The sequence below is a fragment of the Pseudobdellovibrionaceae bacterium genome (assembly GCA_019637875.1).
In the GTDB taxonomy this organism is placed as follows: domain Bacteria; phylum Bdellovibrionota; class Bdellovibrionia; order Bdellovibrionales; family Bdellovibrionaceae; genus JAHBUW01.
The window spans coordinates 1-54,531 of the sequence record JAHBUW010000006.1 but is presented as its reverse complement, the minus strand read 5'-3'; the positions used below and the strand labels follow the sequence as shown (position 1 = coordinate 54,531).

General features: G+C 56.1%; 69 protein-coding genes and 1 tRNA gene (1 of these 70 only partly in view). 33 read left to right on the top strand and 37 right to left on the bottom strand.

Features of this window, described 5'->3' with window-relative positions; translation table 11 throughout:
* Both KF767_09075 and KF767_09070 read right to left on the bottom strand, forming a co-directional pair.
* Positions 1 to 396, bottom strand: the 5' end (the start) of a protein-coding gene (locus KF767_09075; protein ID MBX3018029.1) for a hypothetical protein. Its footprint begins 753 nt before the window's first position; only the first 396 of its 1,149 coding nucleotides appear in the window; its start codon is at positions 394 to 396; its stop codon lies off the left edge, out of view.
* The gene (locus tag KF767_09070) at positions 375 to 998 is read right to left on the bottom strand and encodes a cob(I)yrinic acid a,c-diamide adenosyltransferase (GenBank protein MBX3018028.1); all 624 of its coding nucleotides are present in this window, start codon (positions 996 to 998) and stop codon (positions 375 to 377) included. Before KF767_09070 ends, KF767_09075 begins: the two co-directional genes overlap by 22 nt.
* Positions 999 to 1,097: 99 nt before the next feature.
* Here KF767_09070 and KF767_09065 point away from each other — a divergent pair, with 99 nt between their 5' ends.
* A complete protein-coding gene (locus KF767_09065) occupies positions 1,098 to 1,904 on the top strand; it encodes an N-formylglutamate amidohydrolase (protein MBX3018027.1) in 807 nt (268 codons plus the stop codon).
* Between the two features lie 297 nt (positions 1,905 to 2,201).
* On the opposite strand, the gene KF767_09060 is transcribed toward KF767_09065, so the two are convergent.
* Complete coding sequence (locus KF767_09060; protein ID MBX3018026.1) at positions 2,202 to 3,113, bottom strand: trypsin-like serine protease; 912 nt, start codon at positions 3,111 to 3,113, stop codon at positions 2,202 to 2,204.
* 191 nt (positions 3,114 to 3,304) lie between these two features.
* Between KF767_09060 and KF767_09055 the strand changes: the two genes are divergently transcribed.
* Positions 3,305 to 4,552, top strand: coding sequence for a hypothetical protein (locus tag KF767_09055; GenBank protein MBX3018025.1), 1,248 nt, complete (start codon positions 3,305 to 3,307; stop codon positions 4,550 to 4,552).
* A gap of 25 nt (positions 4,553 to 4,577) precedes the next feature.
* Here the strand turns inward: KF767_09055 and KF767_09050 are convergent, their stop codons facing one another.
* The 11 genes from KF767_09050 to KF767_09000 form a co-directional block, all read right to left on the bottom strand.
* A complete protein-coding gene (locus KF767_09050; protein MBX3018024.1) occupies positions 4,578 to 5,042 on the bottom strand; it encodes a hypothetical protein in 465 nt (154 codons plus the stop codon).
* Positions 5,039 to 5,629 carry a cytochrome c gene (locus KF767_09045; GenBank protein ID MBX3018023.1) on the bottom strand — a complete coding sequence of 197 codons (591 nt, stop codon included), beginning with the start codon at positions 5,627 to 5,629 and terminating at the stop codon, positions 5,039 to 5,041. Before KF767_09045 ends, KF767_09050 begins: the two co-directional genes overlap by 4 nt.
* A complete protein-coding gene (locus KF767_09040) occupies positions 5,629 to 6,336 on the bottom strand; it encodes a hypothetical protein (GenBank protein MBX3018022.1) in 708 nt (235 codons plus the stop codon). Before KF767_09040 ends, KF767_09045 begins: the two co-directional genes overlap by 1 nt.
* On the bottom strand, positions 6,329 to 7,957 hold the full coding sequence (locus KF767_09035; GenBank protein MBX3018021.1) for a DUF1501 domain-containing protein: 1,629 nt from the start codon (positions 7,955 to 7,957) through the stop codon (positions 6,329 to 6,331). Before KF767_09035 ends, KF767_09040 begins: the two co-directional genes overlap by 8 nt.
* A complete protein-coding gene (locus KF767_09030) occupies positions 7,954 to 9,633 on the bottom strand; it encodes a hypothetical protein (GenBank protein MBX3018020.1) in 1,680 nt (559 codons plus the stop codon). The genes KF767_09035 and KF767_09030 overlap by 4 nt, the downstream gene beginning before the upstream one ends.
* A gap of 72 nt (positions 9,634 to 9,705) precedes the next feature.
* On the bottom strand, positions 9,706 to 10,482 hold the full coding sequence (locus KF767_09025) for an alpha/beta hydrolase (protein MBX3018019.1): 777 nt from the start codon (positions 10,480 to 10,482) through the stop codon (positions 9,706 to 9,708).
* Positions 10,479 to 11,483, bottom strand: a complete 1,005-nt coding sequence (locus tag KF767_09020) for a DUF2817 domain-containing protein (protein MBX3018018.1) — start codon at positions 11,481 to 11,483, stop codon at positions 10,479 to 10,481. The genes KF767_09025 and KF767_09020 overlap by 4 nt, the downstream gene beginning before the upstream one ends.
* 294 nt (positions 11,484 to 11,777) lie before the next feature.
* Positions 11,778 to 12,803, bottom strand: coding sequence for a tyrosine-type recombinase/integrase (locus tag KF767_09015; protein MBX3018017.1), 1,026 nt, complete (start codon positions 12,801 to 12,803; stop codon positions 11,778 to 11,780).
* A gap of 276 nt (positions 12,804 to 13,079) precedes the next feature.
* Entirely contained in the window at positions 13,080 to 13,988 is a 909-nt protein-coding gene (locus KF767_09010) for a YqaJ viral recombinase family protein (GenBank protein ID MBX3018016.1), read from the bottom strand.
* Between the two features lie 12 nt (positions 13,989 to 14,000).
* Positions 14,001 to 14,444 carry a hypothetical protein gene (locus tag KF767_09005; protein ID MBX3018015.1) on the bottom strand — a complete coding sequence of 148 codons (444 nt, stop codon included), beginning with the start codon at positions 14,442 to 14,444 and terminating at the stop codon, positions 14,001 to 14,003.
* 12 nt (positions 14,445 to 14,456) lie between these two features.
* Positions 14,457 to 15,374 (bottom strand): ATP-binding protein, encoded by a 918-nt coding sequence (locus KF767_09000; GenBank protein MBX3018014.1) that lies wholly within the window; start codon positions 15,372 to 15,374, stop codon positions 14,457 to 14,459.
* A gap of 203 nt (positions 15,375 to 15,577) precedes the next feature.
* On the opposite strand from KF767_09000, the gene KF767_08995 reads away from it, so the two are divergent.
* Entirely contained in the window at positions 15,578 to 16,210 is a 633-nt protein-coding gene (locus KF767_08995; GenBank protein ID MBX3018013.1) for a helix-turn-helix transcriptional regulator, read from the top strand.
* On the opposite strand, the gene KF767_08990 is transcribed toward KF767_08995, so the two are convergent.
* The 3 genes from KF767_08990 to KF767_08980 all read right to left on the bottom strand — a co-directional run bounded on the left by KF767_08990 (position 16,207) and on the right by KF767_08980 (position 18,402).
* Positions 16,207 to 16,824 carry a DUF559 domain-containing protein gene (locus KF767_08990; protein ID MBX3018012.1) on the bottom strand — a complete coding sequence of 206 codons (618 nt, stop codon included), beginning with the start codon at positions 16,822 to 16,824 and terminating at the stop codon, positions 16,207 to 16,209. The two genes, KF767_08995 and KF767_08990, sit on opposite strands and share 4 nt — an antisense overlap.
* 538 nt (positions 16,825 to 17,362) lie before the next feature.
* Complete coding sequence (locus KF767_08985; protein ID MBX3018011.1) at positions 17,363 to 17,647, bottom strand: hypothetical protein; 285 nt, start codon at positions 17,645 to 17,647, stop codon at positions 17,363 to 17,365.
* Positions 17,644 to 18,402, bottom strand: coding sequence for a hypothetical protein (locus tag KF767_08980; GenBank protein MBX3018010.1), 759 nt, complete (start codon positions 18,400 to 18,402; stop codon positions 17,644 to 17,646). Before KF767_08980 ends, KF767_08985 begins: the two co-directional genes overlap by 4 nt.
* Positions 18,403 to 18,494: 92 nt before the next feature.
* Between KF767_08980 and KF767_08975 the strand changes: the two genes are divergently transcribed.
* Together KF767_08975 and KF767_08970 are read left to right on the top strand one after the other, a co-directional pair.
* Entirely contained in the window at positions 18,495 to 18,839 is a 345-nt protein-coding gene (locus KF767_08975) for an HNH endonuclease (GenBank protein MBX3018009.1), read from the top strand.
* A gap of 47 nt (positions 18,840 to 18,886) precedes the next feature.
* Positions 18,887 to 19,204: a hypothetical protein gene (locus KF767_08970; protein ID MBX3018008.1), complete on the top strand. Its 318-nt coding sequence runs from the start codon at positions 18,887 to 18,889 to the stop codon at positions 19,202 to 19,204.
* On the opposite strand, the gene KF767_08965 is transcribed toward KF767_08970, so the two are convergent.
* From KF767_08965 to KF767_08935, 7 genes are all read right to left on the bottom strand, one after another.
* Complete coding sequence (locus KF767_08965) at positions 19,201 to 19,407, bottom strand: hypothetical protein (GenBank protein MBX3018007.1); 207 nt, start codon at positions 19,405 to 19,407, stop codon at positions 19,201 to 19,203. The genes KF767_08970 and KF767_08965 overlap by 4 nt on opposite strands.
* A gap of 222 nt (positions 19,408 to 19,629) precedes the next feature.
* Complete coding sequence (locus tag KF767_08960) at positions 19,630 to 20,235, bottom strand: hypothetical protein (GenBank protein MBX3018006.1); 606 nt, start codon at positions 20,233 to 20,235, stop codon at positions 19,630 to 19,632.
* The gene (locus tag KF767_08955) at positions 20,232 to 20,822 is read right to left on the bottom strand and encodes a tyrosine-type recombinase/integrase (GenBank protein ID MBX3018005.1); all 591 of its coding nucleotides are present in this window, start codon (positions 20,820 to 20,822) and stop codon (positions 20,232 to 20,234) included. Before KF767_08955 ends, KF767_08960 begins: the two co-directional genes overlap by 4 nt.
* Positions 20,823 to 21,148: 326 nt before the next feature.
* Entirely contained in the window at positions 21,149 to 21,421 is a 273-nt protein-coding gene (locus tag KF767_08950; GenBank protein ID MBX3018004.1) for a hypothetical protein, read from the bottom strand.
* Between the two features lie 4 nt (positions 21,422 to 21,425).
* Positions 21,426 to 21,881, bottom strand: coding sequence for a hypothetical protein (locus tag KF767_08945; GenBank protein MBX3018003.1), 456 nt, complete (start codon positions 21,879 to 21,881; stop codon positions 21,426 to 21,428).
* On the bottom strand, positions 21,878 to 22,147 hold the full coding sequence (locus tag KF767_08940; protein ID MBX3018002.1) for a hypothetical protein: 270 nt from the start codon (positions 22,145 to 22,147) through the stop codon (positions 21,878 to 21,880). The genes KF767_08945 and KF767_08940 overlap by 4 nt, the downstream gene beginning before the upstream one ends.
* Positions 22,148 to 22,214: 67 nt before the next feature.
* Positions 22,215 to 22,856, bottom strand: a complete 642-nt coding sequence (locus tag KF767_08935) for a hypothetical protein (protein ID MBX3018001.1) — start codon at positions 22,854 to 22,856, stop codon at positions 22,215 to 22,217.
* Positions 22,857 to 23,479: 623 nt separating this feature from the next.
* On the opposite strand from KF767_08935, the gene KF767_08930 reads away from it, so the two are divergent.
* The 28 genes from KF767_08930 (at position 23,480) to KF767_08795 (ending at position 48,128) form a co-directional block, all read left to right on the top strand.
* Positions 23,480 to 24,010, top strand: coding sequence for a hypothetical protein (locus KF767_08930; protein MBX3018000.1), 531 nt, complete (start codon positions 23,480 to 23,482; stop codon positions 24,008 to 24,010).
* Complete coding sequence (locus KF767_08925) at positions 24,007 to 24,180, top strand: hypothetical protein (GenBank protein ID MBX3017999.1); 174 nt, start codon at positions 24,007 to 24,009, stop codon at positions 24,178 to 24,180. The genes KF767_08930 and KF767_08925 overlap by 4 nt, the downstream gene beginning before the upstream one ends.
* 62 nt (positions 24,181 to 24,242) lie before the next feature.
* Entirely contained in the window at positions 24,243 to 25,094 is an 852-nt protein-coding gene (locus KF767_08920) for a site-specific DNA-methyltransferase (protein MBX3017998.1), read from the top strand.
* Positions 25,091 to 25,315, top strand: coding sequence for a hypothetical protein (locus KF767_08915; GenBank protein ID MBX3017997.1), 225 nt, complete (start codon positions 25,091 to 25,093; stop codon positions 25,313 to 25,315). Before KF767_08920 ends, KF767_08915 begins: the two co-directional genes overlap by 4 nt.
* A gap of 38 nt (positions 25,316 to 25,353) precedes the next feature.
* Positions 25,354 to 25,641 carry a hypothetical protein gene (locus KF767_08910; protein MBX3017996.1) on the top strand — a complete coding sequence of 96 codons (288 nt, stop codon included), beginning with the start codon at positions 25,354 to 25,356 and terminating at the stop codon, positions 25,639 to 25,641.
* The gene (locus KF767_08905) at positions 25,619 to 25,897 is read left to right on the top strand and encodes a hypothetical protein (GenBank protein ID MBX3017995.1); all 279 of its coding nucleotides are present in this window, start codon (positions 25,619 to 25,621) and stop codon (positions 25,895 to 25,897) included. The genes KF767_08910 and KF767_08905 overlap by 23 nt, the downstream gene beginning before the upstream one ends.
* Positions 25,898 to 25,899: 2 nt before the next feature.
* Positions 25,900 to 26,832: a peptidoglycan-binding protein gene (locus KF767_08900; protein ID MBX3017994.1), complete on the top strand. Its 933-nt coding sequence runs from the start codon at positions 25,900 to 25,902 to the stop codon at positions 26,830 to 26,832.
* Positions 26,829 to 27,512: a hypothetical protein gene (locus KF767_08895; protein ID MBX3017993.1), complete on the top strand. Its 684-nt coding sequence runs from the start codon at positions 26,829 to 26,831 to the stop codon at positions 27,510 to 27,512. Before KF767_08900 ends, KF767_08895 begins: the two co-directional genes overlap by 4 nt.
* Positions 27,512 to 28,231 carry a hypothetical protein gene (locus KF767_08890; protein ID MBX3017992.1) on the top strand — a complete coding sequence of 240 codons (720 nt, stop codon included), beginning with the start codon at positions 27,512 to 27,514 and terminating at the stop codon, positions 28,229 to 28,231. Before KF767_08895 ends, KF767_08890 begins: the two co-directional genes overlap by 1 nt.
* A 125-nt stretch (positions 28,232 to 28,356) precedes the next feature.
* On the top strand, positions 28,357 to 30,900 hold the full coding sequence (locus KF767_08885; GenBank protein MBX3017991.1) for a hypothetical protein: 2,544 nt from the start codon (positions 28,357 to 28,359) through the stop codon (positions 30,898 to 30,900).
* A complete protein-coding gene (locus KF767_08880) occupies positions 30,884 to 31,189 on the top strand; it encodes a hypothetical protein (protein ID MBX3017990.1) in 306 nt (101 codons plus the stop codon). The genes KF767_08885 and KF767_08880 overlap by 17 nt, the downstream gene beginning before the upstream one ends.
* The gene (locus KF767_08875; protein ID MBX3017989.1) at positions 31,173 to 33,338 is read left to right on the top strand and encodes a hypothetical protein; all 2,166 of its coding nucleotides are present in this window, start codon (positions 31,173 to 31,175) and stop codon (positions 33,336 to 33,338) included. The genes KF767_08880 and KF767_08875 overlap by 17 nt, the downstream gene beginning before the upstream one ends.
* Positions 33,304 to 34,251, top strand: coding sequence for a hypothetical protein (locus tag KF767_08870; protein ID MBX3017988.1), 948 nt, complete (start codon positions 33,304 to 33,306; stop codon positions 34,249 to 34,251). Before KF767_08875 ends, KF767_08870 begins: the two co-directional genes overlap by 35 nt.
* Before the next feature lie 50 nt (positions 34,252 to 34,301).
* Positions 34,302 to 35,540, top strand: coding sequence for a hypothetical protein (locus KF767_08865; protein MBX3017987.1), 1,239 nt, complete (start codon positions 34,302 to 34,304; stop codon positions 35,538 to 35,540).
* Between the two features lie 89 nt (positions 35,541 to 35,629).
* A complete protein-coding gene (locus tag KF767_08860; protein MBX3017986.1) occupies positions 35,630 to 38,308 on the top strand; it encodes a hypothetical protein in 2,679 nt (892 codons plus the stop codon).
* A gap of 89 nt (positions 38,309 to 38,397) precedes the next feature.
* Positions 38,398 to 38,661 (top strand): hypothetical protein, encoded by a 264-nt coding sequence (locus KF767_08855; GenBank protein ID MBX3017985.1) that lies wholly within the window; start codon positions 38,398 to 38,400, stop codon positions 38,659 to 38,661.
* Positions 38,662 to 38,671: 10 nt separating this feature from the next.
* Positions 38,672 to 38,944 carry a hypothetical protein gene (locus KF767_08850; GenBank protein ID MBX3017984.1) on the top strand — a complete coding sequence of 91 codons (273 nt, stop codon included), beginning with the start codon at positions 38,672 to 38,674 and terminating at the stop codon, positions 38,942 to 38,944.
* Positions 38,945 to 38,972: 28 nt separating this feature from the next.
* Entirely contained in the window at positions 38,973 to 39,176 is a 204-nt protein-coding gene (locus KF767_08845) for a hypothetical protein (protein MBX3017983.1), read from the top strand.
* Entirely contained in the window at positions 39,133 to 39,417 is a 285-nt protein-coding gene (locus tag KF767_08840; GenBank protein ID MBX3017982.1) for a hypothetical protein, read from the top strand. The genes KF767_08845 and KF767_08840 overlap by 44 nt, the downstream gene beginning before the upstream one ends.
* A complete protein-coding gene (locus KF767_08835; protein MBX3017981.1) occupies positions 39,414 to 39,803 on the top strand; it encodes a hypothetical protein in 390 nt (129 codons plus the stop codon). The genes KF767_08840 and KF767_08835 overlap by 4 nt, the downstream gene beginning before the upstream one ends.
* Positions 39,796 to 42,030, top strand: coding sequence for a hypothetical protein (locus KF767_08830; GenBank protein MBX3017980.1), 2,235 nt, complete (start codon positions 39,796 to 39,798; stop codon positions 42,028 to 42,030). The genes KF767_08835 and KF767_08830 overlap by 8 nt, the downstream gene beginning before the upstream one ends.
* Positions 42,027 to 42,335 (top strand): hypothetical protein, encoded by a 309-nt coding sequence (locus KF767_08825; protein MBX3017979.1) that lies wholly within the window; start codon positions 42,027 to 42,029, stop codon positions 42,333 to 42,335. The genes KF767_08830 and KF767_08825 overlap by 4 nt, the downstream gene beginning before the upstream one ends.
* Positions 42,335 to 43,006 carry a hypothetical protein gene (locus KF767_08820; protein ID MBX3017978.1) on the top strand — a complete coding sequence of 224 codons (672 nt, stop codon included), beginning with the start codon at positions 42,335 to 42,337 and terminating at the stop codon, positions 43,004 to 43,006. Before KF767_08825 ends, KF767_08820 begins: the two co-directional genes overlap by 1 nt.
* The gene (locus KF767_08815; GenBank protein ID MBX3017977.1) at positions 43,006 to 43,893 is read left to right on the top strand and encodes a hypothetical protein; all 888 of its coding nucleotides are present in this window, start codon (positions 43,006 to 43,008) and stop codon (positions 43,891 to 43,893) included. The genes KF767_08820 and KF767_08815 overlap by 1 nt, the downstream gene beginning before the upstream one ends.
* On the top strand, positions 43,893 to 44,303 hold the full coding sequence (locus tag KF767_08810; GenBank protein ID MBX3017976.1) for a hypothetical protein: 411 nt from the start codon (positions 43,893 to 43,895) through the stop codon (positions 44,301 to 44,303). Before KF767_08815 ends, KF767_08810 begins: the two co-directional genes overlap by 1 nt.
* Before the next feature lie 10 nt (positions 44,304 to 44,313).
* Positions 44,314 to 44,649, top strand: coding sequence for a hypothetical protein (locus tag KF767_08805; protein MBX3017975.1), 336 nt, complete (start codon positions 44,314 to 44,316; stop codon positions 44,647 to 44,649).
* A gap of 9 nt (positions 44,650 to 44,658) precedes the next feature.
* Positions 44,659 to 45,774: a hypothetical protein gene (locus KF767_08800; GenBank protein ID MBX3017974.1), complete on the top strand. Its 1,116-nt coding sequence runs from the start codon at positions 44,659 to 44,661 to the stop codon at positions 45,772 to 45,774.
* On the top strand, positions 45,774 to 48,128 hold the full coding sequence (locus tag KF767_08795) for a hypothetical protein (protein MBX3017973.1): 2,355 nt from the start codon (positions 45,774 to 45,776) through the stop codon (positions 48,126 to 48,128). Before KF767_08800 ends, KF767_08795 begins: the two co-directional genes overlap by 1 nt.
* A gap of 324 nt (positions 48,129 to 48,452) precedes the next feature.
* Here KF767_08795 and KF767_08790 read toward each other — a convergent pair whose 3' ends face one another.
* The 13 genes from KF767_08790 to KF767_08730 all read right to left on the bottom strand — a co-directional run bounded on the left by KF767_08790 (position 48,453) and on the right by KF767_08730 (position 54,501).
* Positions 48,453 to 48,692, bottom strand: coding sequence for a hypothetical protein (locus tag KF767_08790; GenBank protein ID MBX3017972.1), 240 nt, complete (start codon positions 48,690 to 48,692; stop codon positions 48,453 to 48,455).
* Positions 48,689 to 48,925 carry a hypothetical protein gene (locus KF767_08785; protein MBX3017971.1) on the bottom strand — a complete coding sequence of 79 codons (237 nt, stop codon included), beginning with the start codon at positions 48,923 to 48,925 and terminating at the stop codon, positions 48,689 to 48,691. The genes KF767_08790 and KF767_08785 overlap by 4 nt, the downstream gene beginning before the upstream one ends.
* The gene (locus KF767_08780) at positions 48,922 to 49,137 is read right to left on the bottom strand and encodes a hypothetical protein (protein MBX3017970.1); all 216 of its coding nucleotides are present in this window, start codon (positions 49,135 to 49,137) and stop codon (positions 48,922 to 48,924) included. The genes KF767_08785 and KF767_08780 overlap by 4 nt, the downstream gene beginning before the upstream one ends.
* Positions 49,134 to 49,430, bottom strand: a complete 297-nt coding sequence (locus KF767_08775; GenBank protein MBX3017969.1) for a hypothetical protein — start codon at positions 49,428 to 49,430, stop codon at positions 49,134 to 49,136. The genes KF767_08780 and KF767_08775 overlap by 4 nt, the downstream gene beginning before the upstream one ends.
* On the bottom strand, positions 49,427 to 50,470 hold the full coding sequence (locus tag KF767_08770; protein MBX3017968.1) for an HNH endonuclease: 1,044 nt from the start codon (positions 50,468 to 50,470) through the stop codon (positions 49,427 to 49,429). The genes KF767_08775 and KF767_08770 overlap by 4 nt, the downstream gene beginning before the upstream one ends.
* Positions 50,454 to 50,711, bottom strand: coding sequence for a hypothetical protein (locus KF767_08765; GenBank protein MBX3017967.1), 258 nt, complete (start codon positions 50,709 to 50,711; stop codon positions 50,454 to 50,456). Before KF767_08765 ends, KF767_08770 begins: the two co-directional genes overlap by 17 nt.
* Before the next feature lie 80 nt (positions 50,712 to 50,791).
* Positions 50,792 to 51,121 (bottom strand): hypothetical protein, encoded by a 330-nt coding sequence (locus KF767_08760; GenBank protein ID MBX3017966.1) that lies wholly within the window; start codon positions 51,119 to 51,121, stop codon positions 50,792 to 50,794.
* 291 nt (positions 51,122 to 51,412) lie between these two features.
* Positions 51,413 to 51,763: a hypothetical protein gene (locus KF767_08755; GenBank protein MBX3017965.1), complete on the bottom strand. Its 351-nt coding sequence runs from the start codon at positions 51,761 to 51,763 to the stop codon at positions 51,413 to 51,415.
* A 22-nt stretch (positions 51,764 to 51,785) separates the two neighbouring features.
* Positions 51,786 to 52,118: a hypothetical protein gene (locus KF767_08750; GenBank protein MBX3017964.1), complete on the bottom strand. Its 333-nt coding sequence runs from the start codon at positions 52,116 to 52,118 to the stop codon at positions 51,786 to 51,788.
* Between the two features lie 3 nt (positions 52,119 to 52,121).
* Entirely contained in the window at positions 52,122 to 52,484 is a 363-nt protein-coding gene (locus tag KF767_08745) for a hypothetical protein (GenBank protein MBX3017963.1), read from the bottom strand.
* A gap of 36 nt (positions 52,485 to 52,520) precedes the next feature.
* Positions 52,521 to 52,769 carry a hypothetical protein gene (locus tag KF767_08740; protein MBX3017962.1) on the bottom strand — a complete coding sequence of 83 codons (249 nt, stop codon included), beginning with the start codon at positions 52,767 to 52,769 and terminating at the stop codon, positions 52,521 to 52,523.
* A gap of 3 nt (positions 52,770 to 52,772) precedes the next feature.
* Complete coding sequence (locus KF767_08735; GenBank protein MBX3017961.1) at positions 52,773 to 54,308, bottom strand: DNA cytosine methyltransferase; 1,536 nt, start codon at positions 54,306 to 54,308, stop codon at positions 52,773 to 52,775.
* A gap of 121 nt (positions 54,309 to 54,429) precedes the next feature.
* Positions 54,430 to 54,501, bottom strand: a tRNA-Tyr gene (locus KF767_08730).
* Between the last annotated feature and the right edge of the window lie 30 nt (positions 54,502 to 54,531).

Sequence of the window (54,531 nt, the reverse complement as noted above, 5' to 3'; positions counted from 1 at the left end):
GTCCGCCCGGTTGATCGTGCTGAAGATCGTTTCGACTTTTTCCTGCTCGTAGATTTCGCGGATGACGGGCAGGAAGTTCTGACTCCATTCCAGAATCGCTTTTCTTTGCGGCGCGACCCGCAGATCCGTCGCCCAGGCGACGCGCCGGATGCGGTCCCCCAAAAGCGCGCGGCGGAACACGAAGCTCGCGATCGCCTGGATCTCGCCCTCGTCGCTGCGCAAAAGGTAAGTGCGCCAATCGTCCGAGTGCACCTGGTAGGGGCGCGAAAAACCTTGGGGGCGCGAAGGGCGCACCTCCAGGTATCCTTTCAGCGAGAACTGCTCGAAGAAAGCGCGGACCTCTTTGTCGTTCGCGGGCGAGGCGACTTCAAGAATCACGTCACGTCCTTCCGCCACACCTGATCGACTTCGCCCAGGCACGAATTGACGAAACGGGCGGCGGTGAACAGGTAGTCGCTCAGGCGATTGAGGTAGATCATCTCTTCCGCGTGCGCGCCGGGGGGCAGGCTTTCGAGCAGGCGCGCGGTCGCGCGTTCCGTGCGGCGGCAGACGGTGCGCGCGACGTGCAGGTGACTCGCCAGCAGATGACCGCCGGGCAGGATGAACTCACGGAGCGGCGCCAAGTGACCGGTCCACTCGTCGATCCGGGCCTCGAGGGCTTTCACCGCGCCTGTGGGAAGCGGCGGCAGCTTCGGGCGCAGCTCGTCGTCTTCGCAGGCGAGAAGGCTGCCGATGAAAAACAAATGATTCTGCAGGCGGGGGAGGTCTTCCAGAAACGTCGTGTAGGCGGGACGGTGCAGAAGCACCGCGCCCTCGTGCGCGCGACCGAGCGCCAGGCAAACTCCCAGGACCGAGTTCAGCTCGTCGACGTCCCCGTAAGCCTCGAGGCGCGCGTCGGATTTCGCGACCTGACTTCCGCCGACCAATCGGGTTTTTCCACCATCGCCGGTTCGGGTGTAGATCTTGGCCACGCGTCCTCCTGAATTGATGGGACAAATCTTATTATGGGGGTGAGGGACGTCCACCCGTCAAGGTGTCAGAGGGGGCCGCGCCGCTCTTCCCTTGTCGCCAAAGGCCGGATGGGGCAGACTGCGAGTATGCGTTTGCCGTTTTTCGCGACCATTCCGCACTCGGGCGAGAAAGTGCCCGAGGCCTGCACGTGGCTTCAATCTTTGGATGAAAAGATCCTGATGTGCGACGTCGATCGTTACATCGACCGCTTGTACGAGCCCACGCTCGCGGAGTTGAAGCTGCCGTACGTGAAAACGGACTGGCACCGTTACGCGGCGGATTTGAACCGCATTCCCGAGGACATCGATCAAAGCTCGGTCGTCGGCGCGAAACTTCCTCCGGGCGCGAACGCGCGGGGCTTTCACTGGGTCATCACGACGACCGAAGTGAATTTGATGCCGCAGCCCATGCCGCTCAAACTGCATGAAGAGATGGTTCAACTCGTTTATGAGCCTTTCCACCAAAGTGTGCGGAATCTCTATCAAGAATTCCAAAACGAAGGCGCGAAGCACGTTTATCATTTGGATCTGCACTCGATGCCGTCGCTGGGGACCCATCAGCACCGCGATCCCGGCGAGCGTCGTGCGGACATCGTGGTCAGCGACTGCAAGGGACTGAGCGCCGATCCGGACTTCGTGGATCTCGTGATCACCTCCTACGTCAAAGCGGGTTTCAAGGTCGGCTACAACTGGCCTTACTTCGGCGGTCGGGTCTCCGAACAGTACGGCGCACCACGCGACGGTCGGCATACGGTCCAGGTCGAACTCAACCGCGGGCTTTATATGGATGAGGAAACCAAACACATTCGCCCCGACGTGTTCTCGCCGACCCAGGTGAAATTGGCCAATGCGCTGAAAAAGGTCCACGAGGGGCTTCCGCGTCTCCTGAAATGACCCGGATTCGGGGACAAAACCCGAAGGTTCACGCGGCACGGGGAATGCTCTTGTGATCGGGCGTGAGCGTTACGGCAACTCCGGAAGGGGTTGTGACGATCCAAAACTTTCTAGCTCAGAGAGTTCAGGGAGAGCACAAGAGAACGTTCATAAACAGGTTCCACGGCATGAAACCCACGGAATCACACGGAATAGACGGCCGAGCCTTCCGGATCTCATCGCAAGATGGCAAGCCAGAAGTCAAAAGCCGAATTCACGGGACCGGTTGTCTTCTTGCCGACGACAACGGTCCTTTTTTTATTTCCGGAGCTTTGCGGTCGCGTCTTCGATCCAGCCCCAGTGCGGGCCGAGCGGCGTGATGATCATGCCCGACGGCATGCAAAGATTTTTACCCTGGAAGTTGTAGATCTTCGCGCGCGAGTTCACGCCCGCGATCGTGAGCGTCTCGTCGGCGTTCTCCAGGTACAGGCCGCCGCCCGAGTCGCCCGCGCACAGCCAGGGTGAACTTTCGTTCGCCGAAAGCTCCATCAGGTCGCCCTCTTTGAAGCTCGAAGTTTTGAAAAAGTCGAAGATCGAGGTCAACGTGCCCGCGCGGTCGATCTGCGTGCGGCCTTGGAATTTTCCGGCTTCACCCACCGGCGGTTCGAACGGCGCTTCGAGATAGCCGGCTTTGATGCCCGAACCGGTCAGCAGCAGATTTTGTTTCGCGTCCGGTGTCCAGTCGCGGGCGATGCGCGCGGGGTTTTTGAATTCCGCGCGCAGGATTTCGATCGCGTCGCTCACGCCCTGGCCGTCGGCGGGGGATTTGAGTTCCAGGCGGATCAGCGCGAGGTCGAAGCGGCGGGGATCGTCTTTGTACTTCGGGTGCGCGATGAACGCGCGTCCCTCGCCGTAGTCCAGAAGCCGCGCGGTCGCGTAGGCGCTGAACTCGTCCCCGGCGAGCGGCGAGATCAAGCCGTCCACGCAGTGGGCGGCGGTCAGGACGAGATCTTTTTCGATGAGCGTGCCCGAGCAGACTTGCGTGCCGACGTTGGCAATTCGGATTTTCAGGCTGACCGCCGAGCGGAAGATGCGGTCGTCGATTTTGCCGCGCACGAGTTTCGCCGAGGGCTCGTCGGTTTTCGTGTCGTGAACCTTCACGTCGCCTTGGCAGGCGGCGAGAGCGAAAGGCAGAACCAGGGCGAAGAGGGCGGCGCGCGCGGTTTTCATGGGGGAATCGATCAGCAAGGCCCACGCCAGCCAGGAGCGAAGCCCGTGCCCCGGGGCGCGGGCGTTGGCCCTGGCGGGCCACAAATTGGGAGGGGGTGTCTCGAAATTAGACGATTTCCGAGGCTTCCCCGAGTCCTCTCGCGGGCTTAGGCGTGTGCGGGCTTTGCACTGGGAAGGGGCGGAGGCTCAGGATGCTAAAAAAATTCGGCGCCCTTTTGCTGGTGATGGCCGGCGCGTGGAACGCGCGGGCAGACGTTTGGCCCACCGAAAATCGCTGGAGCGAGGCTTACGAGCGCCGCTTCGCCGAGTTCATCCGTAACCTCGATCTACAGATCTTCGAAAAGACGACCGGCGATTGGGGACGTATTCCCACCGATTGCGCGGACGCGGCCTACGCGTTGCGGATCATCTTCGCTTACGAGAATCGCCTGCCCGTGAGTTTCCGAACCTGGAACGGGACGATGACGAACGCGACGTCGGAGTTCGACGGCGAAAAAGATCCGGTCAAGCGCGTACGCCGGTTCATGGCGAAAGTGAATAACTCCACGAATACGCGAAGCCTCGTCAACGACACCTATCCCGTCGCGATCCGCGCGGGCGTTCTGCGCCCGGGCGTGATGTTCCTGCACCCGCAGGGCGACAGCGAAACGCCGCTGACTTACCGCGCGGGTCACGTTTACTACTTACAGAACGTGCGCGAGAACGGGATCATCCGTTTCATCAGCTCTACGGTTCCGGCCGCGATCCGCTCGTTGGATCCGCGCAATGGCATCATCTTCACGCCCATGGAGCGTGACGGCGGTTACCGCGCCTGGGTCTGGCCGGATTCGTCCGATCGCCCGAACTACAGCGAAGAGCAGTTCCAGATCGGCGAGTGGCGTCCGCGCGCTTACCGTGACGGCAGCGCGTGGCACCGCTGGGCGCGCGCGGTCGAGCAGCGTATCCGTTCGCGTGAGCCCACCCCGGAAGAGGGAATCCGCGCCAATCTCGAGAACCTCACGATCGTCGTGCAGAACCGCGCGAAGGCGGTCGTCACGGGTTGGAAGTTCTATCAGGAAAACTACAATCCCGGTCAGTGCATGAACGAGCGGGACTACAGCTCCTATTCGACGCCCACCCGCGACGTGAAGGTGCAGGTGGAACTGCAGTACTTCCGCAACGCCGCCATCCGCTACGTGAACTCGATGGGCAATGACTGGGGCCGCGACGAGGCCTCGCGGATGGAGCAGTTCAACCGCAAGGTGGAATTCGAAGTCCTGCCGGGCGTGAAGGCGAACGTGAACGACCTCAACCGCGCGTTCTTGACCGAAACGACGTTGCACATCTCGGAACCCGAGCACGCCCCCGAGGTCCGCTGGGGCCTGCGCGAGCAGGGTCGCTGGCCGTGTCCGCAACGCGCGAAAAACTACGTGGGCGGCGAGCGCGCGGGACAGAACTAGGCGGCGACTTCAGCGCCGCCCGCGCTCACTCCGCATCGTAAGCTTGCTCGCGAACGAGCTCGATGTCTTTGCCGTTGATGGTGATCCGCCATACGAGTTTCGTGTCCATGGGATCGTGGGGAGAGCTGCACTCGAAGTCCACCGTGCCCGAGCCGCTCGCGAGCGTCGCGTCCTGCGTGGGACAAAGTAAAACCCCGTCTTTTGAAAGCAACTTCAGATTGTAAACGATGGCGACGCCCGGTTCGGCCGCGCTGATCGCGCCGTAGAAGCGCCATTTACGCAGGCCACTTGTTTTCTCTAAACGCATGAGCTGGTAGTGCGAGAAAAATTCCGGTTTCTCTTTGTACGGATAGTTGAAGAAGCTCGCGTTCGGATCGTTGTAGGACGACGTGAACGACGATTCGCCCACGACCGAGCAGTTCTGGAAGGCCAGCGCGACGAAAACGAGCGGCAGGGTCATCAGGAGTCGCCGGAGCAGTCGCCGCATCATAAGGTCCCCAGGTACGCGGCGATGGCGTTCAGTTCATCCGCGGTCAACGTGGAGAGTGACGGGATCGCCATCATCTGACCGTTCGTTTGGATCGCGCTTTTGATCGTGGCGGCGCTGCGACGGCTTTTCGACGCCGGCGGGTTGTGGCAGCTCACGCAATGGCTCGAGTAAAGCTGGCGGCCCACCTGCGTGATGGGCGGGCCCGTGGGGTTCGGATCGACGATGAAGTTCGGATCGGGAACTTTCACGTCGATCGGGCCGATCGAGCGGCGGTAAACGCTACCGTCCATCTCGAACGCGAATTCGACGCTGAGTTTGTCCGTATCCGCACACTTCAGCAGAAAGATTTCCGGAAGGAAGGGGTCGCGCATCACGCGGCAGTCGGCGCCGGTTTCCGACGTGATTTTGACGCCGCGGAATTTTCCCTGGCTGATGGCGGATCCGGTCACACGAAAGGGCAGAAGTTGACCCGGAACCCAGCCGTTGGCCCCGTACAGACTTTGGATCTGTAGCAGGCTTCCGTCATCCGCTTGCAGCGGTAGCGCGAAAGCGACGGCCAAAAGAAAGCTTCCGAGGCGCTTCCACATCAAAGAACCTGCCAGTGCCCCGAAGCGCAAATGGTGTAAAGGACGTTTTGCCAGTCGGCTTTGCTCACGCGGGCTCCCGAGGTCGACAAGAGTTTCAGTGCGTCCAAGAGTGATTCTTGAGGTGCCGGTTTCTCACGATAAAAGAGATGAAAGGCCGTCGTCAATGTCGCGTTATTGACGTCCGGAAGGGCCGTCCCTCGGTCGGTGAGTTTCGCGATCGCCGCATTATAAGTGCCGTCGTTGTGGACGATGTCCGAACAGATGCGCGGCAGTTCCGCTTGGCGCGTGACGCTCGCCTTCGGGTTGGTGAGGGCCGAGGTGTAGTTCGCCACGCCCAAAGAGCAGATCTCGTTCGCGTTCGCCGAGGCCGCGCGGCCCGCCGACACCTCGTAAAGATAGTTCTCGTACATCGAGCAGGGACTTCCGTACTCGATGGCGTTCACGGTCAGGGCGAAGCTCGGAAGCGTTTCGACGCTCGGGCCGAAAACGTCGGCGAGGAACGTGCGCAGCACGTAGCGGTCCATCAAGACGGGCTCGAAGGTGGTCTTCAGAAGTTCGGGCGGAGTCACGGTGCCCTGCTGGCTGGCCAGTTCCACTTCGCCCTCGTTCAGGCCCACGACCAAGACCGGCGCGCAGTTCTGGAACGTGAAAACGATCAGTGAGAAACCGCACAAAGCGAGCAGGCGGAGCCAGATGTATTTAGACATTGTTGGCCTCTTTTTTCTTGAGCACCCATTTGCCGTTTTTCGGTTGCAGCACGGAACGTCCATTGGTGACGACGTTGTCCACGCCCAGCATCGAGGTCAGGGTCAGCGCGACGTCGTTGACTTGGATCGGGCGTTTCATGCCTTCCATGTCGAAGTCGGTCGCGATTCCCCAAGTGCCTTTGTAATTCGAGGTCGTCGATTTGTTGACCGCGATGTTGCCGACGATGCCGCCTTCGGCGAGCATGCCCGAGATGATCGAGCAGCCGCTTCCCGAAACGCCGTGGTCCGAGCCCGAAGCATCGATGCGGGGGCTGCGGTTGAACTCCGAGCCCATGTGGATGACCGTGCGGTCGAACATCTTCGCTTCTTTGAGGTACGCGACGAGCTCCGACATGCACGACAGAAACGCGCGGTAAAACAGCGTCGTCGCGATGACCGAAACCGGCGCGCCGACGAAGTGCTGATCGTGCGTGAGCGCGAAGCGTCCACCGTCGTGCAGAAGGTTCGACATATTGCTGAACTGCAGGGTCATCGTCGAAGTCACGCGACCGAGCAGCATCTCGGCGATGGCGAAATTTTCGGCCATCTGCGCGATGCGGGTCGAAGGGTCGATCATGCGGCGGAGGTCCGAGGTGTTGATCTGATTGGTTTGCGCGAAACGGAAACGCGCGTCGCCGGCGATCGTCGGGATCGCGCGGTCGTTCAACCCCGCGATCGAGCCCAGCGCGGGGTTCAGCGCGGCGGTGCACAGGTCGGCGTATTTCTTCTGAACCGCGGCCCAGCGGTTCGCCTCGTTGAAGATGCCGCCTTCGACCAGCGTGTTCGCGGCTTCGTACATATTGGAAAGGGCCGATTCGGTGATGCCGTGGGCTTCGGCGTATTTGTCGAACTCTTTCAGCGCCTGGTGTTGCAAGGCGATGTTGCGCGCGTTGTGGGTCGCGCGCCCCAGGTGCTCGCCGCGGAAGGATTTCAGCAGCGTGACGATCGGGTTCACGGTCGCGTTCGAGGTGTAGTCGATGCGCGAATACGAAAGACCTTTTTTCGTGCGGAAGGCACGGACGGATTCGACCTCGGGTCCCGAGATCGAAGGGATCGGCAGATTCGAAACGTCGGCGAGCATGCCCGAGACGCTCATGCCGTTCACGATGGGCGCGACCTGGCGGGCGTTGGACAGCTGGTGACTGTTGATCTCCATGTCCATGCCGCGGATGAACAGCGTATGGTCCAGCAGTTTGCGGAAGTCCTGACCCGCGGGCGCCATATTCCAAAGCGGGGGGAGCTGCACGGTCTCGCCCCCGAGCTTTTGCGGCGCAGTCACGTAGCCGACGCTCGGGTCCGCGCCCGTGCCGGTGTAGAGCGTACCGAAACCGCCGGCCGCGAAGGTGTCGGCGTGCAGACCCATGGGCGCGAGCGGCAGATCGAAATACCAGCGCGGCGGGGCCGAAGCGAAGGACATATGCAGATAAAGATTCGGATTGAGCGCCGGATTTCCGGTGGCCGCGGCGGCGCGGTTCAGCACCTGGCCGAGCAGCGTATCGTACATCACCGAGCCCATCGGGGCGAAGACGGCGGCTTTACCGAAAATACTGAGGAAGTGGCGGCGGCTGATGTCGCGTTTCACGGTTGGGCCTCCACGGACTTGAGGTTACGGGTCTGGAAAACGTCGCTCGCGAAGATATCGCCGATCATCGTTTCCAGGCTTTGGGTTTTCTGCAGGCCCTTGGCGAGTTCAAGCACGGCGTCTTGGTGTTTGCGCTCGACTTCGGTTTCGGCTTGGCGGACCAGGTTCACGTTCACGCCGGTGAAGAAGTTGTAGTACTTCTTCGCCGCGCACAGATACAGATCGCGTTCGGACGCGAGCGCTTGGCCGACCTGCGCGATCGAAGCGACGTCGCGCTTTTGCAAGCCGCCGTCGAGAAGGCGGCGGTACATCAGGCGTCCGGTGGGCGGCGTCGCCGCGAACAGATTCGCATTCGCCACGACGGGAAGTTCGTGCACGCCGGTCACCGGGAAACCCAGGAAGTTATCGGTCATGGTCGTACGGTAGATGGTGATGTTGCGGAAGCTGTACGCCAACGGGTCGATGGACGAGTGGCACTGCATGCAGCTGGCCCCGTTCTGGAAGGGGTGCGGCGACTTGGGGTCGACTTCGCTCGCGACGTCTTCGGCGAACAAGGACGGCATCTGGTGACAGAGCAGATCCTCGTAGATGCGGTTGCTGAGGCGGCGGTTGATGAGCCCCACGCCGTTCGTCAGTTGGTTCGTGATCAAATTCGAATTGTTGGCGATGAAGTTCTGCGAGCCCACGATGCCGCCGCCGAAGTGCGCGTTTCCATCGAAACGAGCCGCCTTCGTGGCCACGGCCGAGCGCATGACCGCGTTGGGCGTCAGCGGGAAAAAGTTCGGCAGGATCAGTTCTTTCGCGGCTTCGACGCCGACGAGCTGTCCGAAGTCGACGATCTTCGAGATCTCGACGGAATTTTCGACGACCGCGCCGAAGGTTCCATTTCCTTTAAAGACGTGGCCCGGGGGCGGATCGATCAAAACGATTTGCGGCGTCGGCGTGACCGTGGGGCCCGTCAGGCCGGTGCTTCCGGTCGAACCCGTGGCTCCGGTGGAACCCGTCATCCCGGTGGAGCCGGTCATGCCGGTCGCGCCCACGGGGCCGGGATCGGGCAGCGCGAGCGACAGACCGATCGTTCCTTCCACGTAAGCGCGGAACGGGTACGAGACGCTCAGGTTCCGGTCGCCGTAACGTTGGTGGGTCGTGCCGTAGCGGGCGATGGGGTTACTGGTGAACTCGCTCATCGCGCCCATGGGGCGATCTTTCGCGCGGGCGCGAATGCCGGTCAGGCCGTGATTCAAGGTGACGACCGAAGAGAACGCGGTCTTCGGCTGGAAGAGCGCGCGGGTCAGGTAAAGCGGCGCCTCTTCGCCGTCGCGAACGAGGTAGCTACCGCTTAAGAGGACTTCGTTTTTGCGTGACTGAAAATAGGTGCGGTGGAAGTCGTGCATGGTCTTCACGATCATGCGCGCCCGGGGATCCTCGAAATTCGCGAGCTTTCCCGAAGCGTCGAAATTCGCCAAACGCAGAAGCGCCAAGCAGGCGTCGGCGGCCTTGCGACGACCGGCGCGCACGTCGGCCGCGATCTTGTCGTCGGCGGGCGGGAGCTGTCTCGCGAGTCTCAAATGGCAGCGTTGATAGATTTCGCTCTCGCTCATGTTCTTGGCGATCGCGATTTCCATAGACAGGAATAGGAAACCCAGGACGATGAAAAATCTGTGAAGCGGTTTCATGAAACCAGAATACCTGAGTCGAATCGCGGGGCCTAACCCTGCGCCGCCGATTCTCGAATCAGGATGCCGTCTTCAAGAATTCGTCTCGTTCTGGATCTCGGATTTTCCCGTAAAGTGACGAACGCGTCCGATCACCCAGTCGGGGTCGATCAAAGTGAGATCGTGATCGGCCCGGGGGTGGGCCGCAAGGGGCGCATTCCACTTCACGGCCAATCTTTTGGTGCAGTTCGGATGGACCAAAGAGTCGCCGTCGGCCACCAAAAATTGGATGCGGCGGATGGGTTGGGATTTGGGGAAGCTGTAACGGCTAGAAGCCCAGAGCTGGCGCAGGAAGTTTTCGGGCGTCGTCGCGGGGAGTTCGGACTGTTTTTCGGCGATACGCTCAAGGTGCGGAAGCTCCCCGGCCGTCATTTGTAAAAGCGTGCGTTCGCGGAACATCAAATCGCCCCGCTGCTTGAAGAGCTTCAAGATGGGCAGATAGTTCCGCGGGCGCAGGCGCTCGAAGAAGTAGGATTCACGGCTGTCGCTGGTGTTGATCAAAACGAGTTCGCGCGTTTCGCCGGGATGTTGATCGGCCCAGGCGACGGCGACCATCGCGCCCATCGAGACCGCCAGGATCGAAACGGGTCCCTTTTTCAGAAGTTTCGAACGCGCGCGCAGATCCGCGACGTTCTCTTCGATGGTCCGGAAGCTTGTGCGGTCGGCTTCGGTGCCGTTGCCGGCAAGGTCCAAGGTTTCGACGTCGTCATTCGGGAACGCCTTTTTAAACCGCGCCAGGAACTCGCCCCAGTGTCCGGCGTGTCGGCCCAGTCCACGTAGTAAAATCCAGCGACGGGGTTTGACGCTCATTTCGCGTTTCCCTTCTCGAGTTGGCTGTACCATTCGCTGATCGCGCGGTCGTGGTACTTCTGGCGTTGCTCGTCGATGGCGGGGATCCACACCTCGGGCGAAACCATCGCGCGCACCATGAAATCGAAGATCGTGTTGTGACGACGTAAGATGCGTTTCAGACGGTGGGGCTTCATGGGGTTGTAGGGACCCAGCACCGACATCAACTGCAGCGGATTTTTCTTCACCCACGCCCACGAGCCCATCTCCATGGTGAGCGGCAGGTAAACGCCGCGACCCTCGTGCAGCGTGCGGTGTTTGATGTAGAAGTGATCCCAGATGTCGCCTTGAGTGAGGTAGTTCAAGCTCTGCGGTTCGATCCGGTAGACGTGGTGCGGATGCGTGCGTTCAAACGCTTCTTTCAGCGCGTACATCTCGGCCAGGTTCGGGAAGGGTTCTTTTTTGCCGGCCCACGGAAACCAGATCTGGTCCTTCACGCCGAAGCCCGAGTGAAAATCCATGGTGATCAGGCGGGGCGCCTCGAGCATGTGGCTTTCCATCAGATTCAGCAGCGCTTGCGTTTCGGGCTCGAGCCGTTCGGCGCTTTCGCCGCGGTACCAGGGAAGGCGCGGGCTGATCCGGTGACCGCCCAACAGGAAGGCGGCTTCGTGGCTGTCGAGCGGCGAGTTGCGCATCAGATCGACGCCGTTGGGATTTGCGCGCCGACGGTCCAGCACGCCCAAGGGGTTGAGGATCGGCAGAAAGATGATGCGGATGTTCTTTAGGGCTTCGCGCAGCAGGCGGTCCCACAGGATCATCTCGCCAAAGGAAGTCAGGAAAGCGAGGACGACCTGCGAGCCGATACGTTCCAGGCCGTGCGCGCCGCCATTCAGAAGAAGGGTCGGCGCTTGGGGATCTTGGCTCCCGAAGCTGAGGGCGATCAAAGGGAAGGCGCGGCCATCCGTCGCGCGCGATTCCCCCAGATGGAAGATCTGCCCGTGGGGCAGAAGCTCGAAGCACAAACGCTCGAGCGTCGCCCACTCGGGAAACTTCGATTTGATTACATCACCTGGGACATTGATTCGATTGAAGAGCTCGCGGAGATCGGATTCGTCACGAAGCTGTGTGGCGCTCCGAGGGCACTCGATTTCTCGTTCTCGTCTGACGCCGCCTGACATGATCCGTACTTTCTCCAGAGGATCTTATTTAGATTATCCAGCCCGTTTTCACCAGCTTTATTTCTTGCCAGTTTTCAAACACTTACAACTCTCTCTAATTTCCCAACATCTCTATTTGCCAAGATTTGCCAGGAAATTTCACGCACCCCTTGTGTCTCGTAACGTCTTAAGTCCGTTTCTCATGTCATCCATCTGCACATGGACGTAGCGCATTGTGGTCGCCACGTTCTTGTGCCCCATCAACTGCTGAACCTTAAACACCTGCACGTTCTCCTGCATGAGGTCCGTCGCGAAAGTGTGACGGAGCCCATAGAACGAGAGCTTCTTCGGAAGTCCCAGTTCGTCGCGCAGTTCGGTGAAGATCTCCCACATGCGATTGTAAGAGAGCTTCCAAACCCGCTCATCTAGGCCAGCGTTCGCAGGCTTAATGGCCTCGAATACTTCGCGCAGATGCTGATCCAGCGGGAACGACCGGAGTTCGCCGGCATTCTTTCCGCAACGCACAGTCAAGATCTCGCTGTCGAAGTCCACCATCCGCCATGTCACACTCAAAAGCTCAATCGGACGCATGCCAGTTCCAGCTAGCGCTTCGATAAAGCTCCTAATAGGCTCCAGGGCGTGCGAGATGAACAGGTCGACCCATTGTGGCTTCCATAGCATCCTCGCTTCACTGACGGCTTTAAGGTCGCTGTATCCGTCAAACGGATTGTCAGCAGCCTTCATGCGCTTCGCTTCAACTTCACGCGTGAACATTCCGCGCACGGCGTTCATCTTGTAGTTCACAGTCGACGGTTTAAACCCATCGTCGATCAGCTTGTCGCGCCACTCCCAGATGAGAGATGTCGTCACTTCGCTGACGTAAACCACACTTCGCTCACCATGAGCGTAGTCGTAGAACCGCGTCAGGTTGATGCGGCAAAGCCTGCGTGAACATGACGACACTCGCTTCGAAACGACGTCGTCCCAGTAACCGCGGATCAGGTCTCGAAGCTTCACTTCCGAAACACGCTCAACGGCTTTCACACCCAGCATGCGCTCAAGCTTTTCCTGTTTCTCCGCGCGCACGAGCTTCTCCGCTTCCGCCTTGTCAAAGACTTGGCGAATGCGCTGGCCCTTGATCGTTACATCGACCTTGTAGCCAGTGGTTCCGTCTGCGCGGGTCACTTTGCTTATTCTTTGTCCCATAGTCTTTCTCTCACTTTCCGTCTGTTACGGACGGGAGAGCGCTTGGGTTTCTTCAATGTCTTCACGGCTGATTCTGTTTTCAAAGATCCAGCCTCCAGTAACTCGCGCTCAAAGCGGTCTGGGTCAAACTTGTAGGGCTTGGAACCGAGCGCCAGAATCGGTGTCACAAGTCCCTGCCTCACAAGCGCGCAGATCCGCCGCGAGGTCGTCCGGTACTTCATCGCCGCTTCGTGTGTCGTGATCGGATCGCCCACGTTAGTTTGCTCGCTTTCTAAGCACGTAACTGACAACCGGGGACTTCGCCTGCTCCGAGACGCCCAGGTCTTTCAGCTTCGTTTCATCCACGCGAAAGCTCACTTGCTTTGTGAGCGTGAGGCCCTGGCACTCTTCGCGGCTGTGCTTCATCATCTGAATCGCGCGGGCTTTCAGCGGATCAAGAACGCCCTTCAGCTTTGTGATCTTCGCTTCCAGTTCGTCGATCTGCTCTTTGAGTCCCCGCATCTCGCGGTAGACTTCGATGACGTCAGCCTCTGTCCGTAAAAGCGTGTCGCGGTCTGTGAGCGGCGGCTCGGTTTGTGTCTGAATGCGTTCCATGAACTCGGTCTCCGTCTGAATCAGTCTTTCAAGATAAGCTTTGTTTGAGCGGTACTTCACAATCGCTTCGTCCGTGATCGCCCATTTCCCGTACTCGTCTTGCTCCGCGAGGACGCAGTTGAAATGAACGACGTCGGCCTTTGCGACCCAAAGCTGATGCTCAAGCTGGGGCACGTACTGCTCGTGAACGATGCCCGTTTTTGCGAGATCGAAAACCTCGCGGCCCACCACCTTGCATTCCCAGATGATGCGCTCTTCGGCGATCTCAAACCCGTCCAAGGACGCCATCGCCCACGGATACTCCTGAGATTTGAAGACCACAGGCTGAAGGTTTCTTTCGTACTTGATGTTGTAACGAGCGCGTGCGACGGGCTCGACCTCGTGGCCTCTACGTGTTGCCGGATTGTTAAAGTCCGGCCATTCGCGAAGGCCCAGCATGCACTGCCAGAGCTGGCGAGGAGTCATGTAGGGCGAGACACCCATGATGATAGGAGCTGTACTCCCGCCGATCTTACCGAGACGAAAGCGCTTCCACTCTTCACTGTTCTGGACAAGTTCGACGATTTCCATGTTCACTGCTCCTTAGAACGGAATGTCGTCCGACGAAGGTTTACTAACCGTGATGTTGTTTTGAATGCGGTAAGCAGCAAATTTGTCAGCCGAGCCCGCAGTCATCACCGCGATCTCGTCCGAGCTCATGACGTTCGCCTTGCGGGGGTTGTTCACGTACTTCACTTCGAGATACTTCTTCCCGTCGTGTGAACGCTCGCGAACGTCGATCTCCCAGTCTTTCTTCGTGTCGACCGCGAGAGTGCTGAACCCAGCCCAGCCGCGTGCGCCGTCATAGCCGATCATCAGCGCGTGTTTCATCGCGATCTCTTGACCTTTTTCAGTCTTGAGCGAGAAGCCCATCTGATAGTCTTCACCAGCTTCCGTGCGGAAGATGATGTAAGGACGCGGGTCTCCGGCCTTTGTTTTCGAGACGTTCGCTTCGTAAACCTTCGCGATGTACTTTCCAGGTTTCATGTCGTGCTCCTCCTAGAGCGTCTGTGTCAGTTCCATGAGTCGAGACTTAATAACTTTTAATTTTTCGTCATCTTTGCCAGCCTCGGTGATCGCCTTGTCGATCTTCTGAACGAGATCTTGATCGGCTACACGAGACTTTAATTGATTGATCTGATGAACTAGATCTTCGCCCGATTTAGGAATGAGTTCCGACACGGCCTTTTCTACGGAAACTAAAGAAAAATTAATTTCAGCGGGAAGTGCGTAGCGAGACTTCGCATCGTAGGCATGCGACCACACCGTGTGAATCACGCGGTCTCCGGTCGAGAACGCTTTTGCCTTCGCAGGGTTCTGGCCTTTCTCGGTGATGACCTTATGGTTCACGAAGAAAACGCCATCTGACAAATCTCGAATGATCGATGCGAACTTGTCGTTTGCGCGCATGATGTAACGATCGTAGGTCTGGTTCGCCTTAGGGTCGGTGAATGATTTGACGATCGAATGACCAACAAGAATCACTGTGAGGCCGCGGTCATCACGAATTCGGTGATAAAGGCGCATGATTGCCTCCATCTTTTCGCGCGCGTAGACGTTACCTCTTCCATACGGAATATCTTCAATCGATTCGACGCCTTGCTCTTTGCAGAGAGACTTGTGAATAAGGGATTCGAGCGCCTCGACAGAATCTGTGATGAGCGTTTTGCGATCAGCCGGATCTTTCCAGATGTCGTTCAAGGCAAGCATGTATTCATCGAGACCAGGAATTTCTTTCTTCGCGATACGCAAAAAGTCCTTGTGACCGACAGATTGACTGCCATCTTCAAGATCGAACATCACGGGGTTAGGGAAGCGAGACGCGAGTGTGGTTTTACCGACACCGTTCGGTCCGTAGATTGTATAAACCTGAGCCTTCGGCAGTGTGCCCGTCGTTGCCTTTTTCAGAATCGACACCGTTTCCCCCTTAAGTGATGTGTCGAACATTCCGACAGCTTTGCGTTGTTTGCAACACAAAACGGGGGGCTAGCACTCGGTTGGCGTAAGATGGTAAACATTGGACGTCGTTTCGAACACTTGACGCAACATAGCGTCAGGGCGGATGCGGCGCAAACCCGGGAGGTCTAATGTTCGATACCAGCTGAAACGGTGGTGTTGAGATGAAGCCTGATCAAAAAGAAATCCTCGCTAGGCGCGTGAAGTCCGAGCGGATCGCGCGCAATATGTCGCAAAACGACCTTTGCGACGCCACGGGGATCAGTCGCAGTGCTCTCTCACATATTGAAAACGGGTCAGCGAACACGTCGATGGAAAAACTCGAAGCGATCGCGAAAGCCTTTGAGATTTCGATCGCGGAACTTCTTTCGCCAGACACCGAGACCATCAACTACGAAGTCAAAACACCGGATCAAAGAGTAAATTTCAGTCAGCGAGTTCGTGTCCGAATGACGAAGATGGGGATCTCTACTCTCGAGCTCGCGCGTAGAGCAGACATTCTACCGAATACGATGTCGAACTACGTGAACGGCACCCGCGGACCCGACGTCGTCGGCATTCGAAAAATCGCTGCCGCTCTCGGAGTGTCGCCCGAAGAACTCATGAGTGACGAAGTGAAAAAGCTGCCGGCGATCACGGGTAGCTCGGGTGATGCAGATTTGCGCAGAGTTATCGCGTCTCTCGAAGCCAAGATCGACCAGCTCGCTCAAGCCGTAAATCTTCTCGATGAGCGCCAACTCAAATCATTCGGGCAAATCGAAATGATGGTGCGGGATATAGCTAAGAAGCGCCGCTAGGACTTGAACCACGAAAGAACTTTGGCTTTGTCGATGTGAGACGGCCACGAGTCGACGGCTGCTTTCTCGCGGGCCTTGCGACCGTAAGCAGTGCCGCGGAGACTACGTTTCTCTTTCCTCAATGTACTCGCAACCGACTTAGCGAGGCCCTCTAATTCTCGGGCAGGCTCAACACGCTTCATCTTAGGATAAAGATTCTCAATCTCCAATAGAGCTGCATGAAGCGCATTCTCGTCGCCATGCTTGATGCGGATCACACGATTCCCAGCACGCGTGAGAAGTCCGTCTCGCCATTCGTCATGCTCTTTTTTTCCATCATGTGAGCGCCCATCGATCTCGATCGCAAGTCTTCCGCGACGGAAAAAGAAATCGATGAAGAACACACCTAATGCAGGGTGGTTCCGGGAACAACGGACGCGAACAGGAAATGTTGCGAAATGCTTTTCGGCTGCCGTCATAAACCAGCGCTCACTTGGGAAGTTACTATGGTTCAACTTGTTGCAGCGTTGACGAAGAAGTTCAATTGGGTGCGGAACCAATCCGACCTTCTCTGCCTTCCGAAACTCTCTTCTCATCGCATGCTCAGACAGCTTTGTCTGATACAAATACAACATTCGAACCCCCTAGATAGATCGGCAGGCATAGGTTCCCCTATATCCCACCGAACCAAATGATCTGCTGAAGGCGCGAATAAACATTCGAACCCCCTGAGATGAGTCGGCTTACGGCATCTGGATCTCCACACTCGTTTTGACGTATTCACGTCGTGCTCTAGGTAGGTAGCCACCAGCGGCAGTTCCCCCTCCGCGCCACAGAGTCATCTCTTCAAGATGGAGGGTGTTTGGCCCAGCACGTCCCGTAGGACTTAGAACCTTCCTTGCTGCGCGCGGGGTAGATGCAATCAGCCCGGGAGTGGTCGGTTCTGATTTGAAGGTAATTCACGGTTTGCGTGAGATTCAACACAAAGTGAGTTGTTGGGGCGCTGCCGCTTTACGCATGACGCGCGACCGATACAGCCCTTAAAGCAAAAAGCCCCGGGTTTCCCCGAGGCTTCCTACTAGCAAATCTACAAACCGTTGTGTGAGAGAGAGACGAGAGACTTCACAAGATCTAGTCGCGAATTGCCTGAGTGTGAAGTGTAGCGGTCCCGCGTCAGCGTTTTTTTGAGAGCTTCCAGTTTTCGGTGATCATGGTTGCGACAGAGTCGGCGATGATCTCTTCGACATCTTCATCGATGGCGGGCGAGATGTGCAGGCGATCGAGGAGCGCATGAACAGCTTCGTGAAGCACGCACTGGTCATACTCTTCACCCTTAAGGTCTGCATCGATGTGAATGAGATTTTGGCCAGGGTAGTAGATACCCATGGCTTCTTCCTTCGTGCGAAGGTGTTTGCGCCGTTTCACTTGCATGGAGACGCCGAAGATCTTGAGCTTCATCCTTTGAAACGCTTCCCGTTTACCATGCAGGTGATGTTGTCGAGGATGTGAATCTTCTCGTGATAGAAGTAGCCGGTCCGCGGATCGACGTGAACGATGCCGAAGCCAAGCTGCCATTGAGCCATGCCGGCGACGTAGCCAAAGACCTGCTGCTGACGCTTATCTCCGAGCCATCCAACCGAGAAGCAGACGTGTTCCTCGCCTTTGATGCTTGTGAAGTGGGTCTCTTCAATCTTGTGGTTGTCGCCGTAGACCATCGAACAGAGCGCGCGTTGTGCAGATGCTTTCATCGACGAGCCCAGTGGACGGTGGCGCGCGAGCAGCTTCGACTTAGATGGTCCGATGGGTGTCAGTTGAGTCGGCTCCCAGGGGACCCACTCCCAGCCTTTACGTTCTTTGAGTGAAGTAAGACCTTCCCAGTCCATGACGCCGAAAAGTTCCGGTGCGCGATTCTGGATGTAGCGAGTGAGGCGCCATTCGTGATTCCCCTCGATGTATTTCTTCTTCGACTTCGGAAAGAGTTTATCGAGTTCATCGAGGCCCTCATTCACCGAGTCTATCTCGCGCTTCATGTTGGTGATCATGCCGGGATCTTTAGGCCCATGGCCGGAAAGATTGTAGACATCGGCATAATCACCGAGAAGGATGACGTGTTTCGGTTTGATGAACGTACCAACTTCAAGCATGAGGTTGTACGCGCGAACATGATGCCACGGACGGTGGCAATCCGGGATAACCAAACAAGTTTCAAGCATGCCGCCAGTTTAACAGCGCGAGGGTTGTTGGGGCTGGAAGTCATTTGAAGGTTTCACTTCACCGTAAGGTCCAGGTCTCACAAGATCAAAGCATGACAAAGAAGAAAGCCAGGAAGGCAAAGCCAGAGCCCGTAGATGGTCTGGGGCCGAAGGATGCGGAGCGTTTGCGGAAAGCCATCCGCCAGGTCTGGGCGTATAACCACGCACGCAAGCTTTGTCTGAGGCGCGCAGTCGGGGAGAACGACATTGGCACCTGCGAGATCTGCGGAGCGAAAGTGGGGAAGCTGTACGCCGACCACATCGATCCTGTCGGAACCTTCGACCCTCGCACATTCATCGAGCGCATGTTCCTTCCGTCAGAGAAACTGCAAGCGGTCTGCAAGACCTGTCATGGCAGAAAGACTCGTGAAGAAGCAAAGGCGCGTCGGTTAGCCTAGAAACTCATTCCCGTTTTCGCGTATAATGACTGATTCGGGGGTGTGAGATGGCGGGAACTCAGAAACGCAGCGTGTGGGACAAGCTGGACAATCTCGGTGCGACCATGCGTGAAGGTACGCATCAGGCTTGGGCTGAGTCAGAGCTCGCCAAAGCCCGCGGTCAGACAGGCTTCATCGGTAACATGCAAAACGAGGCTCTTGATGGCCTTGCATACGTCATGGATGCTGGGTCGCTTGAAGCCGCACCCTACAAAAAGCGCTATGAGCTGATCGAGAAGGCTAAGCGCGAGAAAGACCCGATGAAATCGCGCAACACTGATGTCTGGTCGCTCATGAACGAAGGCAAGCTTCCCGCTGATCGTTAAAAGATGATCTCGAGAGTTGAGCGAAGGATGCCGGGATCGAAGTCCGCGATGGCTGCTTGCACCTTCGGAGAGGTCTTTCCGATATAGAGAAGCATCCCGACACCACCGAGCACGTAGAAGGACACCACGGCAGCCGCAGTCCAAAGCACCGCGCGCTTCACTAAGCCCCAGGGTAGATTCCGGTTTTTCGCTATAGCAGTCATGCGAACAGGATACGTCTGAGCCTTCATTTCGTCACCTCGACTTGAGACTTCGTTTCAGTTTGAGTTAATCCGTAAACCGCAACACCGATATATCCCGCCACGAATAACGCCGCCACGGGGCCTAGGACGCGCCAAAGTCTCGCGCTGTTCTTCCGGTCGGCCTGATCTCGCTCACTCGCCTGACGGGCTAATAAAGCGTTTAACTCGGTCAGATTCTGAGGCTTACTCATGATAGACCTCGCCTGCAATTGAGCCCGTGAAAGGGCCATAGCCTATCGGGTTTGTGCAGCTTCGTTGAAACGGCATCGTCTCAAGCGACCGCGCGACTGTGATCTCGCCATCAGCTGTTCTGGAAAGCTGATAGGTGATATTTCGCGCGTGGAAGTACGGATCGACCGCGGCATAGACGCAGCTTCCGCCATAGTAGAAGGCCAAATGCGATTGACCGACCTCAAGCATGCAGTCCTGATGTGTCGGTGTGTCGAGCGGCACGTCGCCATCACGCTCAGCCGACACGGTCACAATACCATCAGCCTCAGTCACGCTCTTGATCTCGATGCGCCCACCATAGCAGCGCGTGTCTTGGATCTCGGAGCTTGTAAACGTCAGCGACTCCGAACCGCGGGTTAGCGTCAGAGACTGGATGTCACCGCTTGTCAACTCGGCAAGAGTTGGCTCCTCAGGCAAGGGCTCCGGCGCCTCGGGCTCAAGATTCGGAGCTTCGTCAACTACGCGAGCAGCTGGAGCTCCACCAGAGCCGCCATCAGGCACGCAAGCGGTCAGGATAAGGGACGCACTCAGTCCCAATAAAAGCGTATAGCGTGTCATGACGCTCCTCTCAGCGCTCCTAAAGCGCGACTCAAGTCATCTTCCATGTCCATCTCGGTATAGATTTGCGTGTTCGATACCGATGCGTGTCCAAGCGCGTACTTCACCAGCAGGATGTCGCGGGTTGCGCGGTAGAGCTCACGCCCGAAAGTGTGACGAAGCGAGTGAAGCTTCTTGTCGCACGTCCGATACGTACGCCATATCTGGTCGGCACGTCTGAGCTTGATCGCCTCACCCGTATCAGATGCGAAGATCGGCGAGCCCGGAAACGCTCCAGCCATTGACAAGCAGCGGTCGTACAGCCAACCGGGCACGGGCACGACCCGGTCAAGCCCCTGCTTCAGCGTGCGAATGTGGACGCGTCCGAAGCGTTCTCCTCCTGCTCCGTCGAACACACCGAGGAAGTCTCGGCGCTCGAGGTTCAGCGCCTCAGAAGCGCGGACGCCCGTGAGCCTGAGAAAACTCAGATAAGCATGATCACGCGCAACGAGCGGGTCAGAGGTATCGAGCGCTGCAAGACGGGCGTCAAGCGCACCCGCTTCCTGAGGCGTCATGTACTTATCTGGTGTGAGTTGGTTGCGTGACATGTCTACTCCTATTATCGGCGGGACTTGGTTAACCCCGCGTGAAATTTCCAACAAAACGCTATAGCAAGTTGAGACGGTTAAGGGGCGTTAAGGCTGATCGGCTTCCCAGTCGACGAGCTCCGCCACGTCGCGCGTCCCGTAAGTGTCGACAACAAAGGAAGCGGTTCCCTCGTTGCAGTAGCAGAGTAGGTCACGGTGACTCAGCGCTACCGTGTAGCAAGACCAAGTTGCGCCATCGACTTCGATTTTGAAAGCGGCGTCTACTTCAGACCCATCGCAATCGGAGTGTACCGAGTGAAAGATGGCTTGATTCAGTGATTTGAGCTTCATGACTCACCTCGCGCTTTGGCGAGGGCTCGCTCGACTTGCTTGGCTAGTGAGTTCTCGATGCCGGTCCGTTTGATGTTGAGAAACGCAAGCACGTCCTCCAACGCTTCCAGCATCTCAGGCGCGGCGGCGATAAGACGGGCGTTGGCGAGGTCCTCTGAGGCGTCTCGCTTTTCTTGCTGCTTCCAGTTGACACCGAAAAGGCGAGGCGTGAGCGGATACGAGTAGACATTTACGTCCCACGGTCCGGGTGTGTGTTTGGGGCGGGTCATCTGATTATCCTTTCCGTTTGGGTGATGTGTCGTCAGGTCCGCTATCTGAGTAAGCCTCGCGCGGATAAGTCGGGCGGTCCTTCACGTTCGGGTTCATGTGATACATCACGCAACCGCCGCCATCGAGGTGCATGATTTTCCAGAGCGTCAAATCTCCGTTCGAGTGTGAAACGCGCTCGACATCTGCCTCCATGCGCATGAACTTTTCGAGGTCCCAAGACCCAAGCTGCTCAAACACCGGAGAATGACATTCGTACACCGCAAAAGAGTCGAGCCCGCGCCCGGTTCGGCGCATGAGTTTCACGGTGAGGTTGAGGTCTCGAATGAACTGACGGACACCGCGGCGGGTTCTGAACGCACACCACGACGTGGAGTCTTGGGTCACGAGGTAGCGGTAAGGTCCGCAGCCTTTCGGAGTCGAAACCCGAGTGATGTAGATGGTCGATTGACGGCGGCTCATGCGGTCTCCTCTGTAGAGATGTCTTGTAGGACTAATCTTTGGCAGTCGGGCGGCAGCTCCTCGAACTTGATACGCTTCCCGAGATGACGACCCGGTGATGCGACACACGAGCAGCCGAAGCCCTGAGGGCTGAACGGGTTGGTGCTCATGCCGCGCGCTGCGAACGTGCCGGGCTGGTACTCGGGCTGGTCCATGTAGACGGCTGTGTAGCGGTCAAAGGTCTTTCCGCCATTATCGTAAATGCGGACGTTTTTAAGCGAGTTCATGCGATCTCCTTTGTTAATTGAAAGCGTCTTCATTCGGGTGTCCCGCAAGACACCCTGATCAAGCTGCTCACGCGCCGATGACGTGGACCCATACAGTTTCGAAGCCATCGCGATCACACGACTCAGCAGCAGCGCTGAGCTTGCGCTCGAGCTCCTCGGTCGTGAGGTCTACTAGATGGATACCCTGACGATCGCGGAACTCAGTGCAAGGAACGACGACGACACGAAAGCCTGAGGAGTTATCTTCGGCGTGGACGTAAGCTGCTTTGTATTTACGTGCGTAAGGGAGCGCCTGAGATTCGGGGAAAAGTTCTTGCACCTTACTGATGACTTCCTCGGGGCGCGCTTGCTTGAAAGCGGTCTCACCACACGAAAAGCAGCTGATGGACTCACCTTGGTCATCGTCGCGAAAGCCATTGTGGTTACAGTCCGGACATTCGTAGATGTGTGCTTCGCGGCAGATCTGGTCGATCTCGCGGTCTTCAGCCTTGCGGCTGATACGAAGGACTGAAGTCGCTTCGGTCATCTTGCGGGTCTCGCTAGCGGCACCAGTGCCCAACCAAAGCTGAGCAGCGTGGAGCCGGTATCCGTTGCGAAGCGCGTACAACATACCGTCGTCGGACTCATCTCCACCTGAGTCAGCCCATGACTGGAGGTCAGCGATCACGATGTCCAGGGCTTCGGCTTGAGTCATTTTGGCTTTCTTCATCTCGTACTCCTTCGTTAGTTGGTTACGACACTACACATTGCTTGATCTGTGCCACATCAAGCAGCAGTGAAATCAGTAGGTTAGCGAATGGTACTTTGTAGAACTTATAGACGGGGAAGCGCTGCCGGCGGGAGGTGAGCAGGGCTAAGTGTGCGTGATGTGTGATAGATGCGGTGCGGTGGATAACTTGTAGGCAGATTGTAAGAGTTTGACAGTTTGTAGGGTAGATGAGGCAAAGTGAGGGAAACGAGATGATGGAAGATGCTGAGGAGCAGGGACCGCGGACGCTGCTGATGCTGAGGAAGCAAGCAGGGCGGATGAAGCGGACCGAGGTGTGTGGTGCCAACGGGCGGGGCGCGCGGCGCTTCGAGCGCTGAGCTCCTCACGAGCAGGACCACTATATTTAGTGCCTGACGCGCCTCAGGACACACAATTGGTAGACTCGACCAACACTGCTGGATCTATGTAGATCCAGCAGCGAAGTTCGAATCTCCAGTGATTCCGCAGCGTTAAGCAGGCTTCGAATCAAGGGGTGATTCGGAGCTCAGGCCTCAGGGCCGTCATCTCGTCTATATAACGCGTGATCAGCTACTTAGTGGCGCGCGTCAACAAGGGGGAGCACGATGGGCAAGGACGCTTTCGTGGCTAAGGGTCAAGAAGCAGCTTTCTCACCGGGGGGTGGGGTCGACGATAAGGGAGATGTCCGCCATGGAGCGCACACCCTATCTCCCCCCACCTCCGCAGCCCCCCTCCCCCCTCCCTTCCCCACCAACGAGAGCCTGCACGGCCTCACCCTGCCTGAAGCGCATAAAGCCATCCATGACGCTTTCGCCGCTCTCTACGCCTATCACGCAACCCAAGCGCCCACAGCCTCTCCTGAGCCCGTTAAACGCGCCACAGAGCCTACTCACGCTTCTCCCCGCAAGCCTGGCTTCTACTACGACCGCACCATCCAGAAAGCCATGTACCTGCTTCAGAGCGGCGTAGCTGCCCCGGTGTCGGACATTATCCGCGCCTACAACGACCTGACGTATCGCACGGCTGACATCCTCGATGAGAAGCCTTCGCGCTACGAAGCGATCAAACCTGCCCCTGGCGTCTACCACATGGAAAAAGGTGAGCTGAAGTTCACGCCGGCTGGGGAGTCGAAGTGAGCCAGCGCACACTAATCGTCTATATCGCGATGTTAATCTTCGACCTCTCGCTACTTGCAGGCACCGCCTACCTCGTGACCTACGAAGGTTACAGCGCCTGGTGGTTCCTGTTTACAGTGCTTTTCACGTCAGCCTGCGGACCGAATCTCTTCCGGGATGGTGCGAAGTGATTCTCGTAGGCGATTCTCTTGCGACTCTTCGCACGCTTCCTGACCAATCGGTGCAGACGTGTGTGACGTCGCCGCCTTACTGGGGTCTGCGAGACTACGGCGTTAATGGTCAGATGGGCCTCGAGAAGACTCCTGAAGAGTTCATCGCTTCGATGACAACTCTCTTCCGTGAGGTTCGCCGCGTTCTCAAAGACGACGGCACGCTTTGGCTGAACCTGGGCGATAGCTACGCGGCTTCTCAGTACGGAAGCGGCGGAGGCTGGGCGAAAGGTGAAGGAAAGAACGGTTCAGGCGGTAACTCGCAGGAGCGGTCACTTTTCACTGACCCCGGCTACGACGCGAAACTTCCGAACAAGAACCTCGTTGGCATTCCCTGGCGGACTGCGCTCGCTCTCCAGGCTGACGGCTGGATTCTTCGCCAAGACATCATCTGGCATAAGCCTAACCCCATGCCTGAGTCGACAAAGGACCGCTGCACGAAGTCTCACGAGTACATCTTTCTCTTATCGAAGAAGCCTCGCTACTACTTCGACAACGAAGCGATTCGTGAGCCTGCTCGATACCCCGGAGGACCTGGCAACACCAAGGGGCAAGACGTGCCCGGCCAGCGCGAAGGCAAGAACGCGAATCTCGGCGGGTCAATTCACAAGATCGGCCCGCGACCGACACGCAACAAGCGCTCAGTCTGGTCAGTTACCACAAAAGGATTCAAAGGCGCTCACTTCGCAACTTTCCCTCCCGATCTCATCGAACCTTGCATTCTCGCAGGTGCGCCCGTTGGAGGTGTTGTTCTCGATCCCTTTCTGGGTTCTGGCACAACCGGCATGGTCGCGAAGAAGCATGGCCGCGAGTTCATCGGTATCGAGTTGAATCCTGGGTACGCAGAGATCGCGCGAAAGCGAATAGGCGCATGACCAACTACCGCAACAAGCGCCACCCGCATGCGAACCCTACTGTTTCTCCCTACATCAAGGGGACGGAAGGTGTGCGCCAGGTGACGCCTACGCATTATCCGCGCTTCAAGCTCACAAAGAAGGTCTGCCTCGGCTGCGACAAGAAGTTCATGTCCGAGGGCAAGCATCACCGCATCTGTGACATCTGCAAGGAATCAGAACTCTGGCGGTCGGGGGATTGACCCGTCAGAGGTTTTCGCAAGGACGCGGACTGGGGCTCATGGATGAGCTGTTTTGTTCGCCTGAAGAGAAGGGGAAGTCAGGGATGACGACACAGCACCGGAAGATGCTCGAGCAGGCTCAAGGCCTCATCGACAACATGGATCGGCTGATTAACCGCACGGTTGCCCGCGTGAGGCTCGCTGATATGTCAGCCGACCCCATCATCAGTCGCACGGTGGCGCATCTCTATACCATTCGCGAGGAGATGGAAGAGACGCTTGAGGAGCTTCGTCTGGAGATCGCAGCCAAGGAAGGCTTACCCGTTGAAACACTCCGAAAAAGCTAACTTGTTTGTCCCGTCAGGCGAGGACACTCGTCGCGGGTTCAGGCTTTGGTTTAACCGCGAGTTCATCGAGATGGTTGAGAACGCAATCGCCAAGTGGGGTTGGGACGATAAGCAGGCGCTCGCAAAAGCCTACGAAGCTGCGGACGTGATGCTGAAGCCGATCCGTACAGCTGACCCTCCAACCATTCACATCAAGATCAAGAACTCGAAAGTCACCGTCACTCTGCATTGGCCGGAGAGCCAAGAAAGGCACTAACCATGCAAACATTCTGGAACCTCATCGTTACCTTCTTCTCCTGGCTTGGGAGCGTGGGCGCTCCGAAGGCGTCAGACACAAAAGCCTTAGAAATTAAGCAGATCATGCTCGGCGATGTAGGCCCTCTCGTTATCTATCTTGAGGAATGCCTTGCGACGCTTGGATTTCTTGCGCGCAAACCCACCGGCAAATTCGACGCGGTTCTCGAGTCAGCCGTTCGTGAGCTCCAGCGCGCAAAGGGTCTTACGATCGACGGCAAGGTCGGCCTGAAGCAGACATGGCCGAAGATTGAGGAGTTGCTGAAGAAGCGTGTGACGCCTCAGGTGCCGTCGAAGCCTACGACGCCCACCACACCTTCGAAAAGCACCGACATCACAACCATCCAACCTGTTCCCTGGATGGACTTCATGAAGAAGTACCGCGGCAAGAAAGAGCAGGACAACGACTTCAACGCGATGATGACGCCGCTTTGGAAGAAGTATTTCGGCTTCTCGCTTCCTTCGATCCGTGGTTCCGCAAACGCTTGGTGCGGACTCATGGTCGCAGCTGCCTTGGGATATGCCGGCATCGACGTTCAGCGAAACGGCTCTCTCGCTCGTCACTGGTCGAACTGGGGAGCGGCCATCAACTACAAAGTGAACGGCGCGCCTCATGGTGCGATCGCACACATCAACCATGTGAAATGCGGAAACGATTCGTCGAATCACGTCGCATTCATCGCAGGTAACTGCACAGCTGAAGACCTCACGCGCGCAGGAGCCACGGTCGACCTCGATGGAGGCAACCAGGCAGATGCCGTCAAGATCTCGACCTACTCGGTAACTGAAATCTGCTCTATCCGCTGGCCGCTTCTGAAGTTCTGGGCGTTCCCCGGAAAAGTCACAAAGACCATCAACTGCACTTCGGGCTCGAAGGGCAAGGAGTCCACACGATGAATCAACGCACTAAATTAGCCCTCACAGTCATCGGCATCTACGCGGTAGCCATGGTTCTCGCGACATGCCTTCTGGGGTGCGAGAACGTGCCAACGATGCCTGTCGACCCTATCGAGGCACCCGGGACACCGAAACCCAAGAAGCGGATCGCGCTTTCATGGGAAGCCGGCAAAGGCTACTCGCTTTTGCCTGAAACCTCTGACTACCTGATCAGCCTTCTGCGGGCTGACCTCGCTACATTCTCGTCGGCGAAAGACGTCACTCAAATCTGCCCGAAGTACCATTCGCTGGCAGAAGACGGGAAGTTAAAAGCCCTCGGCGAGTTCTCGGCGGCGCTTGCTTACTACGAGTCCAGCTGGAATGTGAAGTCGTCATCAGTCGACGTGGGAAAGAAAGAAAACCTCGATACCTACTCGGTCGGTCTCTTCCAGCTCTCTGTTGTTGACCAGTCTTGGGCGGGCGGCGGTACGAAGTACAGCTTTGCTGACCTTCAGACCTCGAAGCCTAACATTCACCTTTACGTCATCCTCATGAAGCGCCAGATCATGAAGTCGGGCGAGATCATTCTCCCAAACGCTTCGAAGTACCGCTACTGGGCGATCATTCTCGAAGGCAATAAGTACCAGAAGATTTCTTCGGTGCTCGGTCGTGTGAAGGCAAATGTGCCGGAGTGCTACTGATGTCCCGAGACGTGATCCCTTCGCCCCAGGACCTACAACCCGAGCTTGATTTAACGGATGCCAGCAATCGGCACTCGCTAGTCAACATGCTTCCGGGTAAAATGGCCGAAGCGCTTCAATCGATCCCCCTCGAAGTTCTCAGTTACACCGAGACCGAACTGAAAAGAGTCGGCAACATCGGCCTCACTGAAGAACGCCTGCGCGAAGCTTTCTGGCTTGAGTACAATTTCGCGTCTCTCGGCGGGCGAATCATGAACCTGCCGAACATCTATAACGGGGTCTGCCGCAAAGAATACTGGTGGAAGATCATTCAGAAAGACGCCTACAAGATGGCGTTCATCTGTCTGCCCCCACCTGCGTATCGGGTTCAGCTGAAACACATGCTGACCGTTGCGCTCGATCAGCAGCTCGACATCCTGACGCGCGATCATGTTCTCAGGGATAAGCAAGGCAACGACATCGGAACTGATGCTCGTCTAGCGGCTGTGAAGGTGAAGATCTCCGAAATCCTCATGAACCGCGTCTACGGTTCGGTCACTCAGAAAGTTGTGACGCAGAACCAGAACGTGAATGTCGAAGGAACACCCGATGGCGAAAAAGAAAGCCTCGAAGACATCGACCGCCGCATTCGCGAACTTGAGGAAAAAGGCGGGGCGAAGCTCCTCGAAGCTCGCCTGCCCGAAGTGCGGGACGCGGACTTGGATGGCGCTGAAGAGTGACACCGTAGGAAACGAAATCGTCATCACCTCATGCAATGAATGCCCGGGGTTTTGGGAACATCACTGACACCAATCGATCGAATTACAGGACGTAAGACATCGACGAGATTTTAGCTCTCAAGAAATTGAAGCTCCAGAAGCTGGAGGAAGCGGCTGCGCGTGAGGCGCGGAAGCGTGAGCTATTGCCTCACCTCTACGGCTTTCCCTACTACAAGTGGACGCGCGAGTTCATCAACTCGACGAACAAGCTCCTATTCCTGACTGGTGCGAACCAGATCTCGAAGGCCCTTACCCATGAGACGCTCATTCCCACGCCTTCGGGCTACAAGAAGATGGCTGACCTTGGGGTCGGCGATTACGTCTATACGCGTCTCGGAAATCCCACGAAGATTCTGGCGGTTCCTTTCGATGGGGAAGATGAAGCTTTCCGTATCACCTTTCACGATGGATCTTCGATCGAAGCCAGCGGTGAACACGAGTGGTTTTGCAAAGGTCCTGAAGAGCGATTTCGCAAAACGCATTCTAGGTATGGCGAATGGGTTGTTCGAACAACTAAGGAAATTATCCAGCACGGAGGATACTCGCCTTCAACGACGTGCGCGCGCGCAAGATACAGCATTCCCGTCAATGAGCCACTGAGATTCTCTGGCAAGATACTTTTTGACCCATACTTTTTAGGGCTTCTGCTGGGCGATGGCTGCGTAACGAAACACGTCTCGCTGACTACCGCTGACGCGGAAATAGCGGACTACGCAGTCGTGAATTACGGCGCGAGGAAGAGTGGGAAATACGGCTACCGCATTCCCGTCGATACGGGAGTGAGGGATATTCTGTCGGAGCTAGGTTTGTTGGGAACAGACTGCTTTACGAAGTTTATTCCCGAGTCCTATTTCTGGGGCGCCGTCGAGCAAAGATTGGCCTTGCTTCAAGGCCTCATGGACACAGATGGCTGCGTCTCGAGGACGGGACTTTGCACATTTGCGACTGCGTCCAAGCAGCTCGCAGAAGATGTGGTGCGACTCACGCAGGGGCTTGGTGGGCTAGGCTTCATTGCGAAGCACCCGAGTCACTACATAAAAGATGGAGCAAAGCACATCGCGAGCGACACGTACTGTGTCCGCGTTCACCTGCCGATTTGTCCATTTCGGCTGCCTCGCAAAATTGCTCGTTATCGGTTCCCTGAGCGATGCGCTCACGAGCGAATCATTCACAAGATCGAGCCCATCGGAAAAAAGCGAGTCAAGTGCATCACGGTCTGCGGTGAAGGCTCGTTTGTCGCAGGCAAAGAGTCGATCGTTACCCACAATTCTAGCACGCAGATCCGCAAAAACATCACGCTCGCAACAGAACCTGACAGATGGCCCGAGCTATGGCGCACGCGCCCCATTACATTCTGGTATCTGTATCCGTCGCTTAAGGTTGCCGATCACGAAGCGCGCCTGAAATGGATTCCTGAATTCATGCCTCGTGGTGAGATGAAGGATGACCCGCAGTACGGCTGGGAGCTCATCAAATCGCCGAATGGTCTCATCGCAGGCTTTAAGTTTAACTCCGGCATCAACCTGCTTTTCAAATCATACGACCAACAGGTCGAGAACCTTCAGACGGGAACCGTTTGGATGCTCTCTATTGACGAAGAACTCCCGATTGAGCTTTGGCCTGAACTTCAACTCCGAGTCGGTGCGACGGATGGCTACATCGCAGGCGTATTCACGCCGACGCTGTCTCAGCAGTATTGGTTCGACGTCATGGAGGAGACAGATCCTCTGAAGTTGAAGCTTCCTTCCGCGCACAAGATGCGGGTGTCGCTTTATGACTGCCTCACCTACGAGAACGGCATTCCGTCTGACTGGACAATCGAGCGCATCAAGAAGATTGAGCAGACGCTCCCCACGCCCGAAGAAGTGCTCCGACGTGTCTATGGTCGATTCATCATCGACAAATCCGTCCTGAAGTTCCCGTCGTTCAATGCTGAAGTGAACATGATTCCTGAGCATCAGATTCCGGAGTCATGGGTTTACTTCGTCGGCATCGACTCAGGCTCTGGCGTTCAGGGCACGAAGACGACCTTTTCGCATCCAGCCGCGATCGTATTCGTGGCCGTTGACCCGAGCTTCCAGAAAGCCATCGTTACCGACGTTTGGATCGGAACCCCTGACAACATCACGGGCGATGATAAGAACACGACCGCATCCGACATTCTCCGGCAGTACGTCTACATGAGAGTCGGAAAGCAGGTCGTTGCAAGCTACTACGACTACGCCGACCGCGATCTCGGAATCGTGGCCGAACGAGAAAGCATCCCGATCCAAAAAGCAGAAAAGCGTCATGAGATCGGCGAAGGGCTTATCAATACGCTCTTCAAAAACATGATGCTCTCGATCTTCAAAAACAAAGGCGGGCTTGAACTCGCAGACGAGCTGCTGAACCTGCGGAACGACACCCAGAAGCAGAAAGCAAAGGACCACGCTTCTGATGCCCTCAGATACGCGCTTTCGTCTGTGACCTTTGACTTCATGAATGTGACCGGCGGTCAGGAGAAGCCCGAAGCTCCGAAGATCATCACAACCGAAATGATGATCGCTGATCGCCGACTTGCCTACCAGAAACGAACCGAAATCATCGACCTTGAACAAGAAATTGAGGAGCTTAATGAAGACTACGGATAGCCTTCCTGCGCCAAAAGACCTCGTCGCCATTATCAAAGCCTGCGGAGAAGCGGGTGTTCTTCAGCTTGACCTAGGAGCATTGAAGATTCGCTTCCAAGAAACCTTTCATGGTGTCAGCGATACTCAATCCGTCATGGCGACGGCTGGTCACTACGAAAACACACTCGCTCCCGCCGAGCCCGAAGAATCAAACTACATCGACCCCCTCGAAGACCCTGTGGCGTGGCAGCGCGCCGGCATGAGCTTTTCGACAACTGCTGAAGGAGTAGCAGATGAAGCTGAAGACTAATGAAGAACTGAACAAGCTCTTCCAAGATGCGAAGACTTGCGATGAAGAACTATTCGCCGAGCAGAAGTCGAACCTGCTGCTAGTTTCGGGCGACCACTACAAACGGATTGAGAAAAATCTCCGCGAACAGCTTCGCGGCTCGAGCCTGACTTCACAGCAAAAGGTGAAGATCACAAAGAACCACACGCAAAAGATCTGTAACCGGGAAGTGAACGGCATTGCCGCCCTCGCCCCTGACGTGAAGTGTACTCCGGCAAATCGTGACGAGCTTCAGGATAAAAAGGCGGCACAGCTTTACCAGGCAGTGAAGCTCTTTGGAGATAAACGGTACAAGCTCGCAGAGCGCCGCGAGAAATGGATTCAGGATTTCGTCGAGATCGGCGAAGTCGCAACGCTCGTTATCTGGAATCCGAACAAGGGTGACTTGATTAACTATCACCAAAAAGTAGACGAGGAAGGGCAGGCGCTCTTCACGGCTCCTGATGGGTCTGAGGTCCGCCAAACCGGAAACCCTGAGCTTGATCAAATGCTCAAGCCCGCACCTGATAAGACGCGTCCTGTATTCTCCGGAGACTTCGTCTTCGAGAACATCTACGGCTTCAATCTCCACCGCGCACCAGACGCAGACGATATGGACGATTCGCCCTATGTGATCGTCGACAAGATGTCGATGCCTGAAGATGTGAAAGCGATGATCGCAGAAGACGACCCCGAGCGCGAAGAAAAGCTCGAGTTCGTGAAGAAGTCATCGGAGACCACCTACCGTATCTTCGACACAAACAAGCTCTCTTTCGGTGACGACAAAGGGAAAGTTCATCTGCGCTACCACTACTACCGTCCGTGTATGGAGTATCCGCAAGGTTACTACTACATCCAGACAGAGTTCGGCATTATCACGAGCGGCGAGCTTCCTTTTGGTGTGTGGCCCATCGCCTACACTGGGCACACGCGCCTTCCCACGTCTCCTCGCCACCGCTCGCGCATCCGGGTGATTCGCCCTTACCAGGTCGAGATCAACCGCGCATCGAGCCAGCGCATTCAGCATCAGTTGACCCATGGCGACGACAAGATGATCACGCGCCCCGGAGCGAAAGCCTCGCAGGAAGGAACCCTTCCCGGTATCCGCACATACAAAGCCTTCGGTGATGTGCAAATCATCCCTGGGCGGGTAGGCGATCAGTTCGCGGGCTACGTCGTCGAGCAGATTGCGGAGATGTATCAGGTCGCTGATGAAGAAGCGGTTGAAGATTCGGGAATGGCGACGGAGCCGCTCGCGATTCTGTACTCGTCTGTCAAACGATCGAAGAAACACGGGAAGCAAGCCAAGGCGATCGTCGCTTTCCTTCAGGACGTTTACGGCATCTACTTCGAGCTCGCGAAGCACTATTTCGATGAGCACCACTTCATCAAAGCTGTGGGCCGATCTGAAATGATCAACATCGCTGAATTCCGCACGGCGGATAAGGCTAGTGTTTCGATCACGGTTGAGGCTGCAAACTCGGACGCAACCGACATGCTGGGCCGGTTTATGTTCACACAGAACGCTCTTCAGTACGTCGGGAAGAACCTTCCCCCTGAGGCAGTCGGGCAGATTCTCTCGAATATGCCGTTCGCGAATTCGGAGCAGATCTTAAAGCCCATCATGCAGAACTACCGGAATGTCGAAAACGACATCCTGGCTCTAGACCGCGGGGAGAAGCGTCCAGCTGAGCCTGATGATACGCATGACCTCTATGTGACTGAACTCACCTCGCGCATCAAGTCTCCAGACTTCAAGGCACTCGATCCGCAGATTCAGCAGGCGTACTTCGAGAAGCGTGAGCAGCACCGCGCCTTTAAGGCCGAAGAGCTCAGGCAGCTTGCGATGGCAAAGCAGGGCTTCGTTCCCATGGGCGGGAGCCTCGTGAAGTGTGACGTCTACGTCACCATCAACGGGAAACAGCAGCGCATGGTGCTTCCCTACGAAACTCTGCAATGGGCTCACGACATCGTGAACAAGCAGGGCATGGCTCAGGATTCTTTACAGAAGTTCGCGCCGGCAGATCAAGTCGCCATCGCGGGACAGGCCACGGAAGGCCTGATGCAACAACAAAATCAAACTCAAGGAGGAGTGAATGTCGGAAATGGAACAGTCGAACCTGTCATCTAGCGAAGGTGTAGCGGTAGAGACTTCGAGCGCTGCGGAAACGTCTGCGCCTGAAGTGAGTGGAGACCCCGGGGCGGTAACTCCCGCGCCTGAGACCCCTGCGTACACGCCGAACTGGAAGTTCAAAGCTGCCGGTCAAGAGCATGAGATCGACGAAGAGTACCGCAGCTATATCAAATCGGCTGAGGACGAAAAGCGTCTGAAGCGTTTGTTCGAGCAGGCAAAGGGTCTCGATCCTGTGCGAGCTGAGCGAGATAAGTACCGCGAGGAAAGCGGCGTCTACCGGAACGAACTCGGTCAGTACGAAACGCAGTTCTCGAAGATCAAAGCGCTTCGCTCTCAGGGCCAGATGATGAAAGCCCTTCGTGGACTCGGCCTCACGCCGGAAGAGATCTACGTGGCGGCAAAACAGCAGATGGATTTTGACTCCTTGCCCCAACAAGCCCAGGACATCTACCATCAGAACCAAGAAGCCGAGCGCCAAGCTCAACACTTGGCAAGCCAGAACGAGTCCTACGCCAATCAAATGGCGGCGCTCCAGGTATCGGTCAAACGCACAGAGCTGTCACAAGCCCTGGCAAATCCCGAAATCAAAGACATTGCCTCTCGTTTCGATGCTGTAAACGGTGAGGGCGCATTCTACGCACAGGTCGTTCAAGAGGGTAAGGCGCAATTCGCGCTGAACCAACAAGACATCTCTGCGTTCGAAGCAGTTAACGCTGTCGTCTCGAGGTTCAGACCCTTCCTGACACAAGCGGCACCAGCTGCACCCGCACAAATGCAACCCGCAGTTCCTCAAGCACCGAAAGAAGTGCCTGTCATCCCTTCCGCTAAAGGCGCCTCTCAAGTCGCAGGCGGCTCTCGCATCAAGAGCCTCGCCGACATGAAGAAGTTCGCCCAAACGCTCGAAGACTAAAAAAATCCAACCACCCTTTTGCCGGATAACACCCGGCCTAGGAGACATGAATGTCGATCAAACTCTTCAACGATATGTTGAATGAAAACCTTTCTTACGACCTCCTGAAGCCGGAGATCGAAGAGAAGTCGTATCTCTGGAAAAACATCGAACACAAAGAAGACTGGACGGGCGATTTGATCGTTCCCTTCCAGGCTGGGCGTGCTTCGAGCGTGAAAGCGGGCGGCCTTGTCGCTATCGCGGACATCACCTCGCAAAAGCTCGTTCGCGGCTCGATCGCGGACTCTTCGCGCCCTGAAATCAACATGGCGCTCGTGTTCCATCACAAGGACATCTTCAACCACGAAGGCAAAGTCAAAGCGAAGTCGTTCTTGGGCACTTTCCTGCCTGAGCAGATCTCGGATGCGACTGACTTCTTCGCAAAAACTCTGAACCACACGTTCTTGAACGCGAAGCACTTGGATAAAGTCGCTGACGTCACGAACCTGGCTTCGAGCAAAATCGGTGTGAATCGCCCTGAGCGCTTCGAACTCGATATGAAAGTCATTCTCGATCCCACAGGCGCAAACGTGACCGGCTGGGTTAAAGAGATCAACATCAACACAGGTGAGCTCTTGATCGTCACCGCTAAAGGCGGATCGACTGGCGCGACTTTGACTGGCGTTGCTGTCGGCGAATTGATCTACCAAGAAGGTTTCGCAACATCGAGTGTTTCGAACCTGAAAGACATCCTGCTCCCCGTTGCCGCTGGTGGCGCATCGACTGTCTACGGTCAGACCAAAACCGCAAGCCCCTACACTCAGGCGCTCGCGATCGACGGCTCGGGCATGTCGACTTCGAACATCTTCGAGAAGATCTTCGACGCATACTCGAAATACCGTCAACTGGCGAAAGTCGGAGCGGGCGAGCTCTGGTGCTCGTTTAAGCACCTGGGCACCATGATGAAGAAACTGGAGCAGGATAAGGGTGCCTACAAAATGGTTCCCGGCTCGATGAAAGTGAGCCAGTACGGCTTCACCACTATCGAAATCTTTGGCCCCGGTGGTTCGCTGAAAGTCGTCGCGATGCAAGAGATGGATAACGACTTCATGACGTTCGTTTCGATGGACGCAATGAAGATTCACTCGAACGGCGGCATCCGTAAGCACAAAGATCCGAACGGAAACGCGTTCTACACAGTCCGCGATGAGAACGACAACTATAAGTATGTCGTCGACCTCATGTACGAAGGAACGATCGTCGTTTCGAAGCCGTACAAGTGCGCGATCATCTACGGAATCACTTACTAGTTCTTAAGCCCTCCTTGGGTTTTGGGGTCTCGGCTGTGTTCTCAGCTGAGGCCCCTTTTCGTATCCCCTCCTAATCTGCGAGGTCACGAGTGCTCTTCAAAGGCCAGCTCGAACAAGCTCAACTCGAAAACAAACAGAACGATCCCACAAATCTTCCTGAGGGCCTGACGTGGGTGAACACCACTGCGCACCTGGCAAAGGTCGTTCTGAATGGTGTGAAGCGCGTCTTCGTCACTGAAGATCAAGCGCAAAACCTTACCAATAAAACAATCGACGCCGATCAGAACACCATTTCGAACATCGAGAACGCGGACATCAAAGACGGCGCAAACATCAACCGCCAAAAGCTCGCGACCGCGACGCCTGGCTACGTCGTCGTCAACGACGGCTTCGGCGCCATGTTCGAAGAGCAGCGCCTGTCGAAATCTCGCGGCGGGACGGGCGCTGACAATACAAACGTCACCTTTCCTACGACCGGGACCATCGTCACTCGCGATGCGACCGAGACGCTGACCGGAAAGACGATCGATGGCGACGACAACACGATTCAAGATCTGGGGCTAGGAACGCTCAAGGTCGACGCTCCAAACGCAAACAAGTTCATCCAGCGTGATGGGACGGGCGCAGTCGTTGCGTCCAAGGCCGTCCCTACAGGAGATGTCGTCGGCACGACCGATACGCAGACTCTCGAAAACAAAGAGTTCGGAACCGGGACTTCCTTCGCTGAGTCTCCGACCTTCGATGAGCCGCTCATTATGGTGCAGCAGTCGACGGCAGGCGGTGCAACACCTCCGGGCACGCTCAAGCTCTATCCAAAAACTGACGGGAAGTTCTACTCGATCGATGAATTCGGCGCCGAGAAACCTTTGGGTTCAGGATCGGGTGCATCGGGCGTCAACTTCATTCAAGGTGGCGATGGCGGATCTGGCGACATCTGGGCGGAATACGCCGATTCCGGCGCTACACCCACAGACGGGACGGGTGGAAGTCCGAGCGTCATTTCGGGCGTCAACACCGCTTCACCGCTCTCAGGTACACAAGACTTCCTGCTTGGGAAGGATGCCGCTAACCGCCAAGGACAGGGCTGGGCTACGACATTTACGGTCGATAAGGCTTACCGCGCGAAAGCGTGCAAGATCCGTTTCGACTACATCGTCGAGTCGGGGACGTTCACCGCTGGTTCGCAATCGGCCCTATCGGATGTCGTCGTCTACATCTACGACGTGACGAACTCGACGTTGATTCAGCCCTCGAACTTCAAGCTCTTCTCGAATTCATCGACCATCGCGGATGTGTTCGAAGGCGAGTTTCAGACTTCGGCGACAGGTTCCGACTACCGCTTAATCCTGCACGTCGCTTCGAGCGCTACCACGGCGTTCGCGCTTCAGGTCAACAACATCCAGGTCGGGCCGAGCACGTATGTGTTTGGGACGCCTGCTACCGATTGGCAGTTGTACACGCCGACTTTCTTTGGATTCACCCTCGGTAATGGTGGGTTATCGGGTAAATGGCGCCGCGTCGGCGACTCTATTGAAGTTCGTATTCGACATATTTTTGGATCAACAGGAACAAGTACGGGAGGCGACTTCGGATATGGGCTTCCCAGCGGGATTTCGATCGATAATGCCAAGATGCTCCCCGGCGGATCGGGCGCGCGAGAGGATTTGACCAGTCTCTGGTACGATGTCTCAGCCTCGCAGTTCAAAGCAATCTCTGTGCTTCAGTTCGGAACCACAGCGGTCAAAGCGACAGTGGTAGGTACTGCTGCTCAGCTATCTAACGCTGATATCGCATCCGGACAAACGGACGCCATAAATCTCAACTTCGCCTTCCCCATCCAAGGCTGGTCGTCGTCGGTTCAGATGTCGGATAGCGCAGACACGCGGGTTGTCGCTCTTTCAGTCTACAACAACACGGCAACAACACAGTCAGTAGGGACTTCTTCAACTCGCATCACAACGATGTCGACCGTTGCGCTTGATACACATGGCGGCTGGAATCCGAGCACGAATCAGTACACCGTGAAAGTGAGTGGGAACTATCGGATCTCCGGAAGCTTGCGAGCGGCTGCGGTATCGACAACGAACGGCAATATTCTTTTGACGCTTGAGAAAAACGGATCAGCGACTCGCGCGATCGGCCAGGCATTTAACCAAGCGGCCGGCAATCAGTCGTTGATTCCGAGCGGTTCGGTCATCGTTCCCCTTCGTGCTGGCGAGACGATTGCTCTGTCCGCTCAAGTGGGAGCCGGGTCAACCACGGCGGCGGACTACAACCCGACGTATTTTGATGTCGAGCGAATCGGTGGCCCCACAGCCATCGCGGCGACGGAGACGATTGCCGCTCGCGCAAGTACCAGTGCCGGTCAAAGTATTCCGAACAACGCCGTTACAATCATCAACTTCGGAACCGTCAACTTCGATACTCATGGTTCTGTGACAACCGGAGCGTCGTGGAAATTCACGGCACAGGCTCCTGGTTTGTACGATGTTTCGGCAATGGCGATCTTTGTAGCTAGCACCACTTGGACTCAGGGGGAAGTCGCGGAGATTTCTCTCTACAAGAATGGGTCGAGGGTTAGTGCCCTTGATCGAGATGACAATCGAAGCAGCGCGAATGGACTCATGCGTGTGGGTGGACACGACTTAGTTCAATTGATGGCCGGAGACTATATCGACATACGGATCTATCACAACTCGGGCGCAAGCTTGGCGTTGTTCAACGCTGCTGAGTTTAACTACGTGTCAATCATTCGCATCGGTCTTTAAGAGGACCCCCTCCGGGGCTGGAGGGGGAGAGTCGGGAAACTCAAGCAGTCCTCACTGCAAAAATCGCGCAAACAATTAGTGGGGAATGAATGGCGAACATTTCTGAGAATTCGAACATCAAGCTCGGGCTGACGGTATCGCTCGCCTTGATGGTGGCAGGAATCGGCCTGTGGGCTGGCAGTCTGCAAGCAGGGCAGTTCGACACGAACGGGCAGCTGCACAGATTCCGAGACTTCGCCTTGGGTCGTTTCCAAAGCCAGGAGCAAATCAACAAACAGCTCCTAGAGGACACCGCCGCCACGAAGGCAAACACCGAACTCATCATCAAACTCATGGAAAAACAGAAAAACTAAGGAGGCCAGGATGGCTGAAGCAAAAGGGATCAAGGAACTGAAAGAACTCTTGGAAGGGCTCGCGCTCTTGGGCGTTGCAGGAAAAAAGATCATGGCCGATGGCAAGGTGAACCTTGCTGATCTTCCGGTCGTGATCGGACTTGTGCAGGATGCGTCCGTTCTGACCGCGGCTGTTCAAGGCACTAACGAAATCCCCGCTGAAGTGAAAGATCTCTCGGCTGAAGAAGCACAAGAGCTTCTGGGATTGGTTCTCGCCATCGCTGCTCGCGTGAAGGCGGCCTAGTATGGGGTGGCTGTCGTTTCTGAATCCCATGAATCTGATCAAGATCTGGAATGCGGTTTCGTCAGCCATCTCCCTGATCACACAGGCGATCTCTGCGTACCAAACGCACAAGCGCAAAAAAGCTGACGACAAAAAGGCTCAAGAGAACGCCTCCAAGCTCGAGGATGCTCTCAAAAAAGGTGATGACGATGAAATCGCTGACTCTGGTCTCGATGTTCTTAATGGCCGCTAGCCTTTCTGGCTGTGACTCTGCTCCGGATCTTCATCCGAAGCTTATCGATCACGCTCGAAACCGTTTCCACACCTATGAACTCACTGACCGAGAAAACTTCGAGTTCTCGAAGCGCGGCTGGACGACAGGGCTTGAGAAGCTCGATGGGCACTACTGTTTTTCAGCGAAAGAGATTGCGAACTACAACTCCTGGGCACGCCGGCAGGCTGACCGGCTAAAACAATGTGAGGCCGCTCGATGAGCATCACTCTCTCTAAAGGCGTAAAGAAGCCTGAAACCGGCGACCGCGACTTCTGGAACGATCTCGAAGACAACGCGCAGTTACAGAATGACCACAACCATGACGGCGTGAACTCGGAGAAGATCTCACCTGGGGACCTGGACAAAACCGTTCAGGATATCGCACAGGTGTCGTGGGTAGCGGTTTCTGGTGAGCCCGGAACCTACAAGCAGACGATCACCGTTCCCGCGGGGCACACGCTCGCCAATGTGCAAATGAAGTTCTTCGTGAACGGCGGCGGAGAGGATGGATTTGAAGTCCATCCGACGATTCGCAAAGCTTCTTCCACCACCTTCGACATCTTCATCAACGACAACTCTGTCGCCTTGAAAGCGGTCTATGGGTAATTTGGATGTCGCCGATTTCTCAGGCGGCATGACGGACAACTTCGTCACCGCGCCTTTGAACAAGTTTGAGGCTGCCGACAACTTCGTGATCACGAACGATCGCAGGCTTGAGTCGCGTCAAGGTTCTGGTGTGATGGACCCGGATGTGCCTCGGCTTTCGACGGAAGCTCGAGCGGACTCGATTGTGAAGTTCAAGGGCACGCGGTACTTCCAGAGCGCGAACAAACTCTTCTCTGTGGGGTCGGGTGTCGAGACTGAGATCCAAGGGCCTGCGAGCGTGAGCCTTTACGGTTCAGGGGTTCTTGCGTTCAACCAGAACTCTTATGCTGAGTGGAATAACCATCTCTTCATGACGAACGATGCGAGGCGAAAGCCAGCGTTTCTCTATAAAGATGGTTCTACCGTATCGCTTCGGACCCTTGGCCTTCCAAGGATTACAAACGCAGAAGCTGCGTTGGTCACGATGTCTGCGGGCACAGGACATTCGCGAAACTACGTGTTCGTACGCTCTCAGACGTACTCAATCAACGGCGTCGAGTTCACGCAGCGCTCGGCGGTTTCCACGATTAAGAGCTACTTCGGCGCTCTGCCGAACAGTATCGGCGCACTACCTGTTCTCGTAAACAGCGGGAACACGCATTTCGATACCGCGACTGTGAAGATTGAGATCTACCGAACGGCGAATACGGGCGCTACTTACTACAAAGTGGGCGAGGTTACGAACGGAACGACCACGTTCTCCGACTCGGTGTCTGACATCGATCTTCAACTCAACGAGGTCATCTACACGGATTCGGATGAGCTCGACTACGACATGCCGCCTGAGTGCAAGTTCTTGCTTCAGAATGACGGCGTTCTGTTCTTCCTGAACGTGAAGGACGCTTTCGGCGACACCTATCCGAACATGATCGTCCAGGCGAACCCTGACCAGCCTTATGCGGCTCCGGGCGGGAACTCGGCGACGGTTGACGGTGATCTGACCGGAGGCGGTGTTGCTGGCCAGTTTCCGGTCGTCTTCACCGAAAAGCGGACATACCGGCTCCAGGGGATCTACGATTCGACGGGTGCTGGTGGCATCACGCCGGTAGAGATCTCGAGAACGGTGGGCTGTGTCAGTCACAAGTCGATTGTTCAAACGCAGGATGGTTTGTTCTTCGCCGCGCGGGATGGGTACTACTTCACGGACGGCTACAGGGTTGTTCGGATCTCGGAAGATATTCCGAAGACCTACCTTTCTCTCGTCACCACGGCTGAGCAGGCCAAGCGCATCTACGGGACCTACGACCCCTTCAACAAGCGCGTTTTGTGGTCTGCGACATCTGACTTTGAGAAGGCAGACAATGACTGCATCTTTGTTGCGCATCTCTACTTCGGGATCAGTCCCAATTTGCCCTTCACTCGTTGGAACGGCGGGGAGTGGGCGAGTGTGTTCAACCCAGCATCCCTTCTCTACGACGAGGACACAAACGAACTGATTCGGGGGGAGTCTACGGGTGTTCTTCTGAAGCACTCACCTGAGCTCGTAAATGACCTCAAGGTCGACTTGGACGCGCCGGTCAGCGAATGGATCAGGATTCCCGTGATCTACGACTATAAGTCGTTTGCGACCGATTTCGGCCTCGTCCGCAGTCGGAAGTGGGTCACGCGCCTCATTGTCTACGCCGACGCTGTAGGCAAGGTCACGATGATGCCCTTCTCGCAAAACGACAAGACCGCGGTTTGGCGAGAGATGGCCGAGATCCGCGCCGGCACTCCTCTGATATGGGGGGATACCGACGTTCTCTGGGGGGACTCGTCGATTCGCTGGGCGTTTGTTCCGATCGTGTCTGCTAACCGCAGATTCCCGAAGCAATCCATCCGGTGCAGCTACAAACAAATCAGACTCAGGAATTCACTCACGACCATCGAGGAAACAAAGACGATGGGGCAGGCCACGTTTGATTCCGTGGCAAAAACCGTGACGATCGTGAACCCCGGAGTGAACTGGGCCGTTAACGCACTGGACTATTTTGTGACGATCTCTTCAGACTCGTTTCAGTCCCGATATAGAATCATCGGTAGAACGAACACGGTTTTAACCGTGGAAGACCTGGCGAGCACACTTCCCTCGGGCCAATTCGACTTCAAAGTCATCGGCTACCGGATTGATGAAGCGGTTCGACTCCTCAGTTTCTCGATGATTTACGAGCCCATCGGGCCTTCGCAAACTCCCTACAAGGCGTCTTGATGCTCAAACTGAATCTCCTCGGGATTCTGTCTCCGGCCAAAGAGAACTTCGTCGCCATCGGCGATGCGCTCGATGGAAACCCGATCACAAACGGCCAATGGCAGTTGTTCGATTTAGCTCTCGGCATCGGCACGTACACGAAAGCGCATGGTCTGAAATTCAAACCGATCGATGTGATTTTGATCCATCAGTCAGGCGGAACGATCACTTTTGATCACTCCGCTTTCAGTGACCAAGTCTTCAAGTTCACGGTGACGGCATCTTCGGAGACGCGCTTTCGCTTTTTGCTAGGAAAGGCAAAATAATGGCGACACTTTCTGAAATCAGAGACGCGGTAAAGGATGACCTCGATCTCGAAGACGAAGACTTCATCGACAACGATGAAATCGACAGACACATCCGTAGAGGCGTGAAGTCCGCCCAAAAGATCGCGCTGGGTCTCAATGAGGACTACTTCCTCGCGAAAGCCACGATCACTCTCGTCGGTGGAACCGCTGAGTATTCGCTCCCCGCTGGGATTTATGCGCATAAAGTGCGGAAGCTTCTCTGGGATGACGGCTCTGAGTCTTATGTCATCACTCGGGTGAAGAACCTCGAGAACACAGCTTCGGTGATGAACACGTTTCAGTCTGACCGAGACCTGAAGTACCTCATTGTCACAACGGGTGCGGAACCCAAGATCACCTTCTATCCGACGCCTTCGCAGGCAGGCCCTGTCGTTACGATATGGTTTCTAAGAACTGCTGCAAGCCTTGAAGCGAATAGCGACGTTCTCGATGTGCCTGAAGCCTACGACTACGTCGTCCAGTTCGCAAAAGACGCGTGCCTCAACAAAGAACGCGGAACCCCTGATGCTCAACCATCAGCAGCGCTCAAAGAAGAGCAGACGCTGCTTGAGGCTGACCTGATGAACCGAGTGCCGGACGATGACAACTTCGCCCAGCCCGACATGAGCTTTTATGAGGAGTGTAACTAATGGCTTACGATCAAGCATGGGCTAAGAAGGTCCGCACACATCCGATTTACATGAATCAGCCTGAACATGTGATCCAGAATCTCTGGAATCAGAACATGAAAAACCCGGCGTTCGCTAAGGAGTATGGGGAATCGTTTAAGCAGCAGGAAGAGAAAAAAGCTGCCGATGCCGCAGCTGTCAAAGCTCAGGCACAACCTGCCATGGGCGGAACAAACGCCATCTCAGCTGATGTGAAGTACGACGATCAGGGCCGACCCATCCGTAACGACTACCTGTCGATCATGGATAAGAACGGGAACCTGAACTCAAACTTCTCGATCGCTGACAAGATCGGTCCCGACATCCAGGTCAACCAGGACGGCTACAACGCCATCAAAGAGCGCGCACTCTCGACGGGACCGTCTGCGTGGGCGAATCTCGCCCTCGAAAAACAAGGCCTTGAACAGCAAAACGCCATGGATTCGGCAAACCGCTCAGGCGCACAAGCGCAGACAACGGCCTATAACCAGATGCGTTCCCGCGGCGGTTTGTCGGCAGGGCAGCGTGAGCGTCTTGCGATGCAAGGTGCGCGCAACACGGCTGCTAACCAGCAGGGCGTTCTGAATCAGGGGCTGTTGAATCGCTCAAACATCCTGATGGAAGATCAGAAGTCGAAAGACAACATGCTCATGCAGCTGCCTGGCATGGACATGGCAAACGCTAACTTCCAACAGAACCAGCGTTCGTTCAACGCTCAGGCGCAGCAGTACGACATCGGAAACAAGTTGAAGGACGTAGGCGGCTACAACGCCTATAACGCCGATGCTTACGGCAAAGCGATGCAGGAGTGGTCGGCTGGAAAGACCGCAGATGCTCAAGCTCGCGCCTCGTCTGGTGGTAAAAAGTAGTGAAGCTCCGCGTTCTTCTTCCGCAGGAATGGGCGAAATTCTCTGAAGCGGCACATCTTGTCGTCTTTGATGAGCGTCGTCCGACCGCGATGGAGCGCATCAGCTTTGCTCTCGTTGTCGAGACTGAAGAAGGAAAGCCGGCTGGTTACGCGACGATCAAGGAGCTTGATTCGGAGACAGCCTATTTCCAGTACGGAGGCGCTTTCCCTGGAACGAAGGGAACGACTGCCGCGCTTCGAGCTTACCGCATGATTATGCGCTTCATTCGTGATGGCTATAGACGCGCCGGCACTCTCATCGAAAACACAAACACTCCCATGCTCAAGTTCGCGATGAACGAAGGCTGGGTGATCTCAGGACTTCGCGTTTATGACGGGAAGATTCTGCTCGAACATAAAATCGACTTCTAAGGAGACATGGATGTTACCTTTGATTCTTGGCGGAGTTTCCGCACTAGCGTCTTACAAAAACGCTCAAAACAAAAACGATCAGATGCAGAAGGCAAACCAAGCCGCAGCAGAGCAGACGCGCTACTCGGCATGGTCGGGTCTAGGCCAAGGCCAGATCAACAACCAATACGCAGATCCGCTCACATCGGCAATCGGCGGAGGCCTCCAAGGTGCAGCTTTCGGGCAGAGCCTTGGAAGTTTGGGTGCAAAGCCTACTGATCCTTGGGCGGCACTCGAGGCCGAGATGAATCAGCCGAGCCAGGCGTCCGGCATCAATGCATATCACTCGCGCGGAATGAATACTTAAGGAGCTACAATGGCCCAGCAAATTAACCCTTGGACACTTCTGCCTGAAATCGGTGCTCCGATGCCTGAAGAAATGCAGGGCCGCGGGCCTTTGCTGGATCAGGTGATGGCACCCGTGAAAGCTCCGCAGTCCGTCACTGCGAAGGTTCGTATGCGCACGCCCGCTATGGCGCCGACTCCTCCCGTTGAAGCTGAAAAGCCGCAGACCCTGATTGATCTCATCCAAGAGTCGATTAGCCGTCGTGATCAGCAGGCTCAAGCTCTGTGGGATAAAGCAAACGCGCCAGCAGGTCCGCAGACATTTTCCGATGTGAACTTAAAGCCGCTTCTTGCGCTGGCTGACAGCTGGAACGGGACGCAGTTTGCAAAGAGCTATGAAGATCCAAACCTCAACAAAGAGAAGCTGAAACAAGGCCTCATGGTTCAAGCGATCAAAGCTGACGAAGCTTCCGCGAATGACCGTTTGGCGCTCGCCAAGATGTTCTCGTCTGATGCTCAGGCGGATCGCCGCATGGATAACCTCGAGATGCTCACGCAGATCACCGGACGTCGCGCAGACCTTGCAGCAGAAATCGCAGCGGGTAAGAGCGCAAAGCCTCCGAATGTTTCAGGCGAAGCCTGGAAAGCCGCAGGGTTTGCAAGGCGTCTCCAGCAGACTGATGAAGTTCTGCAAGGATTGGCAAACAACGGCTACTTCGGACCTTCGCGTGCGGATCAGGCAAGGGCTTTTCTTCCCGGGGAAGTGCAAACGCCGCAGTACCGCACCTATGACCAATCCGTCCGGAACTTCATCAATGCGACTCTTCGTCGTGAATCAGGCGCCGCGATCTCCGATGGTGAATTCGCGAATGCTCGCCAGCAGTATTTGCCGCAACCTGGAGATAGCCCTGAGGTCATCGCGCAGAAGGCTGCGAACCGCGCCCAGGTCTTTCAGAACTTCAAAGCGGAAGGAGCGAGTGCCTTTGATCAGATTCCTTACGTGAGCCCCACAACCGGGAAGGTTGCCGAGAGAGCCCTTCAACAAACCGAGATGGTTCGTGTTCAGGCGCCGAATGGCCAGATTAAACTTATTCCCCGTGGTCGTCTCCAAGACGCCCTGAAGGCGGGTGGAAAGCAGGTTCCGTAATGGCTAAAGGTTTCGACTGGGGCGACTACGAAGACACCGTAGCTTCAGCGCCCCAAGCTCCGACACAAGACTTCTTCGCGCAGTTTGATGACTCTGGCCCCACATCTGGCGGCTCGCTTCCTCCGCAAATCCTTGACGAGCGAAATCCTGACATCAGCTGGTATGACCGGACGGTTGCGAAGAACTTCGCAAACTCGCCTGAGTCACAATTGAAGTATCTTCAGCAAGAGTATCCGGGCCTTGAGATCGCTCTCATGGGAGGCGAGGTCGTCGCGCGCCGCCCGGGCGAGGTGCAGTACACGAAACTTGACCCGTCGTCGTTTGAGTTCTCAGACATCACGGACATGGGTGACGTCGTAACAGGCGGTGTTGCGGGCCAACTAGGCACAGTAGGCGGCGCAATTGCGGGGGCCGCAGCTGGCGCTCCTACGCTGATCGGCGCTGTCCCTGGAGGGATTGCCGGTGCGGCTGCTGGCTCTGCTGCGGCTTCGGCGGGGCATGAAGCCCTTCGTCAGTATATCGGACAAAAGCTCGGCATCCCGCAAGAGGTGTCAGGTGGCGATGTAGCTATGTCCGGCGCGTTTGGCGCGGCTGGCCCCTTGGTGTTTGGTACGGGTCCGCTTAAAGGCATGGCCGCTAACGGGGAGACGCAGGGCCTCATTCGCGCGGCATGGAACAAGGGCATCCCGAAGCTGGCGTCTAGCATGGGTGGCGTCACAGACGATGCGCTGAAGCTCTACACGAATCCCGCAACACGCGAGCAGGTTGACGCTTTGGCGTCGGGTGGCCGGACAGATTTCACTGACAATCTCGTGAGCCGAGTCACAGGTGCGCTCAACAAAGAGAAGCAAGACATCGGCCAGCAGCTTGCAACCGCGATCGATGGAGCAGGTGAGAATGTAAATCTGAAAGGCGCGAAGCAGGCCTTCCGCACACAGATCGCTCAAGCCAAAGCTCTTTACCGTAAGATGCCGACTCCCGAGAACAAGGCCGCAGTTGATGCAGCCGAGCAGAGCTATATGAGCCTGTTCAAGGATCTCAAGCGATCAGGCCAAGAGATCGTCATCCCGGGTACGCCACAGTCTGAGATCGCAGCACACAACAAAGCTGTCGCTGAGTATCAGCAGAACATAGCAAACTTCATGAAGCAGGACGCCGACTACCGGGCCGCTATCGGTCAAGCTGGCGATGAATACGCTCAGCCGATTCTGCCCGGTATGGTTGACGATCTACAGCGCACAGGAAATGTTCGTGAAGCAGTCGAACTGAACGGACAAAACGCGGCTCAGATGATGCCGGCACCGTATGAAGCCAATCAGCAAGAACTCTTCATGTTCGATACGCCCGGGCTTCCGCGGCAGTTCAAGTCGAACGAGATTCAAAAGATCATCAATCGGACGGATCTGCCGAAGACGATCCGAGCTCAGGACAACGAAGCTGCCGCAGCATTCAAACAAGAGATGTTCGACATGGGACAGCAGGGTGACATCGTCGGCACCGAACTCGTCCCTCGCACCTATGGTGAAGCTGTGATGCCTCGCACGATGAACGCAACCGGGCAGACCGAAATGGTGTTTGCACCGATGGCGCGTCCGCAGGCTCCGGCTCCTTTGGCGATCATACCTGATCGAACGGTTGTCCGCGATAACGTCATCCCCGACAGCTTGAAGCCTTCGTTTGCCTGGAAGCTTCAGCAGCAGCTGAAAGACTACGGCGATCTGCGCAAGATCTCAGGCGGCGTAAACCCTCGCTACGCGTCCCAGGCGACGTCGTCTGAGAAAGCCATGGCTGACTCAGCACTGAACGCTTACCGCTCAATTGGAGGCGAATTAGACCGCGTAACAGCTGGCGTGTCTCCGAAGCTTAAGACTCAATACGCAGAGCTTGCCGACATCCAAGACGCGCTCCGTCCGCTCAACGGGCAGACGCAGTCCGCGTACTCGGCGTTCAACAACATGGATGGGTCGGGTAAGATGGCCTTCCGCGAGGCGCTCGAGAAGCTCGGGAGCCGCACAGGCGAGAACTTTGCTGGTGACGTGAGCATGCTTCAGGCTGCCGATCACTTCGGCTCGAAGTCTTGGATGCCCCGAAGCATGAAAGGCACGACATCGACGTCTAAGACGCTTACAGGCGGTGGTGCCGGCGCAGGGCTTGGATTCCTGTTTGGCGGATACCCAGGCATGGTCATCGGCGGTATGGCAGGTTCTGTCGCTTCATCGCCGCAAGCCATGAAGTATGGCATCAAGATGACTGACCCGATTCGCTCCGGAGCAAACGCCATGGGCCGCGTCTACGCACCTATGACGCCTGTCATCCGTGAAGGCATCACGAAGTCGCCTTGGGACGAGCTATGACCAGAAAAATTGTACGTTCGTACAATTAGACCATGCGACCTAGTTTCTAGACCCATCGCGGGTTGACGCCCCTTATGCTTTCGCTGGTCTTAAAGCGGACGGGCCTCATGAAAGACTGGCGCGGGAATACGGCGATGATCAAAGAGCTCAAGCTTTTCGTGACGACGGGGCGGAGGCTTTAGCCGCGTGCAAGGATGACCGCGATGAGAGTCACGCAAATCACATATCCAGTTAGCGCAAGGCACCAGTTACCGAGAAACCTGATCCATTTCGCGTGCATCTTGAAATCAGCAATCACGGCGTTTCGCCACTGTTCCTCTTCAGTCACGACTTCCCCACCTTCCCGCGCTGAGCCCATGCCCATCGCCCCACATCTTGGATTGTTGGATAGATGTCTTTATCAACCTGACTCACAACCCACTTCATAAGCTGCGCCTCCGGAAACTCCGGCTCGGCTTCGGGCAGGACTTCGCGGACGTGTATCATTCCATCTTGTTTACGGTCCCAAACCATGAACGTCCCACAGGCGCGACGCTCAATCCAAAACTCCCTCGGCTTCTTCATGATTTGACCTCCAAGGCAGCAAGCAGCTTTTCACGCTCAGAACTAAGAATCATCGACGCGGGATAATGCTCGATCAGATTGCGAAGCTTTTCCGCCTCTTCCCGACTCAGCACCACGTCTCCGGGGAGCTTTTCGATGACGGTCACGCATCGGGCATCCATGCGAATACCATTCAAAGCACCCAATAGCTGCTCGCCGTCGGTTGAGATTTGTGCGCTCCACTCCCGCCTCATGTTTTCCCCTCCGCAGCTTTGAGCAGTTCGGCGTTGTAAACTTCCCACGCTGACAAATTGTCGTCAAAGTCCATAAGCGCATCCCTCTGCTCGATGGCTTTCTTGAGCATCGCGAGGCATTCGCGGAAGGCTTCAGGGTCGCCATCGAAGCCGCGAGCATTTGCTTCCGCGTGAAACCACGCCAACTTCTCTTCAATCGTTGCTTCTCTCATTTCACCGCCTCCATGTCTTCGAGGGCTTTGCGTAGCTCGTGTTGGAATTCGATTGCCATGTCGGCGGCCTCTTCGCGTGTAGTCTTGTGCGGGACCTTGCGCAGAATCCGATTTGCCGTTTCCACCGCAATCTCAAGCTGCCGGTTCTTGCGCTCCCAGGTTCTAACTGCGTGCTCGATGAACTCAATTGCCCTTCCACCTGAGTTCTCTGAGAGATTCACAACGTTGACGGCCTTCGCGCGAATCTCGCGGTCCTCTTTGATCTGCGTGAGGAGCTTGTCTGCTGCACTCATGTGTCCCGCCTTTCAAATTTGCGGAGCGTTTTCCTTGCTTGAAGCTCCGCCGTTCCCACCTTCTCGATTTCATCTTCTGTCGGCAGACACCTTTGGTCTCTGTAGTGTTGCATGTCCTCAAGTGCTCCGGCGAGAGACTCTTGCGCATCTTGAAGAGCCTCCACCAACTCCGTGACGCGGGGGTCTTCGACTGGGTTGGCGCGGGCAAGATTGTAACTTGCTTTCGCAGCCGCAGTCGCCCATTCGAGCGGATTAGTTCTTTCGACAGATAAAGCAAGAGTCCCGAATGCAGGCAGCTTCTCGTCACTCTCGTTACTTACGTTTTCGTTACTTACGTTTTCGGTAGTAACGTTTTCGCCGATTTTTGTTACTCGCGGATCGTTGGCGAGGGTTGGAGACTTCCAGTTTTCCGCGTTAACGATGTTTAATATCTGCCTTTTCGAAACTCCGAACATGACTGCCAGATTTGCCGTTCCTCTGTCCGAAGAACGAATAAATGCGACATCCGCTTCTGTCAGCTTTGAAGACCCATGTTTTTCGCCAACAGCTTTTGTCCCATGAAGGATTTTATGGCTCTCATTTTCAGTTGGAGTTACCCACCTCATGTTCGACAACGAGCTGTTGTCTTTGTTTCCATCGAGATGGGCGGCATGGTATCCCTCGGGTCTAGGGCCGACAAAAGTCTCAAGTACCAAGTGACCAACCTTTTTTGAGCGCGTTTTGCCATCCACTCTTACGGCGACGCTCGGATATTTGGCGTGCGGGGCACCATGGTAAAAGGGCTTTAGGAATCTGCCCAGTTTGTTTGACCATACTCTGCCGTCTGGGAAGACGTTAATATCATACTGTGGATGTCGTTTGCCATCGACAGGCAGCTTCTCGTCACTCTCTGCGGGCGGCTTCGGGTTTTGGTCGGGATAGCACTCTGGACACGTCGGCGGGAAACACGTTTTGCAGTCGCGACTTTTAAAGCCATCGTGCATATATTTGTGCTTGAAACAGTGGTGAGAGCCGTGGTCCGGTTTACCGTTTTCCCACATTGTCTTCCCCCTTCGCGGCGTGGTGTTCGGCGAGGGCTGTCCGGGCATCTGCTTCGGCAGCTTCGGAGCTTTCAATTGCCTGCCAGCTTTTTTCTGACGGGCGTTTGCCGACCCGATACGCCACTAACAGCGCATCCTTGGCATCAATCCTTGCAATGGCACCTTTGAGCAGGCCCACAAGCTTCTCTTCCCGCTCAACCGCAAGAGCGTCTCTCGCCTCGGCGCCTGCGAGGAAATCCATTTCGGCATTCTCTCGGCAGGTTCCGCTACTTGCCCACGAAGCCGCCTTCGCCTCCATCAACGCGCGTGTCTTCGGGTCTTTCATCCCTTCACCTCGGTCGCGACGATGCGCCAGCGTTTGCCTGCGAGCCGTTGAACGTGCTGGCGCAGTCCATTTTCCGGAATGGGATAAAACCAGTCGGACTCGTTGTTTAGCATCCACTCCGCTTCAAACTCCACGACCTGCGGGGGCTCGGGGGCGAGGGCGTAATATGCAAACCGGAAAACGTCGGCGGCGTAATAGCCTCCTGATGCGTCCCTCAAACATCCGTCTTGATCCAGGGTTACAAAAGTTCCCTCAGGAATCTTGACCAGTTTCTTCCCATCCGCCAACGCCTGTGCGAACTCTCTCGCGCTTTTAAAAGGGGTCATGTCGCTTCTCCGATCACCGTCCAACCATATTCAATTGCGATTTCGAGTGTCTTCCATGCAATGTACGGATGCCCTAACCACTGATCTCTTTGGTAAAAAGGTCGATTGAGTTTGAACAGCCGGATGTGGTCGTACTTCGCGTGATATAGAACCAAGTCTGTCACGCCATCCTCCCCATCACGAAACGCACCAGGAAAAACAGCGCGACCACCCACGCCGTCGTTGCGCCCATGAGAAAGCCCGTCCAGAAATTGGCGCGGACTTCCGTTTCTACTTTAGGTTTGGAGGGGATCATGACAACCCCTTTTGAAGAGCTCGAACGATTCCTAAAAACAAGTGGTCTTTCACTCGCTGCTCAAGCGGTAGCTGTGAGTGCTCGACGAGACAGTGATGCGTTTTGGCTTCGGGATTTTTCACTTCGCCGAATATCCATCCGCTATCAAGCTTTTCGCGCATCCAGTTTTCGTGCATTGATTCAGGCGTTGCGCCGGGATTTTCTACTGCGAACTTAACACCGTTAATCGCAGACGCCTTTTGCCATTCGGGCGCCTCGTCCCACGGCACCTGGCTTTGATCGCCGATGCTCCGGCAATAGGCGCGATTCGCTTCGTGTGTAACTCTTGCTGCTAATTCGTAAATCACTTCTCATTCTCCTTTTTTGGGGTCATAAAACCTCCTTCATTACGCGCCAATTCACGAGCTTCGTTCCGTCAAATTCGGCTTCAATCGGAATTCCAACGAGGCGGGATACCGAATTGACCTTTGCGTCTTTTAAGATCGCTGAAAGCTTCAAACACATCTCGCCGTGGGCTTTGATTCGATCATCCTCTGTCCACTGAGCGCTCTCGGACCTAACTACATCCCACCCTCCAGTGATGTCAGCGCGCACGCCCCATGATTCACCACCGAGAGTAAGACGCACCCCTAAGCAAGCTTCTTGGTAGCCACACGCGCCGAATTCAGCGGACTTGATTTTGCCAAACTCTTTTTTGCTCATCTCTCACTCTCCTTTTTGGGGGGCGGAAATCTGGGTCAAGCGATCGTTCATGAACGTCACAGCCATTCGTTCAATCCGCGCAGCAACCGTAGTGCTGACGTGTCCGTCGAATACCGTGTTCTCGCTCTTTCGAATAAGCGGTTCCACGAGATAGAGGTAATGGTTCGGACAATGGTAGCTGATCTGTCCTTGGGGCGTTTCGAAGTACAAGACGAACCAGCCATCGAAGTCTGGACGCCATGTGCACAGCAGATGATTCAGCTGGCAAAGATGAATGTATAGCAGACACCGATGGTCATAGAGTTCGTCGAATGTGTGGTAGCCGTCGCTGATGTCTTTGCCGACGATTTCGAATTTCTTCCCCATCCCTAATCCTTCCTAAAAGGCAGCAGCGACCCGAAGTCACCGCGGCGGTTGTTTTTTCTGCTTCTTCAAATCTTCGATGAACCGCTCGAGCGATTCTTCTATCTGCTTTTTCTTGATCGACGGAATGCGACACGCACCGATCAGCATGGTGAGCTTCACAGTTACCTGCGTCTGGAGGTCTTCTGCGCGCTTTTTTAGCTCCGCATTCTCCTTCTCCAGCTGCGCGATCTTCTGCGCCTGCCAGCCTCTGCGGATGGTTTGTTTGACGGGTAGGATGGTGGTCATGTGTCAGCCTCTTTCGGTTTCGATATACGCTTTGATGAATTCCGCTGCGGCTTGGGCAACGATGCCATTGCCGTAACCCCGGATTCGTCCCATGCGCGCGGGAGCCCCATGAGCCAAAGGATGTCCATGAAAAACTCTGACCATTTCCATCATCGCACCAAAAGATGCGCTCTCTTGTGACAGCTTGGACAGAGCGTCTGTAAATTCATCGGATCGTTGTTGTGGTAATCTTCGTCGACGTGATGGACGTGTAGGCGACCTTTGGTGCCGCACTTCTCGCACTGCTCTTTCATAAATTTTTGAGATGCCCGGTGTCGAGCAGTGCTCGATATGCCCCAGTTCCCCCTCGTATTCGCACAGGAGAGCGAACAAAACCGACGCTTCCGGAATGCCGAAGCGTTCTCCAATCGCGCGCCAAATCTCTTGCGGGTCATATTCATTCCGCAGCGCTCGCAACACTTCGTTCCACAATCCAATTTGTTTTGCGGCATTTATTGCTCCAGTCGCCTCATCGCGATGACTCCGCACAAATCCCAATGCGATGGCAATCCCATCAACCATCTGCTGTGTGCCGGGTTCAACTGGCCTCCACTTGTTGTCGATGCAGTAGATCCATTCAGCGTCTGCCCAGTAGCCGTTAACTGGGCCAGCGCTACTTGCGCCCCCATGTCTGCGCCCGGGTTCCGAAGCGCTTCCTTTTGTGCTCCCTCGTAGGTCCTCACTCCTTTGTCTGCCAGCGATGCTAGGGGAGTCGCCCAAGAAGCCAATCCCGCTTGGAACGGAAGAGCTCGACCCTTCGCCCTGGGCGTAGATGGGTCTCCCTTGTGATCTCGTGCTGTTGGAGTTGTCCAGCCGGCTAGCATCACATGATCGTTCAGATTGCCCCTCGTTTTCGCTCGCTTCGCTTGCCCTCCCCCTGTGCCATCCGATGCTTGAGGTGTCGGCCAATTGCAAAGCGCTACTGTCTTTCTCGACGAGTCCGTGTTCCCAGCTGCGTTGTTCCCGTTCTGCGCAGGCGTTCCCGCCATAGGTGTCGGCCACGAACCACAGGCGATGTCTTGCGTGCGGAGCGCCGACGCCCGCAGCAGGGAGAACGACCGGCCCGCAGGCGTAACCCGTGGCTTCCAGGTCAGTCGAAACAAGGTCGAGCCAAGTAAGTCCGTCACGACCCTCAACTTGTTCGCCAAAGATGACGCCAGGTCTGCACTGCTGGATGAGCCAGTGCCAGGCGGGCCAGAGGTGCCGCTCGTCAGCAAACCCAGCTCCTTTGCCTGCCGCGGAGAAAGGCTGGCATGGGCAGCTTCCGGTCCAAACAGGACGGTCATCGGGCCAGCCAGCGAGTCTGAGTGCGTAGCTCCAGATGCCGATGCCTGCAAAGAAGTGGTGTTGAGTGAATCCAGCGAGATCTGCTGGCGTGACGTCCCTGATGTCTCTGTCATCGACTTCCCCTTGTGCGATGTGACCATTCTTGATCAGCTCCCGAAGCCAAGCTGCGGCCTTCGGGTCATTCTCGTTGTAGTAGGCGCCTGATGCGCTCATGTTTTCTCCTTCAAAAGAACGCTGCGGTTACGGGGTCTATTAACGAAGCAGGAAGTCCTCTCACTCTCCCTAGTCCCCGATCTCGTGCCGAGGTTCGCACCTCCGCTCGCGTTCAGATGGACTGCTGGGGCGGGACTCGAACCCGTAACCTCCAGCTACAATGCGTGGGCTCTGCCAATTGAGCTACCCAGCAGTCCATCTCAAAGCGCCGGTCTTTCCCGGC

Coding starts and splice junctions, on each gene's coding strand:
- KF767_08945 (MBX3018003.1), bottom strand. CDS start 21,881: ATGAGCCGCCGTCAATCGACCATCTACATCACTCGGGTTTCGACTCCG.
- KF767_08980 (MBX3018010.1), bottom strand. CDS start 18,402: ATGCTTGAAACTTGTTTGGTTATCCCGGATTGCCACCGTCCGTGGCAT.
- KF767_08900 (MBX3017994.1), top strand. CDS start 25,900: ATGCAAACATTCTGGAACCTCATCGTTACCTTCTTCTCCTGGCTTGGG.
- KF767_08960 (MBX3018006.1), bottom strand. CDS start 20,235: ATGACACGCTATACGCTTTTATTGGGACTGAGTGCGTCCCTTATCCTG.
- KF767_09065 (MBX3018027.1), top strand. CDS start 1,098: ATGCGTTTGCCGTTTTTCGCGACCATTCCGCACTCGGGCGAGAAAGTG.
- KF767_08970 (MBX3018008.1), top strand. CDS start 18,887: ATGGCGGGAACTCAGAAACGCAGCGTGTGGGACAAGCTGGACAATCTC.
- KF767_09005 (MBX3018015.1), bottom strand. CDS start 14,444: ATGAAACCTGGAAAGTACATCGCGAAGGTTTACGAAGCGAACGTCTCG.
- KF767_08760 (MBX3017966.1), bottom strand. CDS start 51,121: ATGACCCCTTTTAAAAGCGCGAGAGAGTTCGCACAGGCGTTGGCGGAT.
- KF767_08745 (MBX3017963.1), bottom strand. CDS start 52,484: ATGGGGAAGAAATTCGAAATCGTCGGCAAAGACATCAGCGACGGCTAC.
- KF767_08805 (MBX3017975.1), top strand. CDS start 44,314: ATGTTACCTTTGATTCTTGGCGGAGTTTCCGCACTAGCGTCTTACAAA.
- KF767_08815 (MBX3017977.1), top strand. CDS start 43,006: ATGGCTTACGATCAAGCATGGGCTAAGAAGGTCCGCACACATCCGATT.
- KF767_08950 (MBX3018004.1), bottom strand. CDS start 21,421: ATGACCCGCCCCAAACACACACCCGGACCGTGGGACGTAAATGTCTAC.
- KF767_08930 (MBX3018000.1), top strand. CDS start 23,480: ATGGGCAAGGACGCTTTCGTGGCTAAGGGTCAAGAAGCAGCTTTCTCA.
- KF767_08770 (MBX3017968.1), bottom strand. CDS start 50,470: ATGTGGGAAAACGGTAAACCGGACCACGGCTCTCACCACTGTTTCAAG.
- KF767_08750 (MBX3017964.1), bottom strand. CDS start 52,118: ATGAGCAAAAAAGAGTTTGGCAAAATCAAGTCCGCTGAATTCGGCGCG.
- KF767_09010 (MBX3018016.1), bottom strand. CDS start 13,988: ATGGAAATCGTCGAACTTGTCCAGAACAGTGAAGAGTGGAAGCGCTTT.
- KF767_08785 (MBX3017971.1), bottom strand. CDS start 48,925: ATGAGGCGGGAGTGGAGCGCACAAATCTCAACCGACGGCGAGCAGCTA.
- KF767_08915 (MBX3017997.1), top strand. CDS start 25,091: ATGACCAACTACCGCAACAAGCGCCACCCGCATGCGAACCCTACTGTT.
- KF767_08865 (MBX3017987.1), top strand. CDS start 34,302: ATGTCGATCAAACTCTTCAACGATATGTTGAATGAAAACCTTTCTTAC.
- KF767_08845 (MBX3017983.1), top strand. CDS start 38,973: ATGAATCTGATCAAGATCTGGAATGCGGTTTCGTCAGCCATCTCCCTG.
- KF767_08850 (MBX3017984.1), top strand. CDS start 38,672: ATGGCTGAAGCAAAAGGGATCAAGGAACTGAAAGAACTCTTGGAAGGG.
- KF767_08880 (MBX3017990.1), top strand. CDS start 30,884: ATGAAGACTACGGATAGCCTTCCTGCGCCAAAAGACCTCGTCGCCATT.
- KF767_08955 (MBX3018005.1), bottom strand. CDS start 20,822: ATGTCACGCAACCAACTCACACCAGATAAGTACATGACGCCTCAGGAA.
- KF767_08995 (MBX3018013.1), top strand. CDS start 15,578: ATGAAGCCTGATCAAAAAGAAATCCTCGCTAGGCGCGTGAAGTCCGAG.
- KF767_08775 (MBX3017969.1), bottom strand. CDS start 49,430: ATGAGTGCAGCAGACAAGCTCCTCACGCAGATCAAAGAGGACCGCGAG.
- KF767_09030 (MBX3018020.1), bottom strand. CDS start 9,633: ATGAAACCGCTTCACAGATTTTTCATCGTCCTGGGTTTCCTATTCCTG.
- KF767_09040 (MBX3018022.1), bottom strand. CDS start 6,336: ATGTCTAAATACATCTGGCTCCGCCTGCTCGCTTTGTGCGGTTTCTCA.
- KF767_08910 (MBX3017996.1), top strand. CDS start 25,354: ATGGATGAGCTGTTTTGTTCGCCTGAAGAGAAGGGGAAGTCAGGGATG.
- KF767_08990 (MBX3018012.1), bottom strand. CDS start 16,824: ATGTTGTATTTGTATCAGACAAAGCTGTCTGAGCATGCGATGAGAAGA.
- KF767_08875 (MBX3017989.1), top strand. CDS start 31,173: ATGAAGCTGAAGACTAATGAAGAACTGAACAAGCTCTTCCAAGATGCG.
- KF767_08795 (MBX3017973.1), top strand. CDS start 45,774: ATGGCTAAAGGTTTCGACTGGGGCGACTACGAAGACACCGTAGCTTCA.
- KF767_09060 (MBX3018026.1), bottom strand. CDS start 3,113: ATGAAAACCGCGCGCGCCGCCCTCTTCGCCCTGGTTCTGCCTTTCGCT.
- KF767_08985 (MBX3018011.1), bottom strand. CDS start 17,647: ATGAAGCTCAAGATCTTCGGCGTCTCCATGCAAGTGAAACGGCGCAAA.
- KF767_08890 (MBX3017992.1), top strand. CDS start 27,512: ATGTCCCGAGACGTGATCCCTTCGCCCCAGGACCTACAACCCGAGCTT.
- KF767_08765 (MBX3017967.1), bottom strand. CDS start 50,711: ATGGATTTCCTCGCAGGCGCCGAGGCGAGAGACGCTCTTGCGGTTGAG.
- KF767_08965 (MBX3018007.1), bottom strand. CDS start 19,407: ATGACTGCTATAGCGAAAAACCGGAATCTACCCTGGGGCTTAGTGAAG.
- KF767_08820 (MBX3017978.1), top strand. CDS start 42,335: ATGGCGACACTTTCTGAAATCAGAGACGCGGTAAAGGATGACCTCGAT.
- KF767_08840 (MBX3017982.1), top strand. CDS start 39,133: ATGAAATCGCTGACTCTGGTCTCGATGTTCTTAATGGCCGCTAGCCTT.
- KF767_08830 (MBX3017980.1), top strand. CDS start 39,796: ATGGGTAATTTGGATGTCGCCGATTTCTCAGGCGGCATGACGGACAAC.
- KF767_08740 (MBX3017962.1), bottom strand. CDS start 52,769: ATGACCACCATCCTACCCGTCAAACAAACCATCCGCAGAGGCTGGCAG.
- KF767_08790 (MBX3017972.1), bottom strand. CDS start 48,692: ATGAAGAAGCCGAGGGAGTTTTGGATTGAGCGTCGCGCCTGTGGGACG.
- KF767_08780 (MBX3017970.1), bottom strand. CDS start 49,137: ATGAGAGAAGCAACGATTGAAGAGAAGTTGGCGTGGTTTCACGCGGAA.
- KF767_08870 (MBX3017988.1), top strand. CDS start 33,304: ATGTCGGAAATGGAACAGTCGAACCTGTCATCTAGCGAAGGTGTAGCG.
- KF767_08935 (MBX3018001.1), bottom strand. CDS start 22,856: ATGAAGAAAGCCAAAATGACTCAAGCCGAAGCCCTGGACATCGTGATC.
- KF767_08835 (MBX3017981.1), top strand. CDS start 39,414: ATGAGCATCACTCTCTCTAAAGGCGTAAAGAAGCCTGAAACCGGCGAC.
- KF767_08895 (MBX3017993.1), top strand. CDS start 26,829: ATGAATCAACGCACTAAATTAGCCCTCACAGTCATCGGCATCTACGCG.
- KF767_09025 (MBX3018019.1), bottom strand. CDS start 10,482: ATGAGCGTCAAACCCCGTCGCTGGATTTTACTACGTGGACTGGGCCGA.
- KF767_08855 (MBX3017985.1), top strand. CDS start 38,398: ATGGCGAACATTTCTGAGAATTCGAACATCAAGCTCGGGCTGACGGTA.
- KF767_08800 (MBX3017974.1), top strand. CDS start 44,659: ATGGCCCAGCAAATTAACCCTTGGACACTTCTGCCTGAAATCGGTGCT.
- KF767_09050 (MBX3018024.1), bottom strand. CDS start 5,042: ATGATGCGGCGACTGCTCCGGCGACTCCTGATGACCCTGCCGCTCGTT.
- KF767_08975 (MBX3018009.1), top strand. CDS start 18,495: ATGACAAAGAAGAAAGCCAGGAAGGCAAAGCCAGAGCCCGTAGATGGT.
- KF767_09055 (MBX3018025.1), top strand. CDS start 3,305: ATGCTAAAAAAATTCGGCGCCCTTTTGCTGGTGATGGCCGGCGCGTGG.
- KF767_08940 (MBX3018002.1), bottom strand. CDS start 22,147: ATGAACTCGCTTAAAAACGTCCGCATTTACGATAATGGCGGAAAGACC.
- KF767_08735 (MBX3017961.1), bottom strand. CDS start 54,308: ATGAGCGCATCAGGCGCCTACTACAACGAGAATGACCCGAAGGCCGCA.
- KF767_09045 (MBX3018023.1), bottom strand. CDS start 5,629: ATGTGGAAGCGCCTCGGAAGCTTTCTTTTGGCCGTCGCTTTCGCGCTA.